46 protein-coding genes (2 of these 46 cut by a window edge) are annotated in these 57,671 nt (G+C 63.0%); 31 read left to right on the top strand and 15 right to left on the bottom strand.

Annotation, left to right across the window (positions count from 1 at the left end):
* Positions 1 to 168: the 3' end of a ribonuclease T gene (gene rnt / locus E8E78_RS15000; RefSeq protein WP_016498213.1), read on the top strand. 507 nt of this gene lie to the left of the window's left edge; 168 of the gene's 675 nt are visible here — the last part of the coding sequence; the start codon falls outside the window, past its left edge; it ends in the stop codon at positions 166 to 168.
* 178 nt (positions 169 to 346) lie between these two features.
* Here the strand turns inward: rnt and E8E78_RS14995 are convergent, their stop codons facing one another.
* The gene (locus E8E78_RS14995) at positions 347 to 949 is read right to left on the bottom strand and encodes a peroxiredoxin (RefSeq protein WP_012273884.1); all 603 of its coding nucleotides are present in this window, start codon (positions 947 to 949) and stop codon (positions 347 to 349) included.
* A gap of 224 nt (positions 950 to 1,173) precedes the next feature.
* Here E8E78_RS14995 and E8E78_RS14990 point away from each other — a divergent pair, with 224 nt between their 5' ends.
* A complete protein-coding gene (locus E8E78_RS14990; protein WP_016488781.1) occupies positions 1,174 to 1,392 on the top strand; it encodes a bacterioferritin-associated ferredoxin in 219 nt (72 codons plus the stop codon).
* Between the two features lie 201 nt (positions 1,393 to 1,593).
* The gene (gene bfr, locus E8E78_RS14985; protein WP_016498212.1) at positions 1,594 to 2,067 is read left to right on the top strand and encodes a bacterioferritin; all 474 of its coding nucleotides are present in this window, start codon (positions 1,594 to 1,596) and stop codon (positions 2,065 to 2,067) included.
* Positions 2,068 to 2,124: 57 nt separating this feature from the next.
* Here the strand turns inward: bfr and grxD are convergent, their stop codons facing one another.
* Both grxD and E8E78_RS14975 read right to left on the bottom strand, forming a co-directional pair.
* Entirely contained in the window at positions 2,125 to 2,460 is a 336-nt protein-coding gene (gene grxD / locus E8E78_RS14980; protein ID WP_016498211.1) for a Grx4 family monothiol glutaredoxin, read from the bottom strand.
* Positions 2,461 to 2,551: 91 nt separating this feature from the next.
* On the bottom strand, positions 2,552 to 4,660 hold the full coding sequence (locus E8E78_RS14975) for a molybdopterin-dependent oxidoreductase (protein WP_049275792.1): 2,109 nt from the start codon (positions 4,658 to 4,660) through the stop codon (positions 2,552 to 2,554).
* 374 nt (positions 4,661 to 5,034) lie between these two features.
* On the opposite strand from E8E78_RS14975, the gene argF reads away from it, so the two are divergent.
* Together argF and E8E78_RS14965 are read left to right on the top strand one after the other, a co-directional pair.
* Positions 5,035 to 5,955 carry an ornithine carbamoyltransferase gene (argF, locus tag E8E78_RS14970; RefSeq protein WP_016498209.1) on the top strand — a complete coding sequence of 307 codons (921 nt, stop codon included), beginning with the start codon at positions 5,035 to 5,037 and terminating at the stop codon, positions 5,953 to 5,955.
* Positions 5,952 to 7,061, top strand: a complete 1,110-nt coding sequence (locus E8E78_RS14965) for an ABC transporter ATP-binding protein (RefSeq protein WP_049275790.1) — start codon at positions 5,952 to 5,954, stop codon at positions 7,059 to 7,061. The genes argF and E8E78_RS14965 overlap by 4 nt, the downstream gene beginning before the upstream one ends.
* A 96-nt stretch (positions 7,062 to 7,157) precedes the next feature.
* Here E8E78_RS14965 and ybaK read toward each other — a convergent pair whose 3' ends face one another.
* On the bottom strand, positions 7,158 to 7,628 hold the full coding sequence (ybaK, locus tag E8E78_RS14960) for a Cys-tRNA(Pro) deacylase (RefSeq protein ID WP_012273891.1): 471 nt from the start codon (positions 7,626 to 7,628) through the stop codon (positions 7,158 to 7,160).
* 303 nt (positions 7,629 to 7,931) lie between these two features.
* On the opposite strand from ybaK, the gene E8E78_RS14955 reads away from it, so the two are divergent.
* The 4 genes from E8E78_RS14955 to glpD all read left to right on the top strand — a co-directional run bounded on the left by E8E78_RS14955 (position 7,932) and on the right by glpD (position 12,920).
* Positions 7,932 to 8,783: an MIP/aquaporin family protein gene (locus E8E78_RS14955; protein WP_016498207.1), complete on the top strand. Its 852-nt coding sequence runs from the start codon at positions 7,932 to 7,934 to the stop codon at positions 8,781 to 8,783.
* Between the two features lie 51 nt (positions 8,784 to 8,834).
* Positions 8,835 to 10,334, top strand: coding sequence for a glycerol kinase GlpK (glpK, locus tag E8E78_RS14950; RefSeq protein WP_016498206.1), 1,500 nt, complete (start codon positions 8,835 to 8,837; stop codon positions 10,332 to 10,334).
* Positions 10,335 to 10,435: 101 nt separating this feature from the next.
* A complete protein-coding gene (gene glpR, locus E8E78_RS14945; RefSeq protein WP_016498205.1) occupies positions 10,436 to 11,191 on the top strand; it encodes a DNA-binding transcriptional repressor GlpR in 756 nt (251 codons plus the stop codon).
* A 199-nt stretch (positions 11,192 to 11,390) separates the two neighbouring features.
* Positions 11,391 to 12,920, top strand: a complete 1,530-nt coding sequence (gene glpD, locus E8E78_RS14940) for a glycerol-3-phosphate dehydrogenase (protein ID WP_041167965.1) — start codon at positions 11,391 to 11,393, stop codon at positions 12,918 to 12,920.
* 33 nt (positions 12,921 to 12,953) lie between these two features.
* Here the strand turns inward: glpD and E8E78_RS14935 are convergent, their stop codons facing one another.
* A complete protein-coding gene (locus E8E78_RS14935; RefSeq protein ID WP_049276559.1) occupies positions 12,954 to 17,084 on the bottom strand; it encodes an NEL-type E3 ubiquitin ligase domain-containing protein in 4,131 nt (1,376 codons plus the stop codon).
* A gap of 340 nt (positions 17,085 to 17,424) precedes the next feature.
* Between E8E78_RS14935 and E8E78_RS14930 the strand changes: the two genes are divergently transcribed.
* The 7 genes from E8E78_RS14930 to E8E78_RS14900 all read left to right on the top strand — a co-directional run bounded on the left by E8E78_RS14930 (position 17,425) and on the right by E8E78_RS14900 (position 24,294).
* Positions 17,425 to 18,342 (top strand): glutamate/aspartate ABC transporter substrate-binding protein, encoded by a 918-nt coding sequence (locus tag E8E78_RS14930; protein ID WP_049276558.1) that lies wholly within the window; start codon positions 17,425 to 17,427, stop codon positions 18,340 to 18,342.
* Between the two features lie 142 nt (positions 18,343 to 18,484).
* Positions 18,485 to 19,231: an amino acid ABC transporter permease gene (locus tag E8E78_RS14925; RefSeq protein ID WP_016488794.1), complete on the top strand. Its 747-nt coding sequence runs from the start codon at positions 18,485 to 18,487 to the stop codon at positions 19,229 to 19,231.
* Positions 19,232 to 19,903: an ABC transporter permease subunit gene (locus tag E8E78_RS14920; RefSeq protein WP_016488795.1), complete on the top strand. Its 672-nt coding sequence runs from the start codon at positions 19,232 to 19,234 to the stop codon at positions 19,901 to 19,903.
* Positions 19,900 to 20,634: an amino acid ABC transporter ATP-binding protein gene (locus E8E78_RS14915; protein WP_016498201.1), complete on the top strand. Its 735-nt coding sequence runs from the start codon at positions 19,900 to 19,902 to the stop codon at positions 20,632 to 20,634. The genes E8E78_RS14920 and E8E78_RS14915 overlap by 4 nt, the downstream gene beginning before the upstream one ends.
* A gap of 69 nt (positions 20,635 to 20,703) precedes the next feature.
* A complete protein-coding gene (locus tag E8E78_RS14910; RefSeq protein ID WP_049276557.1) occupies positions 20,704 to 22,608 on the top strand; it encodes an ATP-binding protein in 1,905 nt (634 codons plus the stop codon).
* Positions 22,605 to 23,933: a sigma-54 dependent transcriptional regulator gene (locus E8E78_RS14905; RefSeq protein WP_016498199.1), complete on the top strand. Its 1,329-nt coding sequence runs from the start codon at positions 22,605 to 22,607 to the stop codon at positions 23,931 to 23,933. The genes E8E78_RS14910 and E8E78_RS14905 overlap by 4 nt, the downstream gene beginning before the upstream one ends.
* A 25-nt stretch (positions 23,934 to 23,958) precedes the next feature.
* Positions 23,959 to 24,294 (top strand): GlpM family protein, encoded by a 336-nt coding sequence (locus E8E78_RS14900; RefSeq protein ID WP_016498198.1) that lies wholly within the window; start codon positions 23,959 to 23,961, stop codon positions 24,292 to 24,294.
* A 117-nt stretch (positions 24,295 to 24,411) separates the two neighbouring features.
* On the opposite strand, the gene E8E78_RS14895 is transcribed toward E8E78_RS14900, so the two are convergent.
* Complete coding sequence (locus E8E78_RS14895) at positions 24,412 to 25,407, bottom strand: alpha/beta hydrolase (RefSeq protein WP_049274816.1); 996 nt, start codon at positions 25,405 to 25,407, stop codon at positions 24,412 to 24,414.
* A 196-nt stretch (positions 25,408 to 25,603) separates the two neighbouring features.
* On the opposite strand from E8E78_RS14895, the gene metR reads away from it, so the two are divergent.
* Positions 25,604 to 26,521 (top strand): transcriptional regulator MetR, encoded by a 918-nt coding sequence (metR, locus tag E8E78_RS14890; RefSeq protein ID WP_012273904.1) that lies wholly within the window; start codon positions 25,604 to 25,606, stop codon positions 26,519 to 26,521.
* Here metR and E8E78_RS14885 read toward each other — a convergent pair.
* Positions 26,505 to 26,918 carry an NUDIX domain-containing protein gene (locus E8E78_RS14885; protein WP_049274817.1) on the bottom strand — a complete coding sequence of 138 codons (414 nt, stop codon included), beginning with the start codon at positions 26,916 to 26,918 and terminating at the stop codon, positions 26,505 to 26,507. The two genes, metR and E8E78_RS14885, sit on opposite strands and share 17 nt — an antisense overlap.
* Positions 26,919 to 27,044: 126 nt before the next feature.
* Between E8E78_RS14885 and E8E78_RS14880 the strand changes: the two genes are divergently transcribed.
* Together E8E78_RS14880 and E8E78_RS14875 are read left to right on the top strand one after the other, a co-directional pair.
* On the top strand, positions 27,045 to 31,325 hold the full coding sequence (locus tag E8E78_RS14880) for a DEAD/DEAH box helicase (protein WP_049274818.1): 4,281 nt from the start codon (positions 27,045 to 27,047) through the stop codon (positions 31,323 to 31,325).
* Between the two features lie 244 nt (positions 31,326 to 31,569).
* Positions 31,570 to 33,189, top strand: a complete 1,620-nt coding sequence (locus tag E8E78_RS14875) for an FMN-binding glutamate synthase family protein (protein ID WP_059395470.1) — start codon at positions 31,570 to 31,572, stop codon at positions 33,187 to 33,189.
* 123 nt (positions 33,190 to 33,312) lie between these two features.
* On the opposite strand, the gene E8E78_RS14870 is transcribed toward E8E78_RS14875, so the two are convergent.
* The gene (locus tag E8E78_RS14870; protein ID WP_049274919.1) at positions 33,313 to 34,731 is read right to left on the bottom strand and encodes an amino acid permease; all 1,419 of its coding nucleotides are present in this window, start codon (positions 34,729 to 34,731) and stop codon (positions 33,313 to 33,315) included.
* Positions 34,732 to 35,122: 391 nt separating this feature from the next.
* On the opposite strand from E8E78_RS14870, the gene E8E78_RS14865 reads away from it, so the two are divergent.
* From E8E78_RS14865 to E8E78_RS14855, 3 genes are all read left to right on the top strand, one after another.
* Positions 35,123 to 38,272 (top strand): transglycosylase domain-containing protein, encoded by a 3,150-nt coding sequence (locus E8E78_RS14865; RefSeq protein ID WP_084966552.1) that lies wholly within the window; start codon positions 35,123 to 35,125, stop codon positions 38,270 to 38,272.
* Between the two features lie 89 nt (positions 38,273 to 38,361).
* Positions 38,362 to 38,907: a PadR family transcriptional regulator gene (locus tag E8E78_RS14860; RefSeq protein ID WP_049277635.1), complete on the top strand. Its 546-nt coding sequence runs from the start codon at positions 38,362 to 38,364 to the stop codon at positions 38,905 to 38,907.
* Complete coding sequence (locus E8E78_RS14855) at positions 38,900 to 39,661, top strand: siderophore-interacting protein (protein WP_049277634.1); 762 nt, start codon at positions 38,900 to 38,902, stop codon at positions 39,659 to 39,661. Before E8E78_RS14860 ends, E8E78_RS14855 begins: the two co-directional genes overlap by 8 nt.
* Positions 39,662 to 39,780: 119 nt before the next feature.
* On the opposite strand, the gene E8E78_RS14850 is transcribed toward E8E78_RS14855, so the two are convergent.
* Together E8E78_RS14850 and E8E78_RS14845 are read right to left on the bottom strand one after the other, a co-directional pair.
* Positions 39,781 to 40,416 carry a Pr6Pr family membrane protein gene (locus tag E8E78_RS14850; protein WP_049277632.1) on the bottom strand — a complete coding sequence of 212 codons (636 nt, stop codon included), beginning with the start codon at positions 40,414 to 40,416 and terminating at the stop codon, positions 39,781 to 39,783.
* A 1-nt stretch (position 40,417) separates the two neighbouring features.
* Positions 40,418 to 40,639, bottom strand: a complete 222-nt coding sequence (locus E8E78_RS14845) for a VF530 family protein (RefSeq protein WP_016498188.1) — start codon at positions 40,637 to 40,639, stop codon at positions 40,418 to 40,420.
* Positions 40,640 to 40,803: 164 nt separating this feature from the next.
* On the opposite strand from E8E78_RS14845, the gene E8E78_RS14840 reads away from it, so the two are divergent.
* From E8E78_RS14840 to cmoB, 7 genes are all read left to right on the top strand, one after another.
* Entirely contained in the window at positions 40,804 to 42,852 is a 2,049-nt protein-coding gene (locus E8E78_RS14840; RefSeq protein WP_059395468.1) for a TonB-dependent receptor, read from the top strand.
* Positions 42,853 to 43,169: 317 nt separating this feature from the next.
* Positions 43,170 to 44,504, top strand: a complete 1,335-nt coding sequence (locus E8E78_RS14835; protein ID WP_016498186.1) for a carbohydrate porin — start codon at positions 43,170 to 43,172, stop codon at positions 44,502 to 44,504.
* Between the two features lie 30 nt (positions 44,505 to 44,534).
* On the top strand, positions 44,535 to 46,946 hold the full coding sequence (locus tag E8E78_RS14830) for a glucose/quinate/shikimate family membrane-bound PQQ-dependent dehydrogenase (protein WP_049277628.1): 2,412 nt from the start codon (positions 44,535 to 44,537) through the stop codon (positions 46,944 to 46,946).
* A 240-nt stretch (positions 46,947 to 47,186) separates the two neighbouring features.
* A complete protein-coding gene (gene lon, locus E8E78_RS14825) occupies positions 47,187 to 49,604 on the top strand; it encodes an endopeptidase La (RefSeq protein ID WP_049276342.1) in 2,418 nt (805 codons plus the stop codon).
* A gap of 109 nt (positions 49,605 to 49,713) precedes the next feature.
* Positions 49,714 to 50,106: a protease inhibitor I42 family protein gene (locus E8E78_RS14820; protein ID WP_016498183.1), complete on the top strand. Its 393-nt coding sequence runs from the start codon at positions 49,714 to 49,716 to the stop codon at positions 50,104 to 50,106.
* Positions 50,107 to 50,195: 89 nt separating this feature from the next.
* Positions 50,196 to 50,939, top strand: a complete 744-nt coding sequence (cmoA, locus tag E8E78_RS14815) for a carboxy-S-adenosyl-L-methionine synthase CmoA (protein WP_016498182.1) — start codon at positions 50,196 to 50,198, stop codon at positions 50,937 to 50,939.
* Positions 50,936 to 51,892, top strand: coding sequence for a tRNA 5-methoxyuridine(34)/uridine 5-oxyacetic acid(34) synthase CmoB (cmoB, locus tag E8E78_RS14810; RefSeq protein WP_049276343.1), 957 nt, complete (start codon positions 50,936 to 50,938; stop codon positions 51,890 to 51,892). The genes cmoA and cmoB overlap by 4 nt, the downstream gene beginning before the upstream one ends.
* 71 nt (positions 51,893 to 51,963) lie before the next feature.
* On the opposite strand, the gene E8E78_RS14805 is transcribed toward cmoB, so the two are convergent.
* Entirely contained in the window at positions 51,964 to 52,167 is a 204-nt protein-coding gene (locus E8E78_RS14805; protein ID WP_003252072.1) for a hypothetical protein, read from the bottom strand.
* Between the two features lie 321 nt (positions 52,168 to 52,488).
* Here E8E78_RS14805 and E8E78_RS14800 point away from each other — a divergent pair, with 321 nt between their 5' ends.
* Both E8E78_RS14800 and E8E78_RS14795 read left to right on the top strand, forming a co-directional pair.
* Positions 52,489 to 53,163 (top strand): heavy metal response regulator transcription factor, encoded by a 675-nt coding sequence (locus E8E78_RS14800; RefSeq protein ID WP_016498180.1) that lies wholly within the window; start codon positions 52,489 to 52,491, stop codon positions 53,161 to 53,163.
* Positions 53,160 to 54,542: a heavy metal sensor histidine kinase gene (locus tag E8E78_RS14795; RefSeq protein ID WP_049276344.1), complete on the top strand. Its 1,383-nt coding sequence runs from the start codon at positions 53,160 to 53,162 to the stop codon at positions 54,540 to 54,542. The genes E8E78_RS14800 and E8E78_RS14795 overlap by 4 nt, the downstream gene beginning before the upstream one ends.
* Positions 54,543 to 54,670: 128 nt before the next feature.
* Here the strand turns inward: E8E78_RS14795 and pdxJ are convergent, their stop codons facing one another.
* The 4 genes from pdxJ to rnc form a co-directional block, all read right to left on the bottom strand.
* Positions 54,671 to 55,411, bottom strand: a complete 741-nt coding sequence (pdxJ, locus tag E8E78_RS14790) for a pyridoxine 5'-phosphate synthase (protein WP_049276345.1) — start codon at positions 55,409 to 55,411, stop codon at positions 54,671 to 54,673.
* Between the two features lie 43 nt (positions 55,412 to 55,454).
* Positions 55,455 to 56,138 (bottom strand): DNA repair protein RecO, encoded by a 684-nt coding sequence (gene recO, locus E8E78_RS14785; RefSeq protein WP_016498177.1) that lies wholly within the window; start codon positions 56,136 to 56,138, stop codon positions 55,455 to 55,457.
* 156 nt (positions 56,139 to 56,294) lie between these two features.
* Entirely contained in the window at positions 56,295 to 57,197 is a 903-nt protein-coding gene (era, locus tag E8E78_RS14780; RefSeq protein WP_016498176.1) for a GTPase Era, read from the bottom strand.
* On the bottom strand, positions 57,190 to 57,671 hold the 3' portion of the coding sequence (gene rnc, locus E8E78_RS14775) for a ribonuclease III (RefSeq protein ID WP_016488825.1). Its footprint extends 208 nt past the window's final position; the window shows 482 of its 690 coding nt (coding positions 209–690); its start codon lies beyond the right edge, outside the window; its stop codon occupies positions 57,190 to 57,192. Before rnc ends, era begins: the two co-directional genes overlap by 8 nt.

The following is a 57,671-nucleotide window of genomic DNA, read 5'->3' as shown; positions in this document are numbered from 1 at the left end:
GCGTATGGCCAGACCGTGCTGGCGCGTGCCTGCCAGAGCGCGGACATCGACTTCGACGGGCGTGAGGCGCACTCGGCGCGTTATGACACCGAGAAGACGGCCGAGCTGTTCTGCGGCATCGTCAACCGCTGGAAAGAGATGGGCGGCTGGCGCGACTTCAACGATTGAGTTGAATCCAGGGGCCGCGCTGCGGCCCTTTCGCGGCACAAGGCCGCTCCTACAGGGGTATGCGTACTGCTGTAGGAGCGGCCTTGTGCCGCGAAAGGGCCAGGACAGGCACTGGAAGCCTTGAAGTCCAGGCACAAAAAAACCGGCCACGAAGGCCGGTTTTTTATGCGAGCGGCAATTACAACTTGCCAGCGTTCTCGCTCAGGTAGGCAGCAACGCCTTCTGGCGAAGCGTTCATGCCTTTGTCGCCTTTTTTCCAGTTGGCAGGGCAGACTTCGCCGTGCTCTTCGTGGAACTGCAGGGCGTCAACCAGGCGCAGCAGCTCGTCCATGTTACGGCCCAGTGGCAGGTCGTTGATGATCTGCGAGCGGACAACACCGTTGGTGTCGATCAGGAAGGCGCCACGGAAGGCCACGCCGCCTTCGGACTCTACGTCGTAGGCTTTGCAGATTTCGTGGGTCATGTCGGCAGCCAGGGTGTACTTCACCTGACCGATGCCGCCGTTGTTGACCGGGGTGTTACGCCAGGCGTTGTGGGTGAAGTGCGAGTCGATCGACACGCCGATCACTTCGACGTTGCGCGCCTGGAAGTCCGGGATGCGGTTGTCCAGGGCGATCAGCTCGGACGGGCAGACGAAGGTGAAGTCCAGCGGGTAGAAGAACACCAGGCCGTACTTGCCCTTGATGGCCGAAGCCAGGTTGAAGCTGTCGACGATCTCGCCATTGCCCAGCACGGCTGGAACGGTGAAATCGGGGGCTTTCTTACCAACGAGTACGCTCATTGTAATCTCCTGATGAGGGTGAAAAACCGTTTGCCGGGCCAGACGGGCTTGCCCGACATCCAACAAAGGCCGACCATCATACACGGCTTCTGATGACAGGCCGAATCCATCAGGCAGGCAACCACCGGTCGCTCAAGCACAGCCTTTTCAGAAAGCACTTTGACAAGCATTCTCATTAACATTAAGCTCCAATCCATCGACTCAACCCGCGATGGTCAGCCCTTATGTATGTGTGTCTTTGTGTCGGCGTCACCGACGGACAGATCCGCGATGCGATCTATGAAGGATGCTGCAGTTACAAGGAAGTGCGAGCCGCGACCAATGTCGCAAGCCAGTGTGGCAAATGCGCCTGCCTGGCCAAGGAAGTGGTCCGTGAGACCCTGACCGAGCTTCAGGTCAGCCAGGCCGCCCTGCCCTATCCCGTGGAATTTACCGCGGCCTGAAAACCCAGAATTCAAAGAACCGGACCCTGTGTCCGGTTTTTTTATGCTCTGAATTCAATAAGTTAGCGCTCCAACGCGGTTCACAAACATTCTTATTCCTATTAATTTTCACTTATTATTCAACAACTTAGGTTTGACACTACTAAGTATCGGGCTCAAACTTCACTGTATTGGCACACTTCTACAGGGCAGGAACCCGTAATGAAAGGCGACGTAAGCGTCATCCAGCATCTCAACAAGATCCTCGGAAACGAGCTGGTCGCGATCAACCAGTACTTCCTGCACGCTCGCATGTACGAAGATTGGGGCCTGAACAAGCTCGGCAAGCACGAGTACAAGGAATCCATCGACGAGATGAAGCACGCTGACAAACTGATCAAGCGTATTCTCTTCCTCGAAGGCATCCCTAACGTTCAGGACCTGGGCAAGCTGCTGATCGGCGAGCACACCAAGGAAATGCTCGAGTGCGACCTGAAGCTTGAAAAGAAAGGCCTGGCCGACCTGAAGGCAGCCATCGCCCATTGCGAAACCGCTGGCGACTTCGGCTCGCGTGACATGCTTGAAGAGATCCTCGAATCCGAGGAAGAGCACATCGACTGGCTGGAAACCCAACTGGGGCTGATCGACAAGATCACTATCGAAAACTACCTGCAGTCGCAGATGGGCGAAGAATAATTATTCGCCGCATAAAAAAACCCGCTATCAGCGGGTTTTTTTATGCTTGCCGGAAGCTCAGGCTTCGGAAGCCTTGGCTTTGGCAGCAGCGTCCTTGATCAGGGTTTGCAGCTCACCCTTCTCGAACATTTCCAGCATGATGTCGCTACCGCCAACCAGCTCACCGGCTACCCACAGCTGCGGGAAGGTCGGCCAGTTGGCATATTTTGGCAGGTTGGCACGGATTTCCGGGTTCTGCAGGATGTCGACGTAGGCGAACTTCTCGCCACAACCCATCACTGCTTGCGATGCCTTGGCCGAGAACCCGCATTGCGGGGCATTCGGCGAGCCTTTCATGTAAAGCAGAATGGTGTTGTTGGCAATCTGCTCTTTGATCGTTTCGATGATATCCATGTAGCACCTCGGCTTAACTTTGCGACGCTGTTGTCGGCACGGTGGCGCATTGTAACGGAAAGCCGAGCAGCGTGCTCGGCCTAGCTGTTCCTTACGCGGCCTCCACCTGCACGGGTACGCCATTGAGCGCAGCGTTGCCGGAAACCTGGTCCCGCAAGCGCTCGTCGGTCAGGTCATTGGCGCTCACCCCGGGCTGCGCCTGGGCGATCTGCATGTGCACGCCCTGACGACCGTGACCGAAGCCATGGGGCAGACTGACCACCCCGGGCATCATGTCCTCGCAGGCTTGCACCTCGACTTCGAGATCGCCCGTGCGGGAGCGGATACGCACCCGCTGGCCGTCCTGCAACTGTCGCTGTTGCAGGTCTTGCGGGTGCATCAACAGATGATGGCGAGGCTTGCCTTTCACCAGGCGGTGGAAATTGTGCATCCATGAGTTGTTGCTGCGCACATGGCGGCGGCCGATCAGCAGCAGCTCACCCGGTACGGGCGGTGCCAGTTGCGTCAGGCGGTGAAGGTCGTCCAGCAACACCTGGGGTGCCGCTTCGACAGCCTTGCTGGTAGTCGCCAGGCGCGCAGCGAGGTTGCTGCGTAACGGCCCGAGGTCAAGGCCGTGTGGGTGCTCGTCCAGCGTTGCCAGTGAAAGACGCCAAGGCGTTGCTTCACCATAGCGCCCCTTGCGCAAGGCCAGATCGATCATCTGCGCAGGTGCCCAGGTCGGTTTCAACTCAAGCTCGGCACGTCTGGCAAACGCCTGGGCCAGGCCGACGAAAATTTCCCAGTCGTGCAGCGCCCCGTCCGGCTTGGCCAGGATCGCCCGGTTGAAGCGGGTGACGTTGCGCACGGCCAGCAAGTTGAAGGTGCTGTCGTAGTGGTCGTTTTCCAGCGAGGAGGTGGAAGGCAGGATCAGGTCGGCATGCCGAGTGGTTTCATTGATGTAGAGGTCGATGCTGAGCATGAACTCCAGGCCTTCCAGGGCCGCATCCAGCTGGCGACCGTTAGGCGTGGACAGCACCGGGTTGCCGGCCACTGTCACCAAGGCGCGTACCTGCCCTTCGCCAGGTGTCAGCATCTCTTCGGCCAGGGCCGCCACGGGCAGCTCGCCACCGTACTCGGGCAAACCCGAGACCCGGCTCTGCCAGGCGTTGAAATGGCCGCCCGAGGTGGTGGCCACCAGGTCGACGGCGGGCTCGGTGCACAAAGCGCCGCCTTCACGGTCGAGGTTGCCGGTGACCAGGTTGATCAGTTGCACCAGCCAGTGGCAGAGGGTTCCGAAGGTTTGGGTGGAAACGCCCATGCGGCCATAGCACACGGCCTTTTCTGCCGCAGCGAAGTCCCGTGCCAGCTGGCGGATCTGCGTAGCAGCAATGCCGCAATGCGGGCTCATGGCTTCGGCGCTGAGGGGGGCAAGCGCCTCACGCACCTGCTGCAGGCCGTTGATGGGTAAGTGCGAACCTTGCGCCAGGCCCTCCTCGAACAGGGTGTTGAGCACGCCGCACAACAAGGCTGCGTCCCCACCCGGACGGATAAACAGGTGGGTATCGGCCATGGCCGCCGTTTCGCTGCGCCGAGGGTCCACCACCACCAGGCGCCCGCCCCGGCCAAGCAGGGCCTTGAGGCGCTTTTCCACATCGGGCACGGTCATGATGCTGCCGTTGGAGGCCAGCGGGTTGCCGCCAAGAATCAGCATGAAGTCGGCGTGGTCGATATCCGGAATCGGCAGCAGCAGGCCATGGCCATACATCAGGTGGCTGACCAGGTGTTGTGGCAGCTGGTCCACCGAGGTGGCCGAGAAACGGTTGCGTGTCTTGAGCAGGCCGAGGAAGTAATTGCTGTGGGTCATCAAACCGTAGTTGTGCACGCTAGGGTTGCCCTGGTAGACCGCCACGGCATTGCGCCCGTGAGCCTGCTGGACCGCCCACAACTTTTCCGCGGCCAGGACAAAGGCCTCGTCCCAGCCGATGGCCTGCCAACGCTCCCCTACCCGCTTGTGGGGCTGGCGCAGGCGGTCAGGGTCGTTCTGGATGTCCTGCAAGGCCACGGCCTTGGGGCAGACGTGGCCACGGCTGAACGGGTCCTGGGGGTCGCCCTTGATCGAGCTGATTAGCGCCCGCCCGTCGTCTTCATGGCTGACTTCGATGTTCAGCCCGCAGATTGCTTCGCACAGGTGACAGGCACGGTGATGCAGGGTCTTGGTCATGGCCGCCTCTGCCTTGTTGTTGTCGAACATTGACTATGCGCCCGCCCCCTGCCCCCGGCCAGCGCCCTTCGCCGCGTGAATCCACCGACATCAGGCACACGATTTGCGACAGCCATTTGCCAAATTGCCAGCAAGCCCTGTACAACCTCGTGTAGCAAATAAAAAACAGCACAGGCCGACGGGTGAAGACACCCTTTGCAACACCCTTTTCAATCAGGCCGCTGTTCCCCCTTGGCTTCAGGCGACATTTACTTATAGTATTGCGCCTTTCCCTATTTTCGTCCGCCCCGTGCGGCTTACGCCGCAGGTCAATCCCGTTGTCAAAAAAAACCATACGGTCGACCTGCATACCGTTGCAGATAAGGTAGTCAATCATGAGCGCTAGGCACTTTCTCTCCCTGCTGGACTTCACCACCGACGAATTGCTCGGGGTGATCCGCCGCGGCATCGAGCTGAAGGACCTGCGCAAACGAGGCGTGCTGTTCGAGCCCCTGAAGAACCGCGTGCTTGGCATGATCTTCGAGAAATCCTCGACCCGTACCCGCGTGTCGTTCGAGGCTGGCATGATCCAGCTGGGCGGCCAGGCCATCTTCCTGTCGCCACGCGACACCCAGCTGGGCCGTGGCGAGCCGATCGGTGACAGCGCCATCGTGCTGTCGAGCATGGTCGATGTGGTGATGATTCGTACCCACGCCCACAGCACCCTGACCGAATTCGCCGCCAAGTCGCGTGTGCCGGTGATCAACGGCCTGTCCGACGAGTCGCACCCATGCCAACTGCTGGCCGACATGCAGACCTTCCTCGAGCACCGCGGCTCGATCCAGGGCAAGACCGTGACCTGGATCGGTGACGGTTTCAACATGTGCAACTCCTATATCGAGGCCGCCAGGCAGTTCGATTTCCAGCTGCGCATCGCCTGCCCCGAAGGCTACGAGCCGGATCAGCGCTTCATGGCGCTGGGCGGTGACCGCGTGCAGATCATCCGCGATGCCAAGGAAGCCGTGCGTGATGCACACCTGGTGGTCACCGATGTCTGGACTTCCATGGGTCAGGAGGAGGAAACTGCACGGCGCCTGGCGCATTTCGCGCCTTACCAGGTCACCCGCGAACTGCTCGACCTGGCGGCACCCGATGTCCTCTTCATGCACTGCCTGCCCGCCCACCGTGGCGAGGAAATCAGCCAGGACCTGCTCGACGACCCACGTTCGGTCGCCTGGGACGAGGCTGAAAACCGCCTGCATGCACAGAAGGCGCTTCTCGAATTCCTTGTAGAACCGGCTTACCACCACGCATGAGTCAACCCCTACTGCTCAACCTGCGCAACCTCGCCTGCGGCTACGGCGACCAGCGCATCGTCCAGAACCTCAATCTGCACCTGAACGCAGGCGACATCGGTTGCCTGCTGGGTTCCTCCGGTTGCGGGAAAACCACCACGCTGCGCGCCATTGCCGGTTTCGAACCGGTACACGAAGGCGAGATCCAGCTGGCCGGCGAGGTCATTTCCCGCGCCGGCTTCACCCTGGCCCCGGAAAAGCGCCGCATCGGCATGGTGTTCCAGGACTATGCGCTGTTCCCGCACCTGACCGTGGCGCAGAACATTGCCTTTGGCATCGCCAAGCACCCACGCCAGGCCGCCGTCATCGAAGAGATGCTCGAACTGGTCAAGCTTGGCGGCCTGGGCGGGCGTTACCCGCACGAATTGTCTGGCGGCCAGCAGCAACGGGTCGCCCTGGCCCGCGCGCTGGCGCCGGAACCGCAGTTGCTGCTGCTCGACGAGCCATTCTCCAACCTTGACGTGGAGTTGCGCCGGCGCCTGAGCCATGAGGTTCGCGATATTCTCAAGAGCCGTGGCACCAGCGCCATCCTGGTTACCCATGACCAGGAAGAAGCCTTTGCCGTCAGCGATCAGGTCGGTGTGTTCAAGGAAGGCCGCCTGGAGCAGTGGGACACGCCCTACAACCTTTACCACGAACCACAGACGCCGTTCGTGGCCAGCTTCATTGGCCAGGGGTACTTCATCCGTGGGCAGATGAGCAGCCACGAGGCCGTCAATACCGAGCTGGGAGAACTGCGCGGCAACCGTGCCTACATCCTGGCACCGGGCAGTTCGGTGGACGTGCTGCTGCGGCCCGACGATATCGTGTATGCACCGGGCAGCGCGCTACAGGCGAACATCGTTGGCAAGAGCTTCCTGGGGGCATCGACCCTGTACCGCCTGCAACTGCCCACTGGCAGCCAGCTGGAAGCGATCTTCCCTAGCCATAACGACCTTCAGGTCGGTGAAGATGTGGGGATTGCGGTGAAAGCCGATCACCTGGTGCTGTTCCCGGTGCCGGGTAGCGTTGCGGCGCAGTTGCCGCGGCAGGAGAATGGCGTGCGTCGGTACAGTTCCGCGACCTGATTGCAGATCCCTGGGGCCGCTTTGCGGCCCTTCGCGGGCTTGCCCGCTCCCACAGGTTTCGCGTCAAGTATTCCTGTGGGAGCGGGCAAGCCCGGCTCAGCCTCTGCCGATCCCGGCAAACTTGCCTTGGGTATGCTCGGCCAGCACCGCCGCCGCCAACTCCACTTCCAGCCCACGCCGTCCAGCGCTGACATGGATGGTTGCAAAATTCTGCGCTGATTCGTCAATGAAGGTTCGCAAGCGCTTCTTCTGCCCCAAAGGGCTGATCCCCCCCACCAGATAACCCGTAGCCCGCTGCGCCGCCGCCGGGTCTGCCATTTCGCATTTCTTTACCCCGGCAGCATGGGCCAGGGCCTTGAGGTCCAGGGTGCCCACAACCGGCACCACCGCCACCAGCAACTCCCCTTTCTCGCTGCTCGCCAGCAAGGTCTTGAACACCTGCTGCGGGTCGAGCCCGAGCTTTTCCGCCGCCTCCAGACCGTAGGACGCCGACTTGGGGTCATGCTCATAACTGTGCACACGGTGCTCGGCGCGATGCTTCTTCAACAGGTCTAGGGCGGGGGTCATGCAAGGGCTCCGGTCTGGGACGGCTCGGCGGCTACTTTAGGACAATTCCCACAGCGCAGCCAGCGCACCGCAATCGCGCACCTCTAGTACGCGGATTCGCAGCCAATTTTAGCGACCATTTCGTGACTGGTCGTTCACTTTCGACCTTTGACATCAGCGTTTCTTGTCTATATTTTTTCGCTTCTGAACAAATGGCGCACTTTTAAGGTGCGTTTCCTGTATTTGCCCGGGGTCAATGGGGATCGACACCGGGCTTTGCTGTCGAGCGCCACGCGCCTCACAACAAAAAAAACGAGGTCATACATGACGACTGCTCTACGCCAACCCACGCTGTCCAGCCAATGCCTGGCCGAGTTTCTCGGCACAGCCCTGCTCATTTTCTTCGGTACCGGCTGTGTTGCCGCGCTCAAGGTCGCCGGCGCCAGCTTTGGCCTGTGGGAAATCAGCATCATCTGGGGCGTCGGCGTGAGCATGGCGATCTACCTCACCGCCGGCATTTCCGGCGCGCACCTGAACCCGGCAGTGAGCATCGCCCTCACCCTGTTCGCCGGTTTCGACAAGCGCAAGCTGCCCTTCTACATGCTGGCCCAGGTATGCGGCGCGTTTTGCGGCGCGGCGCTGGTCTACACCCTGTACAGCAACCTGTTCTTCGATTTCGAACAGGCCCACGCCATGTTGCGCGGTAGCGAAGCCAGCCTGGAGCTGGCCTCGGTGTTCTCCACCTACCCACACCCCTCGCTGTCCACCGGCCAGGCGTTCCTGGTTGAAGTCGTCATCACGGCTATCCTGATGGCCGTGATCATGGCCCTGACCGACGACAACAACGGCCTGCCGCGCGGCGCCATGGCCCCGCTGCTGATCGGCCTGCTGATCGCGGTGATCGGCAGCGCCATGGGCCCGCTGACCGGCTTTGCCATGAACCCTGCTCGCGATTTCGGGCCAAAACTCATGACTTTCCTGGCCGGTTGGGGCGAAATCGCCTTCACTGGCGGACGGGACATACCGTATTTCCTGGTTCCGGTGTTTGCACCGATCCTTGGCGCTTGCCTGGGTGCCGCGACCTATCGCGGCCTGATTGCCCGCAACCTGCCAATGGCAGCTGCCGCGAACCCTGAGACAAATGACAATCGCCAGGGCGATACTCAAGCCAATTGATGCCGGCTACATGCCCAGCCCTGACCTCCCATTCTCGCAAGGCCTACGACCATGACAGACACCCAGGACAAGAACTACATCATCGCCCTGGACCAGGGCACCACCAGTTCGCGTGCCATCATTTTCGACCGCGACGCCAATGTGGTGGGCACCTCCCAGCGCGAGTTCGCCCAGCACTATCCGCAGGCGGGCTGGGTCGAGCACGACCCGATGGAAATCTTCGCCACGCAGAGCGCGACCATGGTCGAGGCCTTGGCACAGGCAGGCATCAGCCATGCCCAGGTAGCCGCAATCGGCATCACCAACCAACGCGAAACCACCGTGGTGTGGGACAAGGAAACCGGGCGCCCGGTTTACAATGCCATCGTCTGGCAGTGCCGCCGCAGCACCGAGATCTGCGCCCAACTCAAGCGCGACGGCCATGAAGACTACATACGCGACACCACCGGCCTGGTCACCGACCCGTACTTCTCCGGCACCAAGCTGAAGTGGATCCTCGACAACGTCGAGGGCGCCCGCGAACGCGCCGAGCGTGGCGAACTGTTGTTCGGCACCATCGATACCTGGCTGATCTGGAAGTTCTCGGGCGGCAAGGTGCACGTCACCGACTACACCAATGCCTCGCGCACGCTGATGTTCAACATCCATAGCCTGGAGTGGGACGACAAGCTGCTGGAAATCCTCGGCATCCCGCGGCAGATGCTGCCCGAGGTTCGTTCTTCTTCAGAAGTGTACGGCCAGACAAAAAGCGGCATTGCCATTGCTGGCATCGCAGGTGACCAACAGTCGGCACTGTTCGGCCAGATGTGCGTAGAGCCCGGCCAGGCCAAGAACACCTACGGCACCGGCTGCTTCCTGCTGATGAACACCGGCGAGCAGGCAGTAAAATCGTCCCATGGCCTGCTCACCACCATCGCCTGCGGCCCGCGTGGCGAGGTGGCCTATGCGCTGGAAGGCGCGGTGTTCAACGGTGGTTCCACCGTGCAATGGCTGCGTGACGAGCTGAAGATCGTCAACGACGCCCTGGATACCGAATACTTCGCCAGCAAGGTCAAGGACAGCAACGGCGTCTATCTGGTGCCGGCATTCACCGGCCTGGGTGCCCCGTACTGGGACCCGTACGCCCGCGGCGCGCTGTTCGGCCTGACCCGTGGCGTGAAGGTGGACCACATCATCCGCGCCGCGCTGGAGTCGATCGCCTACCAGACCCGCGACGTGCTCGATGCCATGCAGCAGGACTGCGGCCAGCGCCTGTCCGAGTTGCGTGTGGACGGTGGTGCGGTGGCCAACAACTTCCTCATGCAGTTCCAGGCCGACATCCTCGGCACGTGCGTGGAGCGCCCGCAAATGCGCGAAACCACAGCCCTGGGCGCCGCCTACCTGGCCGGCCTGGCTTGCGGCTTCTGGAGCGGCCTGGACGAACTGCGCGACAAGGCAATCATCGAGCGCGAGTTCAGCCCGCAGCTGGATGAAACGCAGAAAGAGAAGCTGTATGCCGGCTGGAAGAAAGCCGTCGAACGTACCCGTGACTGGGAAGAGCACGAGGCGTAAAACACATTGGGGCCGCCACGCGGCCCCAATCGTCTACTGGCCGTCATCCCCTTCCTACGGCATCATTGCAGAATTTGTCCGGCTGCCCCAAAGGACCGCCCATGAATCTGCCCCCCCGCCAACAACAAATCCTCGAACTGGTGCGCGAGCGCGGTTACGTCAGTATCGAAGAAATGGCGCAGCTGTTCGTCGTGACGCCGCAGACCATCCGTCGAGATATCAACCAGCTTGCCGAGCTCAACCTGCTTCGCCGCTACCACGGTGGCGCGGCCTATGACTCGAGTATCGAGAATACGGCCTACGCCATGCGTGCCGACCAGATGCGCGATGAAAAGCAGCGTATCGCTGACGCCGTGGCCCGGCAGATTCCCGACCATGCCTCGGTGTTCATCAACATCGGCACCACTACCGAATCCATCGCCCGCGCACTGCTCAACCACAACCACCTGAAGGTCATCACCAACAACTTGCATGTGGCGGCGATCCTGGCTGCCAAGGACGATTTCGAAGTGCTGGTGGCCGGTGGCACGGTGCGCCGGGACGGTGGAGTGGTGGGCCAGGCCAGTGTCGACTTCATCAACCAGTTCAAGGTCGATTTCGCCCTGGTGGGTATCAGCGGCATCGACGAGGACGGCAGCCTGCTCGACTTCGACTACCAGGAAGTACGGGTATCCCAGGCGATCATCGCCAATGCCCGGCAGGTGATCCTTGCCGCCGACTCCAGCAAGTTCGGGCGCAATGCCATGGTGCGCCTGGGCTCGATCAGCCTGGTCGACTGCCTGGTGACCGATCAGGCGCCTACCCCCACCCTCACTCAGTTGCTGAACCAGTACAAGATCCGCCTCGACGTCGTTTAAAGGGTGGCGGGGGCTTGCCGCAACCTGTGTGGCATGCAGACCGCCCAGCCGAAATTTTCGAAAATGTTCACTTTATTGTCATCTGATCAGTTTTTTCTATAAAGACTGGCTGGCGACGGGCGTTCTGTTGCGCTAGTATTTTCGCAAACGAACATTAATGTTCACTTTCGATGTGAACAGCTCCCAGGAGGCCTTGCCCGTGTCCCAGCCCGTTTCGTCCCAGCCATCACTCGCCGACTGCTATGACCTCGCCGTGATCGGCGGTGGCATCAATGGCGTGGGCATCGCTGCCGACGCCGCCGGGCGGGGTCTGAAAGTATTCCTTTGCGAAAAGGACGACCTGGCCCAGCACACGTCATCAGCCAGCAGCAAGCTGATCCACGGTGGCCTGCGCTACCTTGAACACTACGAATTCCGCCTGGTACGCGAAGCCTTGGCCGAACGCGAAGTGCTGCTGGCCAAGGCGCCGCACATCGTCAGACCGATGCGTTTCGTGCTGCCACACCGCCCACACCTGCGCCCGGCGTGGATGATCCGCGCCGGCCTGTTCCTGTATGACCATCTGGGCAAACGCAAGCGCCTGGGTGCCTCGCGCAGCCTGCGCTTTGGCCCCGGTTACCCGCTAAAGCCGGCGATCACGCGCGGTTTCGAATACGCCGATTGCGCGGTAGACGACGCGCGGCTGGTGGTGCTCAATGCCATGGCCGCCCGTGAGCACGGCGCGCACATCCATACCCGCACCCGCTGCCTGCGCGCAGAGCGCGTGGACGGCCTGTGGCAGGTCGAGTTGCAGCATGCCGATGGCAGCCTGCAGAGCATTCGCGCCCGCGCCCTGGTCAACGCCGCTGGCCCGTGGGTCGCCAGTTTCATCAAGGACGACCTCAAGCTGGATGCGCCGTACGGCATCCGCCTGATCCAGGGCAGCCACATCATCGTGCCGCGCCTGTACGAAGGGGAACATGCCTTCATCCTGCAGAACGAAGACCAGCGCATCGTCTTCTGCATCCCTTACCTGGACCGCTTCACCCTGATAGGCACCACTGACCGCGAGTACAGCGGCGACCCTGCCAAGGTAGCGATTACCGCACAGGAAACCGACTACCTGTTGAAAGTGGTCAACGCGCACTTCAATCATCAGCTGAGCCACGGCGATATCCTGCACACCTACTCCGGCGTGCGCCCGCTGTGCAACGACGAGTCGGACAACCCGTCTGCCGTCACCCGTGACTATACCCTCGCGCTCAGCGCAGCGTCTGGCGAGGCGCCATTGCTGTCGGTGTTTGGCGGCAAGCTGACCACCTACCGCAAGCTGGCAGAGTCGGCCATGAGCGAACTCAAGCCGTTCTTCAGCCAGATGGGCAAAAGCTGGACCGCCGATGCCCCCCTGCCCGGCGGGGAAGACATGAGCACGCCGCAGGCATTGGTCGAAGCGCTGCTGGCACAGCATCAATGGCTGGCAGTGGACATCGCCAAACGCTGGGCGGTGAGCTATGGCAGCCGCACCTGGCAACTGCTGGACGGCGTGCATGGCCCGCAAGACCTGGGCCAGGTGATCGGCGGCGGCTTGTTCACCCGTGAAGTCGACTACTTGCGTGATTGCGAATGGGCTGTCAACGCCCAGGACATCCTGTGGCGGCGCAGCAAGCTTGGCCTGTTCACCAGCGCCAGCGAGCAGCAGGCCCTGGCTGATTACCTGGCGCAAAGCGAGGCGCGCAGCAACGCCGCCTGATCCGGCTGGGGCGACCGCTGTGCGGTTGCCCCCTCAGGCTTCCCGCCCGTAGGCCTCCCTCGCCAGTTCCAGGTACAACGCCCGCTCCTGGGCATTGAGCGCCTCCATCAAGGCTGCGGCACGCTCCAGGTAGTGCTGCTCACCCGCCTCACCGACCTCACCCTCGGCTTGCTCCAACTGCTCATGAAACGGTTCGGCCAGGGCATCGAAACGCTCGGCATAACGATTACGCACATACCCTTGCCAGAACTCGCGCTGCGCCAGCGCCTGGCTCAGTACCTCGCGGTTTTCTCCAGCGAGCACTTGAGCACCCGCGCGCCTTGCGTCAGCGGCGGTTACACGGCTGTGTTCGGGGTAATTCATGGACCGCGGTTGCGCTGGCAGGTCGAGCCGGTCAGCCAAATTGACGCGGAAGGCGAGGTAGACCTCGATATCATCCACGACAGCATATGGGTCCCTGCGCAGTTCCTGAATATGTCGGGCGGCAATGCTGTCTACCTGATCCAGGCGATACAGCGAACGCCCCAGGCGCAATAAAGTCTGTTCGGCCTGCATGGGAGCACCCTCACCTGGGGAATGCAGGGCAATGTGGGCCCTGACTTCCAGTTGACTGAGGATCAGCAGCAGTCGGTCCTCACAGGTACGGCGCCCTTGCGCCTGCCAGAACATGGCTTCGCGCACGTCGGTGTTGTCCGTGCACAGTTCCAGAATCCGCCACACCCTTGCCCGGTAGTAGTTCGGGTGGTCGAGGAAATCGTCGGAACTGGCGAAATCTGCCAGAAAACGAAACAGGTCTACCGACTGCGGCTCCTCGGCCAGCTGGTTCCAGATCTGCACGCGCCGTGCCCTGACAGGCTCGGTGGCGCTACCCAGCCATTGGTCCTGCAAGCCGGCATCGGCAATAGCGTGATGGTAGGAGGGGCTACGGTTTACAGACGAATCGCCAAGGCTTTCGGCAAGCGACGCCGCGCTCGCTTCGTCCAGCGGGTTGTCATGCAGCGACAGGCGTCCCATTCGCGCGCCCAGCGCGCGAAGGTGCCCGTTCACCTGGCGAATCTGGTTATCACGCAGGTCCACCAGGCCCCGCCATGGCATCACATCGTCGCCTGGCAAGGTTTGCAGCTCGGTTGCGCGCAGCGAAACCTCACGCAAGTGGCGCAGCCCCGAAAGATCAGGCACCTGGCCCAGCGGGTTGTAGTTGAGATCCAGCACCTGGAGCATCGAGAGGCTGGCCAGCCTTTGGCTGCCTTGGGCATCGACACTGATCTGGTTACCCGCCAGACGCAGGCTGCGCAATTCGGTAAATCGCTCCAGGCCAGCGGGCAAGCGGGTCAATTGGTTGTTGCGCAGGTCGAGTTCGCGAAGGTGGGTGAACCTGCGCAGGAAATCCTCATCGACCCGTTCAAGGCTCATGTTGCGCAAAGCCAGGCGCCGAACATGGCCGAACTCTATGCCCTCCGGCAACGTCGGCAAGCTGCCCACCTGTTCGCCATCTATGTGCAGCACAAAGTCGTCACCGGCCAGACCGGCCGTCTTGCGCCGCCAGGCGCGACGAATCTGGTTGGCCACGCGTTGCCGGCGCAGCCCGTCCATGAAACTGACGCGCTGTCGCTGCCACATGCCAAGCGCGTCACGCAGGCTTTGCATCTGCCATTGAAGCTCGCTGAGATGTGCCCACTGGCCGACCCTGCGGTCCGACAGGTCACGAAGGTAGGCGTCCAGCTGTGCATCGGTCAACGTCGGGAATATGTCATGTATGCCGCGACGCAGTGCCCGTCGGCTGCTTTCTCCCCGTCCACTCAAGGCGTAACCGATCCGGCCATCGGCGATTCGAAGCGGCGGGCGATAGCGTTCTGCGACAGGCGCAAGCCCCATCAACTTCGCCGTTCTTTCTCGATCCGAGCTAGCCAGGTGCGCAAGCTGCTCGCCGAGGTCGCGGGCCGTGAGCTGACTTCCCCCAAAACTGGCCTTCTGGCCCTCGTCAAGGGTGCGGATCAGGCATGGCAACAGGCCTTGGCCAAGCACTGGCGGCTGGCCATCGGCCAATTGGTACCCCTGCTCGGTGTGGATGATGGTTTTCATCTCGGTGGCACTGGCGGCACCCTTGGCTGCCAACACACGGCCGCCTGCCTCCCCGAGGCGCAGCTCGATCCGCACCGAGGCTGGCCAAGGTGCGTGGTGGGCGATCCATTCCAGCACCAGTCGCTGGGTATCGGCATTAACTGCCCCTTCGTGCTCGAACCCCATCAGGGCACGGTCCACACGGCTCTCGCGCAAGAACCAGCGGGCCCGCTCAGCCATGGCCAGCGGGACCCGGCCGGTGGCCAGCAGCGCCTTGATCTGCGCACCACTGGCCGACGCGAGGATTTCTTCGGCGCCACGCACCGACAGGCCTGGGAATACCTTGATCAGCAAGGCACCTGCAACCGAAGGCACACCTTGCCGAGCGGCCAGTTCACGTTCGAACGCGCGCCCTCGTAATCGAGGCTCTAAGGTGTGGAGTTCGTAGCGTTCATGGGCATCACCCAGGCGAGCAGGGCTCTCCCCTCCGTCAAGGTGGATATGGCGCACCTGGGCCTCTTCAAACCCGGTGATGCGAAGCAGTGTTTCAGCGCTTTGGTCAGAGGTTTCGGCAAAGACACCGCCAAACCTGCGTAACAGCGGCCCGCCGCCATCAAGGTGATGAGCAGAAGGCGGCCAGTGCGCCAGCCTGGCCCGGCCCTCACCCTCGTGCACTGGCGTCAGCGCATCGACAAACGACACCCGTTCGAGTGCACGGCTTATGCCCATGTGTACGGCACCTATCACGGCGCCGGCTGCCAGGTTCTGTGCTACGCCCATGAGATGATCCAGCGCCCCCTGGCGGTCGCCTATGCGCCAATCCTCATAACCCTTGTAGACCTCGCTGACCACATCCACGGCCGCCACGGCGAGCATCACCTCCCCCACTATCGGGATGAACAGTGCTGCCAGGTTCAACGTATCGAGGCCTGCACTCTTGAGCACCTCCAGCCGCTGATGGCGCTCGATAGAGGTTTCGTCGGCGGTGGGGACCGCGAGGATTCTTGCATCATCCAGCATCTTGTCCACCTGCAAGCCACGCAGGTAGGCAAACAGCGGTACATCGATGGCAAAATTGCGCCCATCCAGCACAGCCGGTACTCGCACACTGCTGGCTTCGATCAGGCGCTCCAGGGTTGCCGTGAACGTCGGCCGGTCGCGTTCACTGATGAAGCGACGGAATAACGACCGGTAGTGAGGCGCACGCATGCGCCTGGCCAACCATTGGTACAAAGCCTCCCAGGAAACGTGCCTGGTCACCGGCCGCTGCGGGTCCTGTGGTATCCAGCTGATGATCCCTTCCAGTGGTCCGTCGGCGCGCTCGCGCACCTCCAGCGTGACGATTCCATGGATACGCTTGCCCAGCAGATAAAGCTGACGCGGTGTGACAACGCCACTGATGGCAGGCACCACAGGTTTGGCAGCGAACACAGGCAACAAGCGCAGGTAGTCGGCTTCGTCCAGCTCGGACTTGATGCGGGCCATGCGTACCGCGACTTCCATCTTTGCGCGCAGGTTTTCCTCAAGCATGCGCTGAACGGCCTCTCGGGCGAGGTTTTCAGGCGCTGGCGGCCGGCTTTTCGGAAACAGTTGTGCGCGCAACTTTTGCTGGTACTGCCCACCGATGTCGAGTTTCCTGCAGCAGCGGGCAAATGCCTCGAACGTCAGTTGCAGCTTCACCCCATCAGCGCCCTGCAGGTGGGCGCGCCTATGGATTGACGGCAAGGTATCGGCTTCGTGGAAGTTGTGCAGCGCGGCCGTGACCAAAGGTTGCACGCTGTAAAGGGTACGCCAGGGCGTATGCAGGCGTGGCGCAGCGCTGGGCATCGGCACATCCTCCTCGATGTGCACCTGCATGCTGCGCACATCGACATCGGCCAGGCCTTCGGCGCGTAATGCCGGTTCGAGCACCTGCGCGGCAAAGGCTTCCAGGCTGGGCACGCTTGCCAATCTGGTTTTCACTCGTTCGGCCACAGCCTGCTGATTGGACAGCGCGCGGTGAAAGGTCAACAGTTGATCGACATCGGCCGTTTTCAACCAATCCGCCATCTGGCGGGCAATGAAGGCGTCGACGGAATCTGAAGGAATCGGGATCACGGACACGGCAAGAGCTCCAGAAGATGAAGCAGCAAGCTCAACAGTTGGCCTTGCGCGACAGGTGTTACTTATTGCTGGAGCACCCCGTTCAGAGCCCCCACATTCGTTCGGATAGCCGAACGAAATACCACCCCTCGTTCGGTGATCCGACAGCAGAAGAATGTTCAAAAACCTGCATACAGGGTTCATGCCCAGGCTTTGCGCGGGGTTATGATCTTTGGCAGGGCTTGGCACGACTCATGCTCTACACTTGGTAGCCGAATGCACTCGCTTCTTGCTGTATTCGTTGAACGAAAGAGTCCGCCAACGGCTCCATAAAAAAAACAAACACGTCGAGGAAAATTTGATGCGTATCGTTCGTCAATTGCTGGGCGCCGCCATCGCGGCCGCTGTGATCGCTTCGCCGGCCATGGCCGAAGAACTGACTGGCACCCTGAAGAAGATCAAGGAATCGGGCACCATCACCCTGGGCCACCGCGACTCCTCCATCCCGTTTTCCTACCTGGCCGGCAAACCCGAGCCCGTGGGCTACTCGCATGACATCCAGCTGGCTGTCGTCGACGCCCTGAAGAAGCAACTGGGTACGGACATCAAGGTCCGCTACAACCTGGTCACCTCCCAGACCCGCATCCCGCTGGTGCAGAACGGCACCGTCGACCTTGAGTGCGGCTCCACCACCAACAACGTCGAGCGCCAGCAACAAGTCGGCTTCTCGGTCGGCATCTTCGAAGTCGGTACCCGCCTGTTGACCAAGGTCAAGGACGGTGCGCCTGCATACAAAGACTTCCCGGACCTGGCCGGCAAGAACGTGGTGACCACCGCCGGTACCACCTCCGAGCGCATCCTCAAGGCGATGAACGCCGACAAGCAGATGAAGATGAACGTGATTTCCGCCAAGGACCACGGTGAAGCCTTCAACATGCTCGAAAGCGGCCGCGCCGTGGCCTTCATGATGGACGACGCGCTGCTGGCCGGTGAAATGGCCAAGGCGCGCAAGCCATCCGACTGGGTCATCACCGGTACCCCGCAATCGTACGAAATCTACGGCTGCATGGTGCGCAAGGAAGATGCTGCGTTCAAGAAAGCGGTCGACGACGCCATCGTGGGCTACTTCAAGTCGGGCGAAGTCAACAAGAGCTACGACAAGTGGTTCAATCAGCCGATCCCGCCAAAAGGCCTGAACCTGCAGTTCCCGATGAGCGACGAGCTGAAAAAGCTGATCGCCGAGCCGACCGACAAGGCTGCGGACGAGAAGAAGTCCTGATCCTCAGATAGTGGCCTGGTGCTCAACAGCACGAATCAATTCTGCAGGCCACTCATTAGTGTCTAACCTTTCATCCGAGGGCGCCAAGCGCCCCCGGATGCTCGAAGGTGCCCGTGAAACAACCGTCTGAGGGGAAATCCCGATGAATTACAACTGGGACTGGGGCGTGTTCTTCAAGTCCACCGGCGTGGGCAGCGAAACCTATCTGGACTGGTACATCACCGGCCTGGGCTGGACCATCGCCATCGCCATCACCGCCTGGATCATTGCGCTGCTGCTGGGGTCACTCCTCGGTGTCATGCGTACCGTGCCGAACCGCCTGGTATCGGGCATCGCTACCGCCTACGTGGAACTGTTCCGCAACGTGCCACTGCTGGTGCAGCTGTTCATCTGGTACTTCCTGGTACCGGACCTGCTGCCGGAAGGCTTGCAGGAATGGTTCAAGCAGGACCTCAACCCGACCACCTCGGCGCTGATCAGCGTGGTCGTCTGCCTGGGCCTGTTCACCGCCGCCCGCGTCTGCGAACAGGTGCGTACCGGGATTCAGGCGCTGCCCAAAGGCCAGGAAGCCGCCGCCCGTGCCATGGGGTTCAGCCTCCCGCAAATCTATAACAACGTGCTGCTGCCGCAGGCCTACCGGATCATCATTCCGCCGCTCACCTCCGAGTTCCTCAACGTCTTCAAGAACTCCTCGGTGGCGTCGCTGATCGGCCTGATGGAGCTGCTGGCGCAGACCAAGCAGACCGCCGAGTTCTCCGCCAACCTGTTTGAGGCGTTCACTCTGGCCACGCTGATCTACTTCACCCTGAACATGGGCCTGATGCTGCTGATGCGCATGGTCGAGAAGAAAGTCGCCGTGCCTGGCCTGATTTCCGTGGGGGGCAAGTAAATGGACATGGATTTCAGCGAAATCATCCCGGCCCTGCCTGCCCTGTGGGAAGGCATGGTCATGACCCTGCAGCTGATGGTCATGGGCGTTGTCGGTGGTATTGCACTGGGCACCATCCTGGCCCTGATGCGCCTGTCGTCGAGCAAGCTGCTGTCACGCGTGGCAGGTGCCTACGTCAACTACTTCCGCTCGATCCCGCTGCTGCTTGTAATTACCTGGTTCTACCTGGCGGTGCCGTTCGTGCTGCGCTGGATTACCGGCGAAGACACGCCAGTGGGTGCGTTCACCTCTTGCGTGGTGGCCTTCATGATGTTCGAGGCCGCGTACTTCTGCGAAATCGTGCGTGCTGGCGTGCAGTCGATTTCCAAAGGCCAGATGGGCGCCGCGCAGGCGCTGGGCATGAACTACGCGCAAACCATGCGCCTGATCATCCTGCCCCAGGCCTTCCGCAAGATGACCCCGCTGCTGCTGCAGCAGAGCATCATCCTGTTCCAGGACACCTCGCTGGTGTACACCGTGGGCCTGGTGGACTTCCTCAACTCGGCACGTTCCAACGGCGATATCATCGGGCGCTCCCATGAGTTCCTGATCTTCGCCGGCGTCGTCTACTTCATCATCAGCTTCTCCGCTTCGTGGCTGGTCAAGCGCCTGCAAAAAAGGATCACCGTATGATTTCCATCAAGAACGTCAACAAGTGGTACGGCGACTTCCAGGTACTGACCGATTGCAACACCGAGGTCAAGAAAGGTGAGGTGGTAGTAGTCTGCGGCCCTTCGGGCTCGGGCAAGTCCACCCTGATCAAGTGTGTCAACGCGCTGGAGCCGTTCCAGAAGGGCGACATCGTGGTCGACGGCACGTCGATCTCCGACCCGAAAACCAACCTGCCGAAGCTGCGTTCGCGGGTGGGTATGGTGTTCCAGCACTTCGAACTCTTCCCGCACCTGACCATCACCGAGAACCTGACCATCGCGCAGATCAAGGTACTGGGCCGGAGCAAGGAAGAAGCCACCAAGAAGGGCCTCGCCCTGCTTGAGCGGGTGGGCTTGTCAGCGCATGCGCACAAGCACCCTGGCCAGCTTTCCGGCGGCCAGCAGCAGCGAGTGGCCATCGCCCGTGCGCTGTCAATGGACCCGATCGTCATGCTGTTCGACGAACCCACCTCGGCACTGGACCCGGAGATGGTCAGCGAGGTGCTGGACGTAATGGTGCAACTGGCCCACGAAGGCATGACCATGATGTGCGTGACCCACGAAATGGGCTTTGCCCGCAAGGTCGCCAACCGGGTCATCTTCATGGACAAGGGCAGCATCATCGAAGACTGCACCAAGGAAGAGTTCTTCGGCGATCAGAGTGCCCGCGACCAGCGCACCCAGCACTTCCTCAGCAAGATCCTGCAGCACTGATCCGGCCACAGCATCCGCTGCCACGGGACCCACCGGGCAGCGGATGCTGGTCGTGACAAGGCCACTGTGATGAAATGCGACCCCTCGCTACTTCGCCCTGCCAAGCCTGCCGTGAAATCCCGTCTGATCCGCCAATTGCTGTTACCGCCACTGATCATCCTGCTGATGGTCGGCTTAGGGCTGGCTGGCTACCTGATCAGCGAGAGCAATGGCATCCGCACCCTCAGCGAAAACGGCGAACGCCAGCTGGAGCTGCATGCGCGCACGGTCGAAAGCGAAATCAGCAAATACACCTACCTGCCGAGCTTGCTGGAGCTGGAAGACAGCGTCTCGCACCTGCTCACCGACCCGGACGGCGGCTCCCGCCAGGCGGTCAACGAATACCTCGAAGGCCTGAACAGGCGCAGCCGCAGCCGCGCCATTTTCGTCCTCGATACCAATGGCCGGGTACAGGCCACCAGCAACTGGCGCGACGCCGACTCGTTCCTCGGTGAAGACCTGTCGTTCCGCGCCTACTTCCAGACCGCCGTGCGCGGCGAGCCCGGGCGTTTCTACGGCATCGGCAGCACCACGGGCGAGGCCGGCTATTACCTGGCCCATGGGCTTGAAGAGCACGGCAAGATCATTGGCGTGGCAGTGATCAAGGTGCGCCTGGACACCCTCGAAGAGCGCTGGCAGCGTGCCCGCCTGGAGGCGTTCGTCAGCGACGAAAACGGCATCATCATCCTTTCCAGTGACCCCGCCCGGCGCCTGAAATCGGTGCGCCCGCTGACCCCGCAAATCAAGGAGCGCCTGGCGCGCAGCCTGCAATACTACTGGTGGCCGCTCAACGAACTGCAGCCACTGGCCCGGGAAACCCTGGCCGATGGTGTGGAAAAACTGACCTTCCCGGCCAACAGCGAGACTGCCCAGGGCAAGCCGCACGAAGTCGCCTACCTGGCCCAGACCCGGCGCCTGGCCGACACGCCTTGGCACTTTACCCTGCTGACCCCGCTGCAGGACCTGCGCCGCGAATCCATGGTGCAGGGCATCCTGGTGGGCGTGGCATTTGCCTTGCTGGCAATCCTCGGCATTGCCTGGAACGAGCGACGCAAGGTCATCGCCACCCGCTTGGCGGCCCGCGAGGCCCTTGAGGAAGCCAACAGCCAGCTGGAACGGCGCATTGCCGAACGCACGGCAGACCTGCGCGCCAGCAACGAACGCCTGAAAGGCCAGATTCGCGAGCGCCGGCATGCCGAGCAAACCTTGCGCCACGCCCAGGATGAGCTGGTGCAGGCTGGCAAGCTGGCCGCCATCGGGCAGATGTCCACCAGCATTGCCCATGAGCTGAATCAGCCGCTGGCCGCGCTGCGCACGTTGTCTGGCAACACCGTGCGCTTCCTCGAACGCGGGGCACTGGAAACCGCCAGCACCAACCTGCGCACCATGAACGACCTGATCGACCGCATGGGGCGGATCACCGCCAGCCTGCGCTCGTTCGCCCGGCGTGGTGACGACAGCGGCCAGGCCTCGCTGGCCAAGGCGGTTGAAGCCACCTTGCAGGTGCTGGCCAACCGTATCAGCGCCTGCCATTTGCAGTTGCACCACCAGTTCGAGGACCAGCAACTGGCCATCGACCAAACCCGCCTGGAGCAGATCCTGGTCAACCTGATCGGCAACGCCCTCGATGCCATGGCCGCACAACCAATGCCCGAGCTGTGGCTGGAAGGCGAGCTGCAAGGCGACAAGTACCGCCTGCAGGTGCGCGACAATGGCCACGGCATCGACGCCGAGGCGCGCAAGCACTTGTTCGAACCGTTCTTCACTACCAAACCGGGCGAACATGGCCTGGGCCTGGGCCTGACCCTGTCGGCGAGCCTTGCCGCCGCCGCCAAGGGCAGCCTCAACGTCGAGCACCCCGTCACCGGCGGCACGGCCTTCGTCCTGGCCCTGCCCCTGGTCTTCCCCCCTAGCGAATCGGCAGAGCACCCATGAACCAAGCGCCTCTTACCGTCCTGATCGTCGAAGACGACCCGCATGTGCTGCTCGGCTGCCAGCAGGCCCTGGCCCTGGAGGATATCGCCTGTGAAGGCGTGGGCAGCGCCGAACAAGCGCTGGAACGCATCGGCGACGATTTCGCCGGCATCGTCGTCAGCGATATCCGCCTGCCGGGCATCGATGGCCTGGAGCTGCTCAACCGCCTGAAGGCCCGTGACCGCAGCCTGCCGGTGGTGTTGATCACCGGCCACGGTGATATCGACATGGCGGTCGGTGCCATGCGCAACGGCGCCTACGACTTCATGGAAAAACCGTTCTCCCCCGAACGCCTGGTCGACGTGGTGCGCCGCGCCCTCGAACATCGCGGGCTGTCGCGCGAAGTGGTGGCCCTGCGCCGCCAACTGGCCGAGCAGAGCAGCCTGGAGGGACGCATCATCGGTCGTTCGTCGGCCATGGAACACTTGCGCGAACTGATTGCCAACGTCGCCGATACGTCGGCCAACGTGCTGATCGAAGGCGAGACCGGCACCGGCAAGGAACTGGTCGCCCGTTGCCTGCACGATTTCAGCCGGCGCCAGGGCCAGCCCTTTGTGGCGCTGAACTGTGGTGGCCTGCCGGAGAACCTGTTCGAAAGCGAAATTTTCGGCCACGAGGCCAACGCCTTCACCGGCGCCGGCAAACGCCGTATCGGCAAGATCGAACACGCCAACGGTGGCACGCTGTTCCTCGATGAAGTGGAGAGCATGCCGATCAACCTGCAGATCAAGCTGCTGCGCGTACTGCAGGAACGCACGCTGGAGCGGCTAGGTTCGAACCAAAGCATCCCGGTGGACTGCCGGGTAATCGCCGCGACCAAGGCCGACCTCGACAGCATGGGCCAGAGCGGCCAGTTCCGCAGCGACCTGTACTACCGCCTGAACGTGGTGACCCTCGAGCTGCCACCCCTGCGCGAGCGCCGCGAAGACATCACGCAGCTGTTCGAGCACTTCCTCCAGCAGTCCGCACTGCGCTTCGACCGTGAAGCACCGGCGCTGGACAGCCAGATCCTCTCACGCCTGATGGCCCACGACTGGCCGGGCAACGTGCGCGAGTTGCGCAACGTGGCTGAACGCCATGCCCTTGGCCTGCCAGCCTTCAAGAAAGGCCCCAGCGGCGGCGCCAGCCAGGGCCTGGGCTTTGCCGAAGCGGTGGAAGCATTCGAACGCAACCTGCTCGGCGATGCCCTGCAACGCACGGGGGGCAACCTGAGCCAGGCCAGCCAGGAGCTGGGCATGGCCAAGACCACGCTGTTCGACAAAGTGAAAAAGTACGGCCTCGGCTGACCTCAACCTGAACTGGAAAGACAACGTGGATCTGGTATTCAAAGCTGCCCTGGGCGCTGGCGTGGTGCTGCTGCTGGCGGTGCTGTCGAAGACGCGCAACTACTACATCGCCGGGCTGGTGCCGCTGTTTCCCACCTTTGCCCTGATTGCCCACTACATCGTTGGCAAGGGGCGCAGCATTGCCGACCTGAAGACCACCATCCTGTTCGGCATGTGGTCGATCATTCCGTATTTCGTGTACCTGGCGACCCTGTATGTGCTGGTCGACCGCCTGCGCCTGGAGGCGTCGATGGCGCTGGCCACAGTAGCGTGGCTGATAGCCGCTACCGTGCTGGTGACCTTGTGGGTGCGGATGCACTGATCAAAATTCGCGCTGGCTTCTTCGCGGGCTTGCCCGCTCCCACAGGTTCTCCACAATCCCTGAGATTGGTGCGGGACCTGTGGGAGCGGGCAAGCCCGCGAAGAAGCCAGCGCGGAGTCAGAGCCCTGCGATGTGCGTGACCTCTTGCCTGTGCGCCTGCAAATAAGGCAATACGGCCCCCAGCAGCGGCGCCTTGAACGGCTCCTGAAAGCGGTGCGCCAGCCCCGGTATCAGCCGCAGCTGGCTGCCTTGAATGTGCGCCGCCAGGTGCACGCCGTGCATGACCGGCAACAACGGGTCGGCCGTGCCATGCACCACCAGGGTCGGCACCCGAAGCTGGTTCAAAAGCTCGACACGGCTCGGCTCGGCCAGTATCGCCATGATCTGGCGCTTGGCCCCGTCGGGGTTGAACGCCCGGTCATAGGCAACCGCCGCCTGGTGCAGCAACACACTGCGGTCGTCCCGCACCTCGGGGCTGCCCAGGGCCGCCAGCAGGTCGGCCTGCTGCTCGATGGCCACTTCGCGGTTTGGCGCGCTGCGCCGGGCCAGCAACTGCACCAATGCCGGATCCGGCGCCGGCAGCCCAGCCGCCCCTGAACTGGACATGACCAAGGTCAGGCTGCGCACGCGCTCGGGTGCCATGGCCGCCAGATGCTGGGCGATCATGCCGCCCATGCTCACGCCCAGTACATGAAACTGGCGCACGCCCAGCGCGTCCATCAGGCGCAAGCCATCATCGGCCATGTCCGTCAGCGTATAGGGCGCCGCCACCGGCAGGCCCAGCTTGTAACGTAACAGCTCGACCGTCAGGTTGGCCGACGGAGGCATCTGGTTCCAGCGCGACAGGCCAACATCACGGTTGTCATAACGGATCACCCGAAAGCCTTGGCGGCACAAGGCCTCGACCACATCGTCCGGCCAATGGATCAGTTGCCCGCCCAGGCCCATGACCAGCAGCAAGGCCGGGTCACCAGGCGCCCCGACGCTCTGGTACACCAGGCTGACCGCACCCAGTTCGGCACGCTGCACCGGCACCTGGGCGTCGCAACGCTGTTCGGCGAAACTCGCAGGTACGCTGAATATCAAGAAAAGCAAAAGCCAAAAAGCCCGCATGGAAGAAACACCAGAATGCAGATCCCCAGTAGAGCGCGAGTCTGATGAATTCTGTTCGAGCGCGCTGCCACAGTTCGGTGACAGTTTCATGACTCCCGCCAGGCGGTGCGGCCGAACGCCCAGTCGACAGCCGCGCCAACATGAGAGAAACTCAACTCATTCCTTGTTTCTTCAAACCTACACCCCGGAGTCAGCAGTGCTGGAGATCCGTCACCTGAAAACCCTTCATGCCCTGCGCGAAGCCGACAGCCTGGTGGAGGCCGCCGAGCGCCTGCACCTGACCCAGTCGGCGCTGTCGCACCAGTTCAAGGAGCTTGAAGAGCGCCTGGGCCTGCCCATTTTCGTGCGCAAGACCAAGCCGATCCGCTTCACCAGCGCCGGGCTGCGCCTGCTGCAACTGGCCGATGCCACCCTGCCACTGCTGCGCGGCGCCGAGCGTGACATCGCACGCCTGGCCGGTGGCACTGCCGGGCGCCTGCACATGGCCATTGAATGCCACAGCTGCTTCCAGTGGCTGATGCCGACCATCGACCAGTTCCGCGATGCCTGGCCGGAAGTTGAGCTGGACCTGGCCTCCGGCTTTGCCTTCGCCCCCCTGCCAGCACTGGCCCGCGGTGACCTGGACCTGGTGGTAACCTCCGACCCGGTGGACCTGGCAGGCATTACGTACGTGCCGCTGTTCACCTACGAGGCAATGCTGGCGGTGGCCAACCAGCACCCGCTGGCCAGCAAGCCTTACATGGTGCCGCAAGACCTGCTCGACCAGACGCTGATCACCTACCCGGTGGAGCGCGACCGCCTGGACATCTTCACCCGCTTCCTGGAGCCGGCCGACATCGAGCCGGCCGCCGTACGCACCTCGGAGCTGACGGTAATGATGATGCAGCTGGTAGCCAGCGGCCGTGGGGTATGCGGCATGCCGCACTGGGCACTGCACGAGTACAGCTCGCGCGGCTATGTGAAGGGCAAACGCCTGGGTGAGAAAGGCCTGTTCGCCACCCTTTATGCCGCCGTGCGCACCGACATGCTCGATGCGCCTTACATGCGCGACTTTTTGCTGACCGCCAAAGACACCTCGTTCGCCACCCTCGATGGGGTCAGCGCGGTGCGTTGAGTGCCTGGCGGTACAGCGGCAGGATCAGGTCGCGGGTGAGCGGCGCCAGTTGCATGACGGGCGCCTGGTCAGCGGCCAGCCAGACAACCTCTTCGATCTCCGCAGCCGGGACCACGGCTGCGGCACTGTCGACACGGAACAGCTCGGCCTGCACTTCGAAGCCTGGCTCGTTGGCGGCTGGGGCACTGAACTGGCCCAGGTGCACGGCCTGGGCCGGGTCGATGTGCAAGCCCAGCTCCTCGTGCAACTCGCGCACCAGTGCCTGCACCGGCGTTTCACCGGCATCGATCTTGCCGCCTGGCTGCATGAAAGCGCCGGTGCCGCGCTTGCGCACCAGCAGGGTGCGGCCTTGGGGATCGATCAGCAGGGCGGCGGCGATGCGGATTATGTTCGGCATGGATCAGCTCACTCAAGAAATCAAAGAAGATATCGCCTGCGCCGGCCCTATCGCCGGCGCAGGCAACATAGCATCCGCGACGAACGGCCCCTTGCCAACCCGCGGCATACCCTCCATAACCAACACATGAACCTGCCCGCCAAACACCACCCGGTGCTCGAGCTGTTCCACCCTGCCGTGCGCACCTGGTTCCGTCGCCATTTCGCCACGGTCACTGAAGCCCAGGCACAAGCCTGGCCGCTGATCCACGCCGGCCAGTCGATGCTGCTCGCCGCGCCGACGGGCTCGGGCAAAACCCTCAGTGCTTTCCTGGCGGTGCTCGACGAACTGTTCCGTGAAGGCCTGGAGCACCAAGGCGAACTGCCCGCTCAAACCCAGGTGATCTACGTTTCGCCGCTGAAGGCCTTGTCCAACGACATCCGCCTCAACCTGCAAGCCCCGCTCGAACGCATCAGCCAGGCCCTCGCAGACCAGGGCCTGAAAGCCCCACGCATCACCACGGCCGTACGCACGGGCGACACGCCACAAAAGGAACGTGCCGCCATGCGCAAGCTGGCCCCGCACATTCTGGTGACAACCCCAGAATCGCTGTACGTGTTGATGGGCTCTGCTTCAGGCCGTGAAGGCCTGGGTACTGTGCATACGGTAATCGTCGACGAAATCCACGCCCTGGCCGGCAACAAGCGGGGCGCCCATCTGGCGCTGACCCTGGAACGCCTGCAAGCCTTGTGCAAACGGCCACTGCGGCGCATCGGGCTGTCCGCCACACAACGCCCGGTCGAGCGGGTGGCAGGGTTTCTGGCCGGTAGCGGGCGCCCCTGCGCCATCGTCGATGTTGGCCATGCGCGCCAACGCGATCTGGCTATCGAAGTGCCGCCGGTGCCACTGGGCGCGGTGATGGCCAACGATGTCTGGGGCCTGGTCTACGACCGCCTGGCCACCCTGGCGCGCGAACACCGTACTACGCTGGTATTCGTCAACACCCGGCGCCTTGCCGAGCGCATCACCCGTCACCTCAGCGACCGGCTGGGCAAGGAGGCGGTAGCCGCGCACCATGGCAGCCTGTCCAAGGAGTTGCGCCTGAATGCAGAGCAGCGGCTCAAGAGCGGCCATTTGCAGGTGCTGGTAGCCACCGCTTCGCTGGAGCTGGGCATTGATATCGGCGAAATCGACCTGGTGTGCCAGATCGCCTCGCCGGGTTCGATTGCCGCCTTCCTGCAACGGGTTGGCCGCGCCGGCCACCAGGTTGACGGTGTGCCCAAGGGGCGCCTGTTCCCCACCTCACGCGATGACCTGATCGAATGCGTGGCCCTGCTGGACTGCGTGCGCCAAGGCGAACTGGACGAGCTGCACATACCCCGGGCACCGCTGGACGTACTGGCCCAGCAGATTGTCGCCGAAGCCAGCAACCAGGACTGGCACGAACAAGCCCTGTTCGACTGCCTGCGCCAGGCCACCCCCTACGCCGAGCTCGACCAGCGCCACTACCAGGCGCTGCTCACCATGCTCGCCGAGGGCTATAACGGCCGCCAGGGCATCCGCAGCGCCTATTTGCACCGCGATGCGGTCAGCGGCACGCTGCGCGGCCGTCGCGGCAGCCAACTGACGGCGCTGACCAGCGGCGGCACCATCCCTGACAACGCCGACTACACCGTGCTGCTGGAACCGCAGGCGCTGAACATTGGCAGCGTCAATGAAGACTTTGCCGTGGAGAGCATTGCCGGCGATATCTTCCAGCTGGGCAACGCCTCTTATCGCATTCTGCGCGTCGAGCCGGGCCGCGTACGGGTGGAAGATGCCCATGGCCTGCCGCCGACCATTCCGTTCTGGCTGGGTGAAGCGCCGGGGCGCAGTGACGAGCTGTCTGCCGCCGTAGCCCGGCTGCAGGCGCGAATCGACCAGCAACTGGATCGAGCTGACGGCGACATGCTGAAAGTACTGGCCTGGGTGCAGGCTACCTTTGAGCTGGGCGAAGACAGCGCCAGCCAGTTGCTCGACTATCTGGCCCGCACCCGCGAGGTACTTGGCGCCCTGCCTTCGCAGGACACGCTGGTGATGGAGCGCTTTTTCGATGAGTCGGGCGGGACCCAACTGATCATCCATTCACCCTACGGCAGCCGCATCAACCGCGCGTGGGGCCTGGCCTTGCGCAAGCGCTTCTGCCGCACCTTCAACTTCGAGCTGCAGGCTGCCGCCAGCGAAGATGCCATCGTACTTTCACTGTCGACCAGCCACAGCTTCGAGCTGGACGAGGTGTGGCGTTACCTGAACAGCCGCAGCGCCGAGCCGATCCTCGTCCAGGCCCTGCTGGATGCACCGCTGTTTGGCGTGCGCTGGCGCTGGAACGCTGGCGTGGCCATGGCGCTGCCACGCTTCGTGGGCGGGCGCAAGGTAGCGCCGCAGATCCAGCGCATGAAGAGCGAAGACCTGGTGGCCGCCGTGTTCCCAGACCAGATCGCCTGCCTAGAGAACATCGCCGGCGAGCGGCAGATACCCGATCACCCGTTGGTCGAACAAACACTCGACGACTGCCTGCACGAGGCGATGGACAGTGAAGGTTGGCTGGCCCTGTTGCGACGCATGGAAAGCGGGGCGGTACGCCTGCTGTGCCGCGACCTGCCCGCCCCTTCGCCACTGGCGTCGGCCATTCTCAACGCCAGGCCGTACGCTTTTCTGGACGATGCCCCGCTGGAAGAACGGCGCACCCAGGCTGTGCTCAACCGACGCTGGAGCGAGGTGCGCAGTGGCGACGACCTGGGCGCCCTGGACGCTGATGCCATTGCCGCCGTCGCGGCCGAAGCCTGGCCGCAACCGGGCAATGCCGACGAAATGCACGAAGCGCTGATGGGCCTGGGCGCGATCAGCCAAGCTGAAGTGCAAGGCAATGCCAGCTGGGACCTGCTGCTCAGGCAACTGGCCAAGAACGGTCGGGCCTTGCGCCTGGCGGACGAGAAACTGTGGTTGGCGCGTGAGCGACTGGGCCTGCTGAGGGTGCTGTATTCGGATGCTCTACTGGAGCCTGCGTTGCAGGTGTTGCCAGGGTTTGATCAGGCCATCGACCCGGACCTTGCCCTGAGTGAACTGTTACGTGCCCGCCTGAGTGGCCATGGCCCCAGGACCGCGACGCAGATTGCGGCACCGCTTGGCAAGCCGTTGCAAGCAATCGAACAGGCGCTGGCCCGCCTGGAAGCCGAAGGCTATGTGCTGCGCGGGCACTTCAGCCCTGGTGCCACCGACCTGCAATGGTGCGAACGCCATTTGCTGGCGCGCATTCACCGCTACACGGTCAAGCGCCTGCGCCGCGAGATCGAACCGGTCAGCCTGCAGGACTTCATGCGCTTTCTATTCGACTGGCAGCGCCTGGCGCCCGACGAGCGCCTGCGTGGCCCGCAGGCGGTGGCCGAAGTACTGGGCCAATTGCAGGGGTTCCCCAGCGCCGCCGGGGCGTGGGAGGCGGAACTGCTGCCTTCGCGCATCAAAGACTACAGCCCGCACTGGCTGGACGATGCCTGCCGCAGCGGCCAGTTCGCCTGGAGCCGGCTGGCGGCAACGGTGGCGAGCAGCACCCTATCGAGTACCCCAGTGGTGCTGCTGCCGCGCGACCAGCTGAACACATGGCGCAGCCTGGCGCCCGCACCAACGGTGGATGCCCTTGGCCTGCGTGCGCAACGTGTGTACGAAGCGCTGAAAACCCAGGGGGCGCTGTTCTTTGATGAACTGGCGCAGGAGGCGCACCTGCTGCCCAGCGAACTGGAAACCGCGCTGCAGGAACTGGTGGGCTCGGGCCTGGTCGGCGCTGACAGTTTCACCGGCTTGCGCAGCCTGATCACGCCTGCGGCCAAGCGCAGTTCACGTAATAGCCGCCGAGGTCACCCCCCGCTTTCCAGCAGCATGGTGCATGCCGGGCGCTGGGCACTGCTGCGTCGCAGCGATACGCCGCCGGATCACGACCAGCGCCTGGAGGACGTCGCTCGCACCCTGCTGCGCCGCTATGGGGTGATCTGCTGGCGGCTGCTTGAGCGCGAGAGTGATGTGCTGCCGCCCTGGCGTGAACTGCTGCGCTGCTATCACCGGCTGGAGGCGCGTGGCGAGATCCGTGGCGGGCGCTTCATTGCCGGGCTGGCGGGTGAACAGTTCGCCTTGCCGGAGGCGGTGGGGTTGCTGCGCCAGGTCCGCCGCCGCGACCCGGACGGGACATTGCTGGTAGTGAGTGCCAGTGACCCGCTGAACCTGATCGGCGCGTTGCTGCCCGGGGCGAAAGTGCCAGCGGTGAGTGGGAACCGCTTGTTGTATCGCGACGGGGTACCGGTGGCGGTACGGGTGGCCGGGCGTTACACGTATCTGGTCGAGGCGCCCGCACAAGAGCAGGAAATCTGGCGGCAGAAACTGCTGCGTGACAAGCACTGAGCATTATTGGGTTTACCGGCCCTATCGCCGGCAAGCCAGCTCCCACAGAGATGTCACTTCGCTTGACGGTGGTGATGACCTGTAAGAGCTGGCTTGCCGGCGATAGGGCCGGTACAGCCAGTACATAACTTGGCGAGAATGATTTTCGCTACCCCGATTTTAATTTGCAGGGCCCTGCAACTTGGCTATGGTCGGGGTTTGCCCCCAGGCCCTGAGCCTGACCGCGCCATCGCAAGGACCCTGTATGAGCCTGTCACTACTCAGTCGCTATGCCTTCTTCGCAGCCTGTGTGCTGTTCACCTTGGCGAGCCTGCCCTTCATCCACCACGAATGGTTGTGGCCGTTCACCCTGACCACGGGCCTCCTCAGCCTGATCGGCCTGTTCGACCTGCTGCAGCAACGCCATGCCGTACGTCGCAACTACCCGATCCTGGGCAATATCCGCTATCTGGTCGAGGCCATTCGCCCGGAAATCCGCCAGTACCTGCTGGAGTCCGACAGCGACGCCCTGCCATTCTCCCGCGCGCAGCGTTCGCTGGTGTATGCCCGGGCGAAGAACGAAGCCTCGGACAAACCGTTCGGCACCCTGATCGACGTGTACGAGTCCGGCTTCGAGTTCATCGGCCATTCCATGCGCCCGGCGCCGCTGGCCGACCCGGCCAGCTTCCGCATCATTGTCGGCGGGCCGCAGTGCAGCCAGCCGTACTCGGCCTCGATCTTCAACATTTCGGCCATGAGCTTCGGCTCGCTCAGCGCCAATGCCATCCGCGCCCTCAACCAGGGCGCCAAGCTGGGCAACTTCCACCATGACACCGGCGAAGGCAGCATCAGCCCCTATCACCGCGAGCATGGTGGCGACCTGGTCTGGGAGCTGGGCAGCGGCTACTTCGGTTGCCGCACGCCGGACGGGCGCTTCGACCCCGAACGTTTCGCCGCCCAGGCGCGCAGCCCGCAGGTGCGCATGATCGAAATCAAGATGAGCCAGGGCGCCAAGCCTGGCCACGGCGGCATCCTGCCCAAACACAAGGTCACTCAGGAAATCGCCGAGACCCGCGGCGTGCTGATGGGCGAAGACTGCATTTCGCCGTCGCGCCACAGCGCTTTCTCCACGCCGATCGAGATGATGCAGTTCATTGCCCAGCTGCGTGAGCTGTCCGGCGGCAAACCGGTCGGCTTCAAATTCTGCCTGGGCCACCCGTGGGAGTTCATGGGCATTGCCAAGGCCATGCTGGAAACCGGCATCCTGCCCGACTTCATCGTCGTCGATGGCAAGGAAGGCGGTACCGGCGCCGCACCGGTGGAGTTCACCGACCATATCGGCGTACCGCTGCGCGAAGGCCTGCTGTTTGTGCACAACACGCTGGTTGGCCTGAACCTGCGTGACAAGATCAAGCTAGGGGCCAGCGGCAAGATCGTCAGCGCCTTCGACATCGCCAGCGTGCTGGCCATCGGTGCCGACTGGGCCAACTCGGCGCGCGGCTTCATGTTCGCCATTGGCTGCATCCAGTCGCAAAGCTGCCACACCAACAAGTGCCCGACTGGCGTGGCCACGCAAGACCCGCTGCGCCAGCGAGCCCTGGTGGTGCCGGACAAGGCCCAACGGGTGCTGAACTTTCACCACAACACCTTGCGTGCCCTGGCCGAGATGCTCGCGGCGGCGGGCCTGGAGCACCCGGCGCAGCTGGAGGCCAAGCACCTGGTGCGGCGCGTCTCGGCCACCGAGATCAAGCTGTTCTCGCAGATGCATGTGTTCTTGAAGCCGGGGGAGTTGCTGACCGGCGAGGTGGATGGGCAATTCTATTCGCGCATGTGGCAGCTCGCCCGGGCCGACAGCTTCGAGCCGCACAGCGAAGTGGCGGCCTGATAGAGCCCTGGGGCTGCTGCGCAGCCCGATCGCGACACAAGGCCGCTCCACAGAAATACGCGATCTCCTGTAGGAGCGGCGTTGCGCCGCGATGGGCCGCAAAGCGGCCCCAGAGGTTTCAGATCAGGAAGCAGTACTGGCTACACCTTGCACGTCTTTCGGCGCCAGACGTAACGCGTAGTACAGCACCGTCAGCAGCACCAGGAACGCCGGGCCAATGTACAGGGCCACACGGGTATCCTCGAAGTACGCCATCAAGCCAACCACCAGCACCAGGAAACCCAGCGCCAGGTATGAGCTCAGCGGCCACAGCCACATGCGGTACTTCAGCGCCTTGCGTTCGGCGGTAGTCAGGCCGGCGCGGAACTTGAGCTGCGCCAGCAGGATCATCACCCAGGTCCAGATCGCACCGAAGGTGGCAATCGACGTGACCCACACAAACACCTTTTCCGGCACCAGGTAGTTGGCCAGCACGCCCAGCAGCAGCGCGCCAATCGACAGCAGCAGCGCATTGCGCGGTACGCCGTTTTTCGAGGTGCGGGCGAAGGCCGCCGGGGCCTGGCCGTTCTGCGCCAGGCTGTAGAGCATGCGCCCGGTGCTGAAAATGCCGCCGTTGCACGAAGACAGCGCCGCGGTGATTACCACGAAGTTGATGATGCCGGCGGCGGTCTTGATGCCGAGGCGCTCGAAGGTCATGACGAACGGGCTGCCCTGGCTGCCGATTTCGTTCCACGGGTAGATCGACAGGATCACGAACAGCGCGCCGACGTAGAACAGCAGGATGCGCCAGAACACCGAGCCGATGGCCTGCGGGATGGTCTTTTGCGGGTTGCGTGCTTCGCCGGCGGTGAGGCCGATCATTTCCACACCCAGGTAGGCGAACATCACCATCTGCAGCGACATCAGCACGCCGGTCACGCCATTGGGCATGAAACCACCGTTGCTCCACAGGTTGGAGATACCCAACGCCACACCGTCATTGCCGAAGCCGAAGGCAATGACGCCGATGCCGCCAAGGACCATGGCGATGATGGTGACGATCTTGATCAGGGCGAACCAGAACTCGAATTCGCCAAAGGCCTTCACTGCCACCAGGTTGACCGCGCCCATGCTGCCCAAGGCCGCCAGGGCCCAGATCCAGCGCGGTACATCGGGGAACCAGATGCCCATGTAGATGGCCACCGCAGTGATTTCGGCAACGCAGGTCACCAGCCACAGGAACCAGTAGTTCCAGCCGGTGAGAAAGCCCGCCAGCGGGCCGAGGTAGTCCTGGGCATAGCGGCTGAACGAGCCGGCGACGGGGTTATGCACGGCCATTTCGCCAAGGGCGCGCATGATCACCAGGATGGCCAGGCCACCGATGATGTAGGACAGCATGATGGCAGGGCCGGCCATTTCGATGGCTTTGGCCGAACCGAGGAAAAGACCGACGCCGATACAGGCGCCCAGCGCCATCAGGCGGATGTGCCGTTCGCCCAGTTCACGCTTGAGCGGGCCGCCTTCATTGGCCTGGCCATGGGCAGAGTGGTTGCCGACTGGCATAGCAATACAACCTCATTTTGTTATTGGATTTGACCTTCGTGCAGCACCGGCCATGCCGATAGGCGTGACGTAGGCTTGCCAGGCTGGCCTCGTGGGCCGGCCCGTGTGCCGGGGTAGAGCACCCGGCAGGGCGAAGGGGCCGAGCAGTATAGGAAGACCGTTGCAGGGATTTTCGCTGTATATACAGGAATAATCAGCAAGTTTTCTGGCGGGCGCAGCGGCCCTGAAAGCTGCCCCGGCACCATAACAACATCGCCGTATCAAGAAACCCACACCAAAGCCGCATAGCCCTACCCCGCTTTTCTCCACCTCCTACAAAATTTTCACCTCACCCGCTCAACGTCTAAGCTTCAGTCAAGCAAGACGAAAACACCTGGCCGGATTGAAGACTATGGGCGCACTGTGGCAATCGGAACCAAGCAGAACGGAAGCACCCGAGATACCTCCGGCCGAGACGCCACAACCGAAGTCCCCCCGTCAGCGTCGGCTATGGTGGCGGCTGATCATCCTCATCCTGCTGGTGGCGCTGGTGGCCATCGGCTTCGCTGCGTATGACGAATTCCGCACCTCCGAACTGCAATCACGCGAGTTCAGCAAACTGGCCGGTACCCTGACCTACTCGCTGGAGCCCGGCCCTAGTGATGCAATCATCTATCCCGGTGACGGGCCGTTCGACAGGCGCCTTGGCTACAGCGCCCTGGGCGAATTCCTGCCACGCCTGCTCAAGCGCGACTACCTGATCAGTGAGCAGGTCAAGTTCTCACCGGCGCTGATGAACTACGTCGATCATGGGCTGTTCGCCCCCTATATCGAGAAGATCCAGGCCGGCCTGTCGATCACCGACTGCCGCGGCGACACGCTGTACCAGTACAACTACCCACAGCACCTGTACCCGGACTTTGCCGCGATCCCGGCGGTGATGGTCAACAGCCTGCTGTTCATCGAGAACCGCGACCTGCTCGATACCCAGGACCCACGCAACAACCCGGCCGTGGACTGGCCACGCTTCGCCAAGGCCGCCTACAGCCAGGTGGCCAAGTACCTGGCCTTGCCCGGCCAGTCCGCGGGTGGCAGCACCTTGGCCACGCAGCTGGAGAAGTATCGCCACTCACCGGACGGCCTGACCGTGTCCGGTGCCGAGAAAATCCGCCAGATGATTTCTGCCAGCGTGCGTGCCTACCAGGGCGGCCCGGATACCACTGAAGCACGCCAGCGCATCGTGCGCGACTACCTCAACAGTGTGCCGCTGTCGGCCGTGCCCGGGCACGGCGAAGTGCACGGCATGGCCGAAGGCCTGCGGGTGTGGTACGGCGCCGACTTCGACCAGGTCAACCAGGCCCTGACTTCCACCGCCACTGACGCCGAAAGCATGGCTGCACGCGGCCTTGCCCTGCGCCAGGTGCTGTCGCTGATGATTGCCCAGCGCCGCCCGTCCCACTACTTGTCCAAGGGCCGCGTGGAGTTGGCCGAACTCACCGATTCGCACATCCGCGTGCTCGCCGCCAACAAGGTGATCGAGCAGCCATTGGCCGAAGCCGCGTTGGCCAGCAAGGCGGTCTACCGCGACTGGGTAGCGCAGCCAACCATCGTGCCGATCGTTACCAACAAGGGCATCAGCCTGGCGCGCAACCGCCTGGCAGCCATGCTCAACCGCCCGCTGTACGACCTCGACCGCCTCGATGTATCGGCCACCAGTACCCTGCAGGCCGACCTGCAACTGCAGGTCAGCCAGTACCTGAAAAACCTTGCCGACCCGGAGTTTGCCGCGCAGATGGGGCTGATCGGCGAGCGCCTGCTCACCAGCAAGACCACCGACCAGGTCAGCTACAGCTTCACCCTGTTCGAGCGCACCGCCGACGGCTCGCGGGTACGGGTGCAGACCGACAGCACCAACCAGCCCTTCGACATCAACGAAGGCAGCAAGCTGGAACTCGGCTCCACCGCCAAGTTGCGGGTGCTGACCACGTACCTGGAGATCATCGCCGAACTGCACGACAAGTACGCCGGCAAACCCGCTGCCGAGCTGAAGAAGGTCGAAGTCGCCGAACTCGACCGCATCACCCAGTGGTCGCTGGAATGGCTGACGCAGAACAGCAAGAACCAGAGCCTGGACGCCATGCTCGACGCCGCGCTGGAGCGCAAGTACTCCGCCAATACCGGTGAAGCCTTCTTCACAGGCGGCGGCATGCACGTGTTCAACAACTTCCGCAAGGAAGACAACAGCCGCAACCCGACGCTCAAGGATGCGCTGCGCGAATCGATCAACCTGCCGTTCATTCGCCTGATGCGCGACCTGGTGCGCTACGTGACCTACCAGCAGCCGTACAACCGCGTGCCGCTGCTGAAGGACGACGCCGACCCTCGCCGCCAGGAATACCTGGCCCGCTTCGCCGACAAGGAAGGCACCAACTACCTGATGCGCTTCTGGAAGAAATACCAGCGCAAGACCTCGCAGCAGCGCCTGGACACCTTCCTGGACAGCATGCGCGTAACCCCGCAACGGCTGGCGGCGGTGCACCGCTACCTGTTCCCCGAAGCAGGGCAGGAAACCTTCAATGCGTTCGTACGTGCCCACCTCAAGGGCGACAAGATTACCCTGGGCAAGCTGACCGACGGCCGCCTGTCAGAGATGTATGACGCCTATGGCCCGGGCAAGTACGACCTGCCCGACCAGGGCTACATTGCCAAGGTCCACCCGCTGGACCTGTGGCTGCTTGGCTACCTGCTGAAAAACCCGAGCTCGACCTTGACCGAAATGGTCAACGCCAGCCGCTTCGAGCGCCAGGAGGTGTACAGCTGGCTGTTCAAGAGCCGCCACCAAGGGGCACGCGACAGCCGCATCCGCACCATGGTCGAGATCGAAGCCTTCCTCGACATCCACCAGCGCTGGAAACGCGTGGGCTATCCATTCGACCACCTGGTGCCCTCCCTGGCCACCGCCATCGGCAGTTCGGGCGACCGCCCCGCCGCCCTCTCCGAACTGGTCGGCATCATCCAGAACGACGGCATCCGACTGCCCACCCTGCGCATCGACACCCTGCACTTTGCAGCCAACACACCTTATGAAACCAAGTTGATCACCGACCCAGACCGGGGCGTGCGGATTCTGCCGGTGGAAGTGGCACGCGCACTCAAAGGCGCCATGTCGCAGGTGGTCGATGCAGGCACTGCGCGGCGTATTTCCGGCAGTTTCAAGCTGCAGGACGGCACGCCACTGGTGATGGGGGGCAAGACCGGTACCGGTGACAACCGCATCGAAAGCTTCGGCGCCGGCGGTCGGCTGATTGGCTCGCGCTCGCTTAACCGCACCGCCACCTTCGTGTTCTTCCTGGGCGACAACCACTTCGGCACCCTCACTGCCTTTGTGCCTGGGCGCTCGGCAGAAGCGTTCAAATTCACCTCGGCGCTGCCGGTGCAGGTGCTCAAGGGCATGGCCCCGATCCTCATGCCATACCTGCAGCCGGGCAATCCGAATGAATGCAAACCGCCGCAGGTTGCGCTGCATACACCACCCGCAGCGGGGAATGCATCGAATCAATAGATGATAATCATCTGCATTAAAGGGCTTGTCTTTAGATATATCTTGAGTAATATCTTACGATATATCGCAAACGACGGAGCCCTGTCCCCATGCGCGAACACACCCCCCATGATCCCTTCGAGCGGCGCCCCGGCCGCGGCGAGCGCGGCCCACGCGTCTTCGCCCCCGGTGACCTCAAGCTGCTGATGCTGGACCTGCTGGCCGAGCAACCCGGCCACGGGTATGACCTGATCCGCCAGATCGAAAACCTGTTCGACGGCAGCTACAGCCCAAGCCCTGGGGTGATCTACCCCACGCTGAATTTTCTTGAAGAGGCCGAGCTGATAAGCGGCCAGGTGCAGGGCAGCAAACGCCTCTATGCCATCACCGACGCCGGGCGCAGCGCCCTGGCCGAGCAAGCTGTCGCCATGGACGGCGTGCGCATGCGCATCGAAGTCAGCAAACGCGCCCTGCGCGGCCATGACCGCCCGCCTGAAATCCATGAAGCGGTCGGCAACCTGCGCCACGCACTGCACATGCACAGCGGCCGCTGGACTCCGGAAGAAATCCAACGGGTTCGCGACTTGCTCAACCATACCGCCAAGGCCATCGCCTCCGGGCCGGCCGACCCTGTCGGGGAGACTTCCCATGAGTGACACCATCCACCGCGTCAACCACGAGATCCGCCAACGCCGTCTGCAGGTACTGCGCGTCACCGAGCTGACCCCACGCATGCGCCGCATCACCCTCGGCGGTGCCGAACTGCAAGGTTTCAGCAGCGTCGGCAGTGACGACCATATCAAGCTGCTGTTCGCCGAAACGCCGGAGCAACAACAGGCCATCGAGGCCCGTAATATGGGCCGGGACGGTGGCGCACGGCCCACCATGCGCGAGTACACGCCACGTCGCATCGACCTGGTGGCCAATGAACTGGACATCGACTTCGTGCTGCACGGTGACGGCCCAGCCTCCACCTGGGCCGCCCAGGCCACCCCGGGGCAAACCCTGGACATCGCCGGGCCACGGGCCTCGCTGGTAGTGCCGGATATGTTCGACAGCTACCTGCTGATCGGTGACGAAACCGCCATTCCGGCGATTGGTCGGCGCCTGGACGAACTGCCGGCTGGCCGCCAGGTGCTGGCGGTGATCCAGATCGAAGACGAGCAGGAGCGCCAGCCGTTGCCGAGCAAGGCACAGGTCGAAGTCATCTGGGTGCGTCGCCAGCAAGAAGATTTGCTGGAACTGGTGAAGAACCTGACCTTGCCGCAAGGCCGGTTGTATGGCTGGGTGGCGCTGGAAAAAGCCCTGACCCGCCAGGCCAAGGCGCTGTTGCTGGAAAAAGGGGTGCGTGAGGATGCGCTGAAGGCTGCGGCCTACTGGCGTGCCGACGGGACTGCGGACGACGAGTGATCTTGATTGCCTACACCGGCCCCATCACCGGCAAGCCAGCTCCCACAGGTACTCCACTGCCCTAAAGGTTTGTGAAGTACCTGTGGGAGCGGGTTTACCCGCGAAGAGGCCAGCACAGGCTAGGCAAATTTCCGCACCCCGCGCCACCGATCCAGCCCCAGCAGCACCAACCCGATCCCCCAGAACCCCGCCAGCACCCCCAGGGCATTGAGCATCACCTGCCCATACCCCAGGCTAGCCACATCGATGAACGGGTAGGCATACATGCCAATCTCGCTCCCGCGCCACAGCGCATAGGCGAAATACACCGCCGGGTACATCGCCCACACTGCCAGGTGCCATAGCCGCAGGCTGCCCTTGGGCACCTCGCACCACCAGTACAAGGCATACAGCAGCGGCATCACATCGTGCAGCAACTCGTCCGCCAGCCACTGCCAGCCTTGCGGGTGCCACAAGTGGCGCAGCAACACGCTGTAGGCCAGCGCCACCAGCACGATGCTGGCTGCCACTGCAGCACTCACCGACGGCGACAGGAAGAAGCGCCTGGCGCGGCCTTCACGACCGAACGCCGCATAGCTGAGCACCGTCGCCACCAAGGTGTTGGTCAGCACGGTGAAATAGCCGAACACATTAATCAGGCCGCCAATCAGGCTGGCCTGTTCCTGCCAGCGCGCCAGCAGCACCAGGTATACCTGCACGGTCAGGCCGAACCAGCCCAGCACGGCCATGCCGGTCAGCCAGGGGCGGCGCGGCATATCAGGCCTTGCGCTGCAGCTTCACGTACAACTGCTCGACCTTTTCTCGCGCCCACGGCGTCTTGCGCAAAAATGCCAGGCTCGACTTGATGCTGGGGTTGCTCTTGAAGCAACGCACATCGATGCGCTCGGCCAGGCCCTGCCATTGGTAGTGCGCCACCAGCTCGGTGAGGATCTGTTCAAGGGTCTTGCCGTGCAGTGCGTTGTGTTGGGCCGTGCTCATGCTGTGCTCCGTAGGAAAGATGCGCACCTTACACGAGTGTAGTGGCGGGTGGGATGCGTCAAGCCCACAGAAAAAATGCTGGCCAGGGGCAAAACCTCTGTGCTGAAATAGTTATGTTATGTTGTAACATTACAAAAGCATCTGCCAAGGAACGCCCCATCCCCATGTTGTACACACCGCTTCGCCTCTCCCCCCTTGCCGTCGCGCTCTGGCTGGCTGCATCGCCCAGCCAGGCCGTGGAACTCGAACCTCAGGTGATTACTGCCAATCCGCTGGGCAACCGCCAGCTGGCCGCCCCCAGCACCGTGCTCGAAGGCGACAACCTGCTGCAGCAACAGCACGGCAGCCTCGGTGAAACCCTGAACAAGCAACCCGGTGTCGCCTCGACCTGGTTCGGCCCTGGCGCCAGTCGCCCGGTAATCCGCGGCCTGGACGGCGACCGCATTCGCATCCTGCGCAATGGCGTCGGCGCGCTGGATGCCTCGTCGCTGTCCTATGACCACGCCGTGCCGCTGGACCCGGTCACCGTCGAGCGCGTCGAAATCGTCCGTGGCCCGGCCGCCCTGCTCTACGGCGGCAACGCCATCGGTGGCGTGGTCAATACCTTCGACAACCGCATCCCGGATGCACCGATCGAAGGCATCCACGGTGCCGGTGAGTTGCGCTACGGTGGCGCCGACACCACGCGCAGCAGCGCTGGCAAGCTGGAGGCGGGTAACGGTGCCTTCGCCCTGCACCTGGATGCCAACAGCCGTCAGTTCAACGACCTGCGCATCCCCGGCTACGCCCGCAGTTCCAAGGTGCGTGACGCCGATGAGCCCGGCGGCAAACACCGCCTGGAAAACAGCGACGGCCGTCAGGACGGCGGTGCAGTCGGTGGTGCCTATCACTGGGATCATGGTTACGCCGGCCTGTCGTACAGTGGCTACGACAGCAATTACGGCTCGGTGGCAGAGTCCGGTGTACGCCTGGACATGAAACAGGACCACTACGCCTTCGCCTCCGAGCTGCGCGACCTGGACGGCCCGTTCAGCTCGGTCAAGGTCGATGCTGGCTATACAGATTACGAACACAGCGAGATCGAAGAAGGCGAGGTGCACACCACCTTCAAGAACAAGGGCTACGAAGCACGTATTGAAGCCCGCCATCAACCGCTCGGGCCGGTGGAGGGGGTGATCGGTGCCCAGGTCAGCCGCAACGAATTCTCTGCCCTCGGCGAGGAAGCCTTTGTCCCACACACCAACACCGACAGCCTGGCGCTGTTCATGCTGGAGCAATGGCAGGCCACAGAGCGGCTGAACCTGAGCCTGGGCGCACGCCTGGAGCACACCCGGGTAGACCCGGACGCCAAAGGCAACGAAAACTTCGTCGATGCCGACAGCGCCAGCAGCTTCAACGCGTTCAGCCTGTCTTCCGGTGCGGTGTACCAGCTCGACCCGATCTGGTCGCTGGCCGCCAACCTTGGCTACACCGAGCGCGCCCCGACTTTCTACGAGCTGTACGCCAATGGTGCGCATGTGGCCACCGGCGCCTTTGAAGTGGGTGACGCCAGCCTGAACAAGGAAAAGGCCATTTCCGCCGACCTGGCGCTGCGCTTCGACAATGGCACCCACAAAGGCAGTGTCGGGGTGTTCTACAGCCACTTCCGCAACTACATCGGGCTGATCGGCACCGGCAACCTGCGCGAGGGCGGGCATGACCACGACCATGGCGAGGATGACCACGACCACGATCATGACCACGAGGGCTTCCCGGAATACCAGTACCAGGGCGTGCGCGCGCGCTTCTACGGCATCGAGGCCCAAGACCGCTGGCAGCTGGTCGAGAACCGCTACGGCAGCTTCGCGCTGGAGTTGTCCGGTGACTACACCCGGGCCAAGAACCTCGACAGTGGCGAACCTTTGCCACGCATCGCCCCGCTGCGCTTGAACAGCGGCCTGGTGTGGGAACTGGACCGCTGGCAGGCGCGGGTAGATGTGCAACATGCGGCATCGCAGCACCGCAGGCCGACCAACGAAACCAGCACCGATGGCTACACCACACTGGGTGCAAGCGTGGGTTACCGCTTTGACATTGGCCAGAGCCAGTGGCTGGCGTTTGTACGCGGCGAAAACCTGACCGACCAGACCGTGCGTTATGCCAGCTCGATCCTGCGCGATATTGCGCCGGCGCCGGGGCGTAGCGTGGAAGTGGGCCTGCGTACCACCTTCTGAAATCGCGGGGGCGCTTTGCGCCCCAATCGCCGGCAAGCCAGCTCCCACAGGTACTGCACTGTCCTCAGTGCTAGCGCAATTCTGTGGGAGCTGGCTTGCCGGCGATGGGCTGCAAAGCAGCCCCCTTCAGACCATTGTTACCCTCTGAACAACAATCCCCTGCGACAATTTGTCTTTTTTTCTTACAACTTCCGCTATATCCTCCCCGCCTGAAGCTGAATCGCTTCACTGAATCCATCTTGTCGCCAGATCCATTGAAGGGCATGCCCTTCGATGCGCTTGCCGTTTTTTCAATAATCAAAAGATAGCGCTATCTCATGCTCCAACTGCCCAAAACCTGTTACATCGGCCTTGCCCTCAGCGCCTTGGCGACACCCGCCGCCGCCAGCGAAATGTTTGCCAGCGACTCCCCATGGATGCTCGGCGACTGGGGCGGCACCCGCAGCGAATTGCTGGAAAAAGGCTACGACTTCACCCTCGGCTACACCGGGGAGATGGGCAGCAACCTGCACGGTGGCTACGACCACGACCGTACCGCACGCTACAGCGACCAGTTCACCTTTGGCAGCCACCTGGACCTGGACAAGATCCTCGGCTGGCAAGACGCCGAATTCCAGCTGACCATCACCGAGCGCCACGGCGACAACATCAGCAACGACCGCATCAACGACCCCCGCGTTGGCGGCTTCACCTCGGCCCAGGAAGTCTGGGGCCGTGGCGAAACCTGGAGGCTGACGCAGATGTGGATCAAGCAGAAGTACTTCGATGGTGCGCTGGACGTGAAATTCGGCCGCTTCGGCGAAGGCGAGGACTTCAACAGCTTCCCTTGCGACTTCCAGAACCTGGCCTTCTGCGGCTCGCAGGTGGGCAACTGGGTGGGTGGCATCTGGTACAACTGGCCGGTCAGCCAGTGGGCCCTGCGCGTGCGCTACAACCTCAGCGACGAGCTTTACACCCAGGTCGGCGTGTTCGAGCAGAACCCCTCCAACCTGGAATCGGGCAACGGCTTCAAGCTCAGCGGCAGCGGCACCCAGGGCGCGGTAATGCCGATCGAACTGGTATGGACCCCACGCATCCAAGGCCTGAAAGGGGAATATCGCGCCGGCTACTACTACAGTAATGCCAAGGCACAGGATGTTCTCAAGGACAGCAACGGCCAGCCGGCCGCCGTCAGCGGCGCCGCCTACCGCAGCAGTTCGAGCAAGCACGGCATGTGGCTCGGCGCCCAGCAGCAGGTAACTTCGCTGGCCTCCGACCAGTCGCGTGGCCTGAGCCTGTTCGCCAACGCCACGGTGCATGACAAGAAGACCAATGCCATCGACAACTATGTGCAGGCAGGACTGGTATACAAAGGGCCTTTCGACGCCCGCGCCAAGGACGACATCGGTTTCGCCGTCGCCCGCGTGCACGTCAACCCTGCCTACCGCAAGAACGCCCGCCTGGCCAACCAGGCCGCCGGGCTCTACGACTACGACAACCCCGGTTTCCTGCCTGTGCAGGACACCGAGTACAGCGCCGAGCTGTACTACGGCATCCATTTGGCCGACTGGCTCACGGTGCGCCCCAACCTGCAGTACATCCGCCACCCGGGCGGGGTGTCGCAGGTCGATGGCGCCCTGGTCGGCGGCCTGAAGATCCAGAGCAGTTTCTAACCCCCTTTTTGACCTGACGGAGAACCTACGATGAGCACTGAAGGTGCCAACCAAGGAAGCCGCTGGCTACCTCGCCTGATCGGCGCGCTGCTGTTGCTGATGGGCCTGGCCCTGCTGGCCGGCGGTATCAAACTGAGCCAGCTGGGCGGATCGCTGTACTACCTGATCGCCGGTATCGGCTTTGCCCTGTCGGGCATTTTGCTGCTGGCCCAGCGCCGCATTGCCTTGGGCCTGTACGGCCTGGTGCTGCTGGGCAGCACCGTGTGGGCCCTGCTCGAAGTGGGCCTGGACTGGTGGCAACTGGTGCCACGCCTAGCCATCTGGTTTGCCATCGGCGTGGTGCTGTTGCTGCCATGGGCACGTCGCCCGTTGACCGGCCCGGCCAGCAAGGCCAACACTGCACTGCTGGGCGTTGCCGTGGTTGCTTCGGGCGCATGTGCCCTGGGCAGCCAGTTCACCCACCCCGGCGAAGTGTTCGGCGAACTGGGCCGCGAAAGCAGCGAAATGGCCAGCGCCGCCCCGGCCATGCCCGAAGGCGAATGGCAGGCCTATGGCCGCACCGAGCATGGCGACCGCTATTCGCCGCTGCGCCAGATCACCCCGCAGAATGCCTACCGCCTGGAAGAAGCCTGGCGCATTCGCACGGGTGACCTGCCGACCGAAAACGACCCGGTGGAGCTGACCAACCAGAACACCCCGCTGAAGGTCAACGGCATGCTCTACGCCTGTACCGCACACAGCCGCCTGCTGGCCCTGGACCCGGACACCGGCGCAGAAATCTGGCGCTACGACCCGCAGGTCAAGAGCCCGACCGGCACCTTCAAGGGCTTTGCCCACATGACTTGCCGCGGCGTTTCGTACTATGACGAAAACCGCTACGTCAGCCGCGACGGCAGCCCGGTACCGAAAATTACCGACGCTGGCCAAGCGGTGGCCCAGGCCTGCCCGCGCCGCCTGTACCTGCCTACCGCAGATGCTCGCCTGATCGCCATCAACGCCGACAACGGCAAAGTGTGCGAAGGCTTCGCCAACCAGGGCGTGATCGACCTCACCACCGGCATCGGCCCGTTCACTGCCGGCGGCTACTACTCCACCTCGCCTGCCGCTGTCACCCGTGACCTGGTGATCATCGGTGGCCATGTCACCGACAACGAGTCGACCAACGAGCCGTCGGGCGTCATCCGCGCCTACGATGTGCACGACGGCCACCTGGTGTGGAACTGGGACAGCAACAACCCGGAAGACACCAAGCCGTTGGCCCCAGGCAAGATGTACAGCCGCAACTCGGCCAACATGTGGTCGATCGCCAGCGTCGACGAAGACCTGGGCATGATCTACCTGCCGCTGGGCAACCAGACCCCGGACCAGTGGGGCGCCGACCGTACCCCGGGCGCCGAGAAGTACAGCGCCGGCGTGGTCGCCCTGGACCTGGCCACCGGCAAGGCCCGCTGGAACTACCAGTTCACCCACCACGACCTGTGGGACATGGACGTCGGCAGCCAGCCGACCCTGGTCCACCTGAAGACTGACGATGGCGTGAAACCTGCGATCATCGTGCCGACCAAGCAAGGTAGCCTGTACGTGCTCGACCGCCGCGACGGTACGCCGATCGTGCCGATCCGCGAAATCCCAACCCCGCAAGGCGCAGTGAAGGGCGACCACACCTCGCCGACCCAGGCCCGCTCCGACCTCAATCTGCTCGGCCCTGAGCTGACCGAACAGGCCATGTGGGGCGCCACGCCGTTCGACCAGATGCTGTGCCGCATCCAGTTCCGCGAACTGCGCTACGAAGGCCAGTACACCCCGCCATCCGAGCAGGGCTCGCTGATCTATCCGGGTAACGTGGGGGTCTTCAACTGGGGCAGCGTGTCGGTCGACCCGGTGCGCCAACTGCTGTTCACCTCGCCCAACTACATGGCCTTCGTGTCGAAGATGGTGCCGCGCGAGCAGGTCGCCGAAGGCAGCAAGCGCGAAAGCGAGACCAGCGGCGTGCAGCCCAATACTGGCGCGCCCTACGCGGTGACCATGCACCCGTTCATGTCGCCGCTGGGCGTACCGTGCCAGGCCCCGGCCTGGGGCTATGTCGCCGCCATCGACCTGTTCACCAACAAGGTGGTGTGGAAGCACAAGAACGGCACCACCCGCGACAGCACCCCGGTACCGATCGGCCTGCCGGTTGGCGTGCCGAGCATGGGCGGTTCGATCGTTACCGCAGGCGGCGTCGGCTTCCTCAGCGGCACCCTCGACCAGTACCTGCGTGCTTATGACGTGAACAACGGCAAGGAACTGTGGAGTGCCCGCCTGCCAGCGGGTGGCCAAGCCACGCCGATGACTTACACCGGCAAGGATGGCAAGCAGTATGTGCTGGTGACTGCTGGCGGCCATGGCTCGCTGGGCACCAAAATGGGTGATTACATCATCGCTTACAAACTCGCTGACTAAGTTACCGAGCCCTGCTTGCAGGGCTCATTCCCCTGTACCGGCCTCATCGCCGGCAAGCCAGCTCCCACAGGTATTCCACCGACCTTGAAAATGGTGGATTACCTGTGGGAGCTGGCTTGCCGGCGATGAGGCCGGTGCAGGCAATCACAGATGAAACCCTCCCCTGCTCCCTTCATCTACCATTGAAACCGATTCCCCTGCGCCCCATCTAAGCACCATAGCCATTCACGCAGGTGCCCCATGAGCAACCAGCAGGATTTCCCGGAACACCCCGACGAAGACAGCGAAGTCGAGCACACCACCCCGGCCGAACCCGGCCATGCCCTCGCCCTGCCCGGCCAGAACCTGCCGGACAAAGTCTACGTGATCCCGATCCACAACCGCCCGTTCTTCCCGGCCCAGGTACTGCCGGTCATCGTCAATGAAGAACCTTGGGCGGAAACCCTCGACCTGGTGGCCAAGTCACCCGACCACTGCCTGGCGCTGTTCTTCATGGACACCCCGGCGGAAGACCACCGCCATTTCGACACCTCGGCCCTGCCGCAGTACGGCACGCTGGTCAAGGTGCACCATGCCAGCCGCGAAAACGGAAAACTGCAGTTCGTCGCCCAGGGCCTGACCCGCGTACGCATCCGCAACTGGCTCAAGCACCACCGCCCGCCCTACCTGGTCGAAGTTGAATATCCGCGCCAGCCCGCCGAGCCGACCGACGAGGTCAAGGCCTACGGCATGGCCCTGATCAACGCGATCAAGGAACTGCTGCCGCTCAACCCGCTGTACAGCGAAGAGCTGAAGAACTACCTCAACCGCTTCAGCCCCAACGACCCGTCACCGCTCACCGACTTCGCAGCGGCGCTGACCTCGGCCACCGGCAACCAGTTGCAGGAAGTGCTCGACTGTGTGCCCATGCTCAAGCGCATGGAAAAAGTCCTGCCGATGCTGCGCAAAGAGGTGGAAGTCGCGCGCCTGCAGAACGAGATCTCGGCCGAGGTTAACCGACAGATTGGCGAACACCAGCGCGAGTTCTTCCTCAAGGAGCAACTCAAGGTCATCCAGCAGGAGCTGGGCCTGACCAAGGACGACCGCAGCGCCGACCTCGAGCAGTTCGAACAGCGCCTGGAAGGCAAGACCCTGCCGCCCCAGGCACGCAAGCGCCTCGATGAAGAGATGGGCAAGCTGGCCATTCTCGAAACCGGCTCGCCCGAGTACGCCGTCACCCGCAACTACCTCGAATGGGCCACCGCGCTGCCGTGGGGCGTGTACGGCAAGGACAAGCTCGACCTCAAGCATGCGCGCAAAGTCCTCGACCAGTACCATTCCGGGCTCGACGACATCAAAGATCGCATCCTCGAATTCCTCGCCGTGGGCGCCTGGAAAGGCGAAATCAGTGGCTCGATCGTGCTGCTGGTGGGCCCGCCCGGGGTGGGCAAGACCAGCATCGGCAAGTCCATCGCCGAGTCGCTTGGCCGGCCGTTCTATCGATTCAGCGTTGGCGGCATGCGTGACGAAGCCGAAATCAAGGGCCACCGCCGCACCTACATCGGCGCCCAGCCTGGCAAGCTGGTACAGGCCTTGAAAGACGTCGAAGTGATGAACCCGGTGATCATGCTCGACGAGATCGACAAGATGGGCCAGAGCTACCAGGGTGACCCGGCTTCCGCCTTGCTGGAAACCCTCGACCCGGAGCAGAACGTCGACTTCCTCGACCACTACCTCGACTTGCGCCTGGACCTGTCCAAAGTGCTGTTCGTGTGCACCGCCAACACCCTCGACTCGATCCCCGGGCCGTTGCTCGACCGCATGGAAGTGATCCGCCTGTCCGGCTACATCACCGAGGAAAAACTGGCCATTGCCAAGCGCCACCTGTGGCCTAAACAACTGGAAAAAGCGGGCGTTTCAAAGGCCAGCCTGAGCATCAGCGACAGCGCCCTGCGCCTGGTGATCGAAGGCTATGCCCGCGAGGCGGGCGTGCGCCAGTTGGAGAAGCAACTGGGCAAGCTGGTGCGCAAGGCCGTGGTCAAGCTGCTGGAAAACCCCGAAGCCAAGCTGAAGATCGGCACCAAGGACCTGGAAGCCGCACTCGGCATACCGGTATTCCGCAGTGAGCAGGTACTGGCGGGCAAAGGCGTGATCACCGGCCTGGCCTGGACCAGCATGGGCGGCGCCACGTTGCCGATCGAGGCAACCCGCATCCACACCCTCAACCGCGGCTTCAAACTGACCGGCAAACTGGGTGACGTGATGAAAGAGTCGGCCGAAATTGCCTACAGCTACGTCAGTTCCAACCTCAAGCAGTTTGGCGGTGACCCTGGCTTCTTCAACGAAGCGTTCATCCACTTGCACGTTCCTGAAGGCGCCACGCCCAAGGACGGCCCGAGTGCCGGGGTCACCATGGCAAGTGCCCTGTTGTCGCTCGCCCGCGACCAGGCACCGAAAAAGGGCGTGGCCATGACGGGCGAGCTGACGCTCACCGGGCAGGTGCTGCCGATTGGCGGGGTGCGCGAGAAGGTGATTGCGGCGCGCCGGCAGAAGATCTTCGAACTGATCCTGCCGGAGCCTAACCGTGGCGACTTCGAGGAACTGCCGGACTACCTGCGCGAAGGCCTGACAGTGCATTTTGCCAAGCGCTTTGCCGACGTGGCCAAAGTCTTGTTCTAACCTGCACCGGCCACTTCGCGGCTTTGGCTTCGAAGTGGCCGGCACTGGCAACACAAAACTCGTCGATCATCGGTTATTCTCAGGTCATCGTCAGCCCCCCGGAGCCAACATGACCGCCCCTCGTCTGCTCGTTCCCCTGAGCTTCGCCCTGCTTTCTGCCTGCACGCAACACCCCACGCAGCCCGTAGAACTGGACGCCGAAAGTGAATGCCCAAAGCGCCTGCAGGTCGGTCAGATGCTGACCCTCACCCTGCCCAGCAACCCGACCACCGGCTACCGCTGGCTGGTACAAAACCCGGCACCCAACGTGCTGCAAAGCCTTGGCCCCGAGGTTTACAGCGCGCCGGAAGACGCCGGTATCGTCGGCAGCTCGGGTATTTCGACCTGGCGCTTCCAGGCCCGAGCTACCGGCGACGGCCAGCTGGTACTGGTCTACCAGCAACCCTGGGCTCCGGAAGTACGCCCGGTGCAGACCTTCGATTGCGCCATCCGGGTCAATTGAACGCACAGCGCTGGTCAGCCGACCATGCATCCAGGCTGCGGTTTGGCTAGAATGCGCCCCCTGCCTATCACCAGCCGCCTGGATTCGCCGTGAGCAAACAACCCGACCGCCTTTTCTCCCAACCTTTGGAACAGGTGCCCGACTTCGTTTTCAACGAAGACGTGGTGCGCGTGTTCCCGGACATGATCAAGCGCTCGGTGCCCGGTTACCCAACCATCGTCGAAAACCTCGGCGTGCTGGCCGCCCGCTTCGCCCAGCCGCACACCGCGCTGTACGACCTGGGCGCCTCGCTGGGTGCAGTCACGCAGTCGTTGCGCCGCCACGTGCGCAGCGACGGCTGCCGGGTGATCGCGGTGGACAATTCTGCGGCCATGGTCGAGCGCTGCCGCCAGTACCTCACCGCCCAGGACTCGATGTTCCAGGAGTTGCTGCCGGTTGATGTGCTGGAAGCCGATATCCTCGCCCTGCCCTTCGAGCCCGCCTCGGTAGTGGCGATGAACTTCACCCTGCAGTTCATCGCCCCCGACCAGCGCCTGGAACTGCTCGGGCGCATCCGACAGGCACTGCTACCGGGTGGTGCGCTGATCCTTTCGGAGAAACTGCGCTTCGCCGATGAGCAAGCGCAGGACCTGCTCAATGAACTGCACCTGGATTTCAAGCGGGCCAATGGCTACAGCGAACTGGAAATCGCCCAGAAGCGCAGCGCCATCGAAAACGTGATGCGCCCCGACACGCTCGAAGCCCATCAAGAACGCCTGCGCGCCGCCGGCTTCTCCAAAGTGGTGCCCTGGTTCCAATGCCTTAACTTCGCCTCGTTGATAGCCCTGCCATGATCGATCTGTCCCCCCTCGTCCGCCGCCTGGCGGGCACGCCCCTGGCTTCCTGGTCACAAGGCCTGCAAGCGCAACTGGAAGCCAAGCTGGAGAAAGGCCACGGCGACCTCGACCGCTGGCGCGGTGCGCTCGACGCCCTGCCTGCCCTGAAACCCAGTGAAATCGACCTGGTCAACGGGCTGCGCCTGGACTGCGACTGCGACGACGCTACCCGCGCGCAGATGCGTCAGGCACTGATGGGCCTGTCGCCGTGGCGAAAAGGGCCGTTCGATCTGTTTGGCGTGCACGTAGACACCGAATGGCATTCGGACTGGAAATGGTCGCGGGTAGGCCCGCACCTGGACCTCAAGGGCAAACGCGTGCTCGACGTCGGCTGTGGCAACGGCTACTACCAGTGGCGCATGCTCGGTGCCGGCGCCGAGATGGTGATCGGTGTCGACCCCAACTGGTTGTTCTTCTGCCAGTTCCAGGCCGTGCAGCAGTACCTGCCGGAGCTGCCGGCCTGGCACCTGCCCTTCGCCCTTGAAGAGCTGCCTGCCAATCTGGAAGGCTTCGACACCGTGTTTTCCATGGGCGTGTTCTATCACCGCCGCTCCCCCATCGAGCACCTGCTGGCGCTCAAGGACTGCCTGGTCAAAGGGGGCGAGCTGGTTCTGGAAACCCTGGTGATCGAGGGCGATGAAAACCAGGTGCTAGTTCCCGAGGACCGCTACGCGCAGATGCGCAACGTCTGGTACCTGCCGTCGGTACCCGCCCTGGCGCGCTGGTTGCGCCGTGCCGGCTTCAGCGATGTGCGTTGCGTCGATGTGAGTGTGACCAGCGTCGAGGAGCAGCGCAGCACCGAGTGGATGCGCTACCAGTCGCTGGGCGACTTCCTCGACCCCAACGACCACAGCAAGACCATCGAAGGCCTGCCTGCCCCACGCCGCGCCACCCTGCTGGCGCGCAAATAAAAAAAGGCGCCCGGTTGGGCGCCTGAATGCACCTGCGCCGAGGAGCTGTCGCGGCGCAGGTGTTTGTGACCTCAATCCTTGGCCACCTCGCGGGCCTTCTCTTGCGCTTTGCGCTCACGCTCTGCAACGGCCTGTTGCTTGTCGCCGTGCAGGCGCTGCTGGTCTTCGCGGAACGCTTGCCAGAACTGCTTCGAGCGCTCCGCACCGCCCTCGGCATAGACACTGGCACTGCCCAGGGCAAGGGTGGCCAACAGCAGGTACTTGGTCAGGTTCATCGTGTTTACCTCGTGATAACCGATCAGATGCGGCCATCCTAGCGAGGGGCGGCTAACAGCAAGGTGAGGCGGGGATTACAGTCCTGCAATGTGGCCTTGTGCTGCCTGTCGGGGCCTCTTCGCAGCACCAGGCTGCTAGTACAGGATCTGTGGGAGCGGGTTCACCCGCGAAAGAGCCCTGACAGATAGCCAGATAACAGCAGCATTACAAATCCGTTATCTGCGCCGCAGCGCCATATGCATGCCGTAACATCCTGCTCCTTGACCCTGATGTCACTACAGGGTCGAGAATCGCCCCCCTTTCATTACATCGAGCCTCCCATGCGCCTACTGATCATCGAGGACGAACTGCGTACCGCCGATTACCTGCAACAGGGCCTGCGCGAAAACGGCTACGTGGTCGACTGCGCCCACACCGGCACCGACGGCCTGCACCTGGCCCGCCAACAGCCCTACGACCTGGTCATCCTCGACGTCAACCTGCCTGAAATCGATGGCTGGACCGTGCTGCAGCGGCTGCGTGCCGAATCGGCCACGCGCATCATGATGCTGACCGCCCATGGTCGCCTGGCCGACCGGGTCAAAGGCCTGGACCTGGGCGCCGATGACTACCTGCTCAAGCCCTTCGAATTCCCTGAACTTCTGGCGCGTATCCGCAGCCTGCTGCGCCGTAACGATCAGCAGCTGCAGCCCAGCACCCTGCGCGTCGCAGACCTGGAACTGGACCCCGGCCGCCACCGCGCCTACCGCGCCGGGCAGCGCATTGACCTGACCGCCAAGGAGTTCGCCCTGCTGCACCTGCTGATGCGCCAAAGTGGTGAAGTGCTTTCGCGCACCCAGATCATCTCGTTGGTATGGGACATGAATTTCGACTGCGACACCAACGTGGTCGAAGTTTCGATCCGTCGGCTGCGGGCGAAGATCGACGACCCGTTCGACAACAAGCTGATCCATACCCTGCGCGGCGTAGGCTATGTACTGGAGGCGCGCGCTTGAAAAACGCCAGCCTGTCACTGCGCCTGGGCCTGAGCGTGACACTGATGGGCGCCGCACTGGTGCTGCTGCTGGCCTGCCTGGCCGTGTTCGCCCTGGATCACGAACTGGACAGCCGCGCCCGCAAGGACCTGGCGCGCAAGATGCTGCAGGTTGAACACAACCTGCGCGTCGATCTGCGCAGCGAGGACCTGGGCACCCGCGCCCATCCACTGCTCGACCTGGTGATGGGGCATGACAACCTCAGCCTCAGCGTACTGGCCCTTGACGGCCGCCATCCGCACCTGCTCAGCCTCGGCCCGGCCCTGGAGTCGCGGGTGAGCGAGTTGCACACCGATGCCCGCCTGGCCTTTCACGCATGGCGCGACAGCAGCGGCAACCAGTTCCTCACAGTGACCCGGCTGATGCGCCTGCGTGACAACACGCCGGTGAAGGTGATGATGTCGCTCAACCGCGCCGACGACAACGCCCTGCTGCAGGCCTACCTGCATTCGACCTTGCTCGCCTTGCCACTGCTGCTGCTATTGATCGGTGCGGGCGCCTGGTGGCTGATGCAGCGCGGCCTGAAACCGCTGCGGCGCTTCCGGCGCATTGCCGGGCAAGTGTCGGCCCAGGACCTGCAACATCGCCTGCCGGTTACCGGCCTGCCGCAAGAACTGGCGCAACTGGCCAGCAGCATCAACGTGATGCTCGACCGCCTCGATCAGGGCGTGAGCCAGTTGTCGCAGTTCTCCGACGATCTGGCCCATGAGTTGCGTACCCCGTTGAGCAACCTGATGGGCAAGGCGCAAGTGACCCTGGCCCGTGAGCGGGACAACGCCAACTACCGGGAAGTGCTGGAAGACAGTATCGAGGAGCTGACCCGGCTCAACCGCATCATCAATGACATGCTGTTTCTTGCCCAGGTCAGCCAGCCGCAAACGCAGGTTGCATTGAAACCCTTGGCCTTGGCTGACGAGGCAGCGCGAGTTGTCGAGCTGTTTGCCTTCAGTGCCGAGGGGAAATCAGTCGAGCTGCGTGTGCTGGGGTGGGGAACGGCGCTGGCGGATCGGCTGATGTTTCAGCGGGCGTTGTCGAACCTGCTGAGCAATGCCATCCGCCACAGCCCTGAGGGTGAGCGCGTCGAGTTGCGGATTGAACGTTCAGGCAGCGAAGTATGGCTTTCGGTAGAGAACCAGGGGCCCGGCATTGCTACAGAACACCAGTCGCGCTTGTTCGAGCGGTTTTACCGGGTGGGCCCGGGGCGTTCGCGGCTGGAGGGCGGAACCGGGTTGGGGTTGGCGATCGTGAAGTCGATCATGCAGCTGCATGGCGGGCGGGTCGAAGTGAACAGCAGCCCCTTGGGGCCTACCCGCTTCACCCTGGTGTTTCCTGCCGAGTAATCGGCTGCCTGTAGCGGCCTCTTCGCGGGTAAACCCGCTCCCACAAGTACTCCGCAGGCCTTAAGGCTTGTGCAATCCCTGTGGGAGCGGGTTTACCCGCGAAGAGGCCAGTACAGGCAACCAATCAGTCAGCGCGAAGCCGCCACGATCAGTGCCTTCATCTCGGCCACCGCCGCCTTGAAGCCGACAAACAGCGCATGCGCCACCAAGGCATGGCCAATGTTCAGTTCATTGATACCTTTGATCGCCGCCACCGCCTCGACGTTGTGGTAATGCAGCCCGTGGCCAGCATTGACGATCAACCCCTGCCCCACACCAAACGCCACGCCATCAACAATACGCTGCAACTCCTCGGCCACTTCGGTCGGGGTTTCGGCGTCGGCGTAACGCCCGGTATGCAGCTCGATGGCCGGCGCACCCACCCGGCGTGAGGCCTCGATCTGGCGCTCGTCAGCATCGATGAACAGCGACACTTCGGCACCGGTGCGGGCAAGGCGCTCCACGGCCGCCTTGATCCGTGCCTCCTGCCCCGCCACGTCAAGGCCACCTTCGGTAGTCAGTTCCTGACGGGTTTCAGGCACCAGGCAGATGTGCGCCGGGCGGATCTTCTCGGCAAAGGCCATCATCTCTTCGGTGACGCCCATTTCGAAGTTCATGCGCGTCTGCAGCACATCCTTGAGCAGCACCACGTCGCGTTCCTGGATGTGCCGACGGTCTTCGCGCAGGTGCACGGTGATGCCATCGGCGCCCGCTTCCTCGGCGTCCAGGGCAGCCTTGACAGGGTCAGGGTAACGCGTGCCCCGGGCTTGGCGCAGGGTCGCCACGTGGTCGATGTTTACGCCAAGAAGCATGCGGTTGCTGTGAGTCACGAAAGGCTCTCCTGAAGGTTGAGCCCCACAGCATACGTCGTGATCAGCGCTTGCGAAACAGTTCCCGGCTGACCAACGGTTTTGCGCCCAGGTGAACCGCCAGTGCCTGGCGCATCAGGCGCTTGGCCGCGAGCAAAGCGCCTGGGGTGTCCCAGTCGGCGTCGGCCAGGGCCATCAGCTCGATGCCGCGAAACAGGCCGGGTTGCACCAGTTCGACCCGCTCCAGGCCGGCATCCACACGCAAGCGGTACAGCCCGTCTGCGGCGATGGGTTGGTCGTTGACGTCATGATTCAAGGAGAACGCATAACCGAGTTCGTCCAGCAGCCGCCATTCGAACGAACGCAGCAGCGGCTCCAGCGGGCGCCCGGCGGCCAAGGCCTGCAAGGTCAGGGCGTAGTGCTCGAACAGGGCCGGGAACGGCGCTTCGGCGGGCAGCAGCCGCATGAGCAGTTCATTGAGGTACAACCCGCTGAACAGGGCATCGCCGTGCAGCCAGGCGGCGATGCCGGCGCTGTCCATCCGCCCGACATTCTTCAGCTCGCCACGCCCGCGCAGCTCCACCTCAAGCGGCACGAACGGCCGCACCAGGCTGCCGCCCTTGCCACGCGCACGCCGCAGTACAGCGCGCATGCGGCCCTGCGGCGTGAGGAAGTCCACCAGCGCGCTGGTTTCCTTGTAGGCACGGCTGTGCAGCACGTAGGCTGGCTGGCCGACAGGTTGTTCCATTAGCGTTTACCCAGCCCGTGGTTGTGGGAGCGGCCTCGTGTCGCGAAAGGGCCGCAACGCGGCCCCCCGGATTTCAGCATTGCCGCCAAAATGGCTGGGGCTGCTTCACAGCCCTTTCGCGACGCAAGGCCGCTCCCACAAGGGCCGCCTTGAGCCTTAGAGGTCGCCGTAGCCCAGCGAGCGCAGGGCGCGCTCGTCGTCGGACCAGCCGCCCTTCACCTTGACCCATAGGTTGAGCATGACCTTGGAGTCGAACAGCACTTCCATGTCCTTGCGCGCCTCGGAGCCGATGCGCTTGATGCGCTCGCCCTTGTCGCCAATGATGATTTTTTTCTGGCCGTCGCGCTCGACCAGGATCAGCGCGTGAATATGCAGCACATGGCCCTGCTGCTTGAATTCTTCAATTTCCACGGTGATCTGGTACGGAAGCTCGGCACCCAACTGGCGCATGATCTTCTCGCGCACCAGTTCGGCGGCCAGGAAGCGGCTGCTGCGGTCGGTGATCTGGTCTTCCGGGAAGAAGTGATCGTTCTCGGGCAGGTGCTTGGCGATCTGTGCTTCCAGCGCTTCGAGGTTGTGCCCCTGCTGCGCAGAAATAGGCATGACTTCGGCGTTTGGCAGTTGCTCCTGCAGCCACTGCAGGTGCGGGATCAGCTCGGCCTTCTCTTCCATGCGGTCGGTCTTGTTGACCGCGATGATCAGCGGGCCGGTCACGTACTGCACGCGCTCCAGCACCAGTTGGTCCTCGTCGGTCCACTTCGTCCGGTCGACCACGAAGATCACCACGTCGACGTCCTTCAGGGCCGCCGAGGCGTTGCGGTTCATGTAGCGGTTCAAGGCTTTGTCGTTGGCCTTGTGCATACCGGGGGTGTCGACGTAGATCGCCTGCACATCACCTTCGGTCTTGATGCCGAGCATGTTGTGGCGGGTGGTCTGCGGCTTGCGCGAAGTGATCGCCAGCTTCTGGCCCAGGATGTGGTTGAGCAAGGTCGACTTGCCCACGTTGGGGCGGCCGACAATGGCCACGTAGCCGCAGCGCGTCGGGTTGTTATCAGTCATTGCCATTCTCCACGCCCAGGGCGATCAGTGCGGACGCGGCAGCGACTTGCTCGGCAATACGCCGGCTAACGCCCTGACCACGACTTTTGTTGTTCAGCAGCACGACTTCGCATTCGACGAAGAAAGTACGGCAGTGCGGTTCACCCTGGATATCCACTACTTCGTAACGCGGCAGCTCACAGCTGCGCGATTGCAGGAATTCTTGCAGGCGGGTTTTCGGGTCCTTGTTGGTGTCGACCAGGGTCAGGCCTTCGAACTCGTCGGCCAGCCAGGCCAGGACGCGTTCCCGGGCCGTGTCCATGTCGGCGTCCAGGTAGATGGCTCCGATCAGTGCCTCCAGGGCGTCGGCCAGGATCGACTCACGACGGAAACCGCCACTTTTGAGCTCACCCGAACCCAGGCGCAGGTATTCGCCCAGGTCGAAACCACGGGCCAGGCGGGCCAGGGTCTCGCCCTTGACCAAGCGCGCGCGCA

The organism is Pseudomonas sp. BN505 (assembly GCF_029873175.1).
Lineage (GTDB): Bacteria > Pseudomonadota > Gammaproteobacteria > Pseudomonadales > Pseudomonadaceae > Aquipseudomonas > Aquipseudomonas putida.
Note: the sequence above shows the minus strand (reverse complement) of the source record. Positions and strands in the feature narration are given on the sequence as shown.

Excerpts from the sequence above, each read along its gene's own strand:
- recO (WP_016498177.1), bottom strand. The coding sequence starts at position 56,138 with ATGGAACAACCTGTCGGCCAGCCAGCCTACGTGCTGCACAGCCGTGCC.
- E8E78_RS14910 (WP_049276557.1), top strand. The coding sequence starts at position 20,704 with ATGAAATGCGACCCCTCGCTACTTCGCCCTGCCAAGCCTGCCGTGAAA.
- E8E78_RS14840 (WP_059395468.1), top strand. The coding sequence starts at position 40,804 with ATGTTGTACACACCGCTTCGCCTCTCCCCCCTTGCCGTCGCGCTCTGG.
- E8E78_RS14860 (WP_049277635.1), top strand. The coding sequence starts at position 38,362 with ATGCGCGAACACACCCCCCATGATCCCTTCGAGCGGCGCCCCGGCCGC.
- E8E78_RS14855 (WP_049277634.1), top strand. The coding sequence starts at position 38,900 with ATGAGTGACACCATCCACCGCGTCAACCACGAGATCCGCCAACGCCGT.
- E8E78_RS14835 (WP_016498186.1), top strand. The coding sequence starts at position 43,170 with ATGCTCCAACTGCCCAAAACCTGTTACATCGGCCTTGCCCTCAGCGCC.
- E8E78_RS14805 (WP_003252072.1), bottom strand. The coding sequence starts at position 52,167 with ATGAACCTGACCAAGTACCTGCTGTTGGCCACCCTTGCCCTGGGCAGT.
- E8E78_RS14965 (WP_049275790.1), top strand. The coding sequence starts at position 5,952 with ATGAGTCAACCCCTACTGCTCAACCTGCGCAACCTCGCCTGCGGCTAC.
- argF (WP_016498209.1), top strand. The coding sequence starts at position 5,035 with ATGAGCGCTAGGCACTTTCTCTCCCTGCTGGACTTCACCACCGACGAA.
- E8E78_RS14925 (WP_016488794.1), top strand. The coding sequence starts at position 18,485 with ATGAATTACAACTGGGACTGGGGCGTGTTCTTCAAGTCCACCGGCGTG.
- E8E78_RS14975 (WP_049275792.1), bottom strand. The coding sequence starts at position 4,660 with ATGACCAAGACCCTGCATCACCGTGCCTGTCACCTGTGCGAAGCAATC.
- E8E78_RS14915 (WP_016498201.1), top strand. The coding sequence starts at position 19,900 with ATGATTTCCATCAAGAACGTCAACAAGTGGTACGGCGACTTCCAGGTA.
- E8E78_RS14875 (WP_059395470.1), top strand. The coding sequence starts at position 31,570 with ATGAGCCTGTCACTACTCAGTCGCTATGCCTTCTTCGCAGCCTGTGTG.
- E8E78_RS14905 (WP_016498199.1), top strand. The coding sequence starts at position 22,605 with ATGAACCAAGCGCCTCTTACCGTCCTGATCGTCGAAGACGACCCGCAT.
- ybaK (WP_012273891.1), bottom strand. The coding sequence starts at position 7,628 with ATGACCCCCGCCCTAGACCTGTTGAAGAAGCATCGCGCCGAGCACCGT.
- E8E78_RS14895 (WP_049274816.1), bottom strand. The coding sequence starts at position 25,407 with ATGCGGGCTTTTTGGCTTTTGCTTTTCTTGATATTCAGCGTACCTGCG.
- lon (WP_049276342.1), top strand. The coding sequence starts at position 47,187 with ATGAGCAACCAGCAGGATTTCCCGGAACACCCCGACGAAGACAGCGAA.
- E8E78_RS14850 (WP_049277632.1), bottom strand. The coding sequence starts at position 40,416 with ATGCCGCGCCGCCCCTGGCTGACCGGCATGGCCGTGCTGGGCTGGTTC.
- E8E78_RS14885 (WP_049274817.1), bottom strand. The coding sequence starts at position 26,918 with ATGCCGAACATAATCCGCATCGCCGCCGCCCTGCTGATCGATCCCCAA.
- glpR (WP_016498205.1), top strand. The coding sequence starts at position 10,436 with ATGAATCTGCCCCCCCGCCAACAACAAATCCTCGAACTGGTGCGCGAG.
- E8E78_RS14820 (WP_016498183.1), top strand. The coding sequence starts at position 49,714 with ATGACCGCCCCTCGTCTGCTCGTTCCCCTGAGCTTCGCCCTGCTTTCT.
- E8E78_RS14880 (WP_049274818.1), top strand. The coding sequence starts at position 27,045 with ATGAACCTGCCCGCCAAACACCACCCGGTGCTCGAGCTGTTCCACCCT.
- E8E78_RS14920 (WP_016488795.1), top strand. The coding sequence starts at position 19,232 with ATGGACATGGATTTCAGCGAAATCATCCCGGCCCTGCCTGCCCTGTGG.
- E8E78_RS14830 (WP_049277628.1), top strand. The coding sequence starts at position 44,535 with ATGAGCACTGAAGGTGCCAACCAAGGAAGCCGCTGGCTACCTCGCCTG.
- E8E78_RS14990 (WP_016488781.1), top strand. The coding sequence starts at position 1,174 with ATGTATGTGTGTCTTTGTGTCGGCGTCACCGACGGACAGATCCGCGAT.
- E8E78_RS14800 (WP_016498180.1), top strand. The coding sequence starts at position 52,489 with ATGCGCCTACTGATCATCGAGGACGAACTGCGTACCGCCGATTACCTG.
- E8E78_RS14870 (WP_049274919.1), bottom strand. The coding sequence starts at position 34,731 with ATGCCAGTCGGCAACCACTCTGCCCATGGCCAGGCCAATGAAGGCGGC.
- grxD (WP_016498211.1), bottom strand. The coding sequence starts at position 2,460 with ATGGATATCATCGAAACGATCAAAGAGCAGATTGCCAACAACACCATT.
- glpK (WP_016498206.1), top strand. The coding sequence starts at position 8,835 with ATGACAGACACCCAGGACAAGAACTACATCATCGCCCTGGACCAGGGC.
- E8E78_RS14995 (WP_012273884.1), bottom strand. The coding sequence starts at position 949 with ATGAGCGTACTCGTTGGTAAGAAAGCCCCCGATTTCACCGTTCCAGCC.
- era (WP_016498176.1), bottom strand. The coding sequence starts at position 57,197 with ATGACTGATAACAACCCGACGCGCTGCGGCTACGTGGCCATTGTCGGC.
- bfr (WP_016498212.1), top strand. The coding sequence starts at position 1,594 with ATGAAAGGCGACGTAAGCGTCATCCAGCATCTCAACAAGATCCTCGGA.
- E8E78_RS14955 (WP_016498207.1), top strand. The coding sequence starts at position 7,932 with ATGACGACTGCTCTACGCCAACCCACGCTGTCCAGCCAATGCCTGGCC.
- E8E78_RS14865 (WP_084966552.1), top strand. The coding sequence starts at position 35,123 with ATGGGCGCACTGTGGCAATCGGAACCAAGCAGAACGGAAGCACCCGAG.
- E8E78_RS14845 (WP_016498188.1), bottom strand. The coding sequence starts at position 40,639 with ATGAGCACGGCCCAACACAACGCACTGCACGGCAAGACCCTTGAACAG.
- E8E78_RS14930 (WP_049276558.1), top strand. The coding sequence starts at position 17,425 with ATGCGTATCGTTCGTCAATTGCTGGGCGCCGCCATCGCGGCCGCTGTG.
- cmoB (WP_049276343.1), top strand. The coding sequence starts at position 50,936 with ATGATCGATCTGTCCCCCCTCGTCCGCCGCCTGGCGGGCACGCCCCTG.